This window comes from Aureimonas phyllosphaerae (assembly GCF_047943035.1).
GTDB lineage: Bacteria > Pseudomonadota > Alphaproteobacteria > Rhizobiales > Rhizobiaceae > Aureimonas > Aureimonas phyllosphaerae.
On the sequence record NZ_CP181348.1, the window covers coordinates 2,461,635 to 2,515,829 of the forward strand.

Genomic DNA, 54,195 nt, shown 5'->3' on the forward strand with positions numbered 1-54,195 from the left:
CGGGTGCCGGGAGCTACATCCCTCCCCATGAGCGATTCTGCGCCCAAAGCCGCCAAGCCACCCCGCCCGGTCACGCCGGAATGGTTGTTTCGCGCGGCCGGCCACTACCTGGAGCGCTACGCCTCGACGGAAGCCAACCTTCGGCGCGTCCTGCAGCGCAAGGTGATGCGTCGCGCCCAGGCGCGCGGCGAAGAGCCGTCGGTTTTCGAGCCTATGGTCGACGAAACCGTGGCGCGCTTCGTGGAACTGAAGCTTTTGGACGACCGCAGCTATGCCGAGGCGAAGCTCGCCTCGCTGCGTCGGCGCGGAACGTCGCTCCGCCAGAGTGCCGCCAAGCTCGCGATCAAGGGCGTCGACCGCGAGACGGTCGCCAGCGTCATGGCGGGAGACGAGACCGACGACGCGGACGCGGCCCGGAGGCTCGCCCAGCGTCGCCGCCTAGGCCCCCATCGGCTGCGCGAGCGCGCCGAGCGGCGCGACCGGGACGTCGCCGCACTGATGCGTGCCGGTTTCTCCTATTCCCATGCCGCGGCGGCCATCGACGGCGAAGCCGATAATCACGACTGAACCAGGAACCCCGACTTCCGTCGCCCGTTGGTGAACCGAACACTAACACGGCGGACAGCACTCTCGGAGCTTCGACGCTCCGACGAAGGTCTGTCCGCATTCGGAAGAGGTCATTCCTTCATGCCCAGCATCCGCGACGCCAAGATCGCCATTCTCGCCACCGATGGTTTCGAGCAGTCGGAACTCATGCAGCCGCTGGAGAAACTCCGCGCGGCCGGCGCCACCGTCCATGTCGTTTCGCTGAAGGAAGGCGAGATCAAGGGATGGGACGAGACCGATTGGGGCCAGAGCGTGCCGGTCGACAAGGTTCTCGATCAGGTCTCGGTCAACGACTATGATGCGCTCGTTCTGCCGGGCGGCCAGATCAACCCGGACAAGCTGCGCACCGAGGAGAGCGTCGTTTCGTTCGTGCGCGACTTCTACAACACGAAGAAGACGCTCGCCGCGATCTGCCACGCGCCGTGGCTGCTGGTCGAGGCGGGCATCGTCAAGGGCCGCGACGTCACCTCGTTCAAGTCGATCAAGACCGACGTCGTGAATGCCGGCGGTCGCTGGCACGACGAGGAGGTCGTGACCGATCAGGCGCTCATCACCTCACGCAACCCGAACGATATTCCGGCTTTCATCGCCAAGATCATCGAGGAGGTCGAGGAAGGCCGTCACGAGAAGCGCCAGGCCGCCTGAACGGCCCATCGGCGGGAAAATTCGAGACGGGGCGCTGATGCGCCCCGTTTTCGTATCGTGCGTTGCGCGGCGGCGATTGTCAGCCCGCCGGCTTCCCGTATAACAGCCAGGAAAACGGCGTGGCGGAGAGGAAAGAGCGTATGGCCGAGGATCATGGCTACGAGTGGAAGGGCACCACGATGGACTACGCCGAGCACGATCGGACCTACATGGGGTTCCTCGGGCTGGTGAAGTATGGCTCGATCGCGATCGTCGCGATCCTGCTCGCCATGCTGGTCGGCCTCATCATGAATGCCGGCATCATCATGAGCGTGCTCGCGGGCGGTGTGTTCTTCGTGCTCGCCAGCTTCCTCCTCGGCGGCTCGACCGAGGTCAAGCACGACCGGCCGGACCTGAAGACGCACCACTGACCAGCGCCCGACTGAAACGAAAAAGGCCCGCACACCGTGCGGGCCTTTTTCGTCGGGGAAACCGTCAGGGCTTGTAGATGACGGCCACCGGCTGCGCCTCGTCGAGCGTCAGCCGGGCGACGCCGACGGTCGCGTTGACGCCTTCCTGAATCTGCAGGCTGGTCGGCTGCAGCGTGAAGCCGCGGTCCGGTCCCCCGATCAGCGACTTCCCGCCGACGCCCACCGCAAACGAGGCGTCGATGCTGGTCCCGTAGTAGCGACCCGCCAGCGACTCCGGCTGACCGCGCTCGAAACTTGCCGCCAGAACCGACCAGGTCATCAGGGTGCGCCCGGTGATGCCAAGGTCGACGCCGTAGGTGTCGAGCGTCCCGACATAGGTCTCGGTGGCGCGCGTGCGGCCGAAGGGGATGTAGTTGCACAGAACCGTCTCGCTGGACGACACGATCTGGTTCAGGGTGCCGTTGCTCTTGCAGACGAGCGTCCCGACTTTGACGCCCGCCTCCGCGGCGGAGGGGAGAGCGGCGGCGGACGCAAGGGCGAGGGCGGCGAGGATGGTCTTCTTCATGGCATGTCACTCGGCTCGAAACACTGTTCGGGCCGTTAACCTTTTGCCAAGCCGTTGGTTTCCCTCAGCCCGCGCCGAGCCGCTTCACGAAACGTGACGCGCTGAAACTTCAGGCGCCCGCCGAGCCGCGCGTGCGCGCCACGCCGTCCTTGGCCGGCTGGTAGTTCGGGTCGAGCGAGGCGGCATGGGCGAAGGAGCGGTAGGCCTTGGCCTTGTCGCCGCGTGCTTCGAGGACGAGGCCCTGCGTTGCCCAGAACTCGGCACGCTTGCCGTCGAGCTGGATCGCGCGGTTGATGTCGTCCGCGGCATCCTCGACATTGTTGAGGGCGAGATAGGACACGGCGCGGCCGGAATAGGGCTCCGGCGCATTGGCGTCCATCGAGATCGCCGTCGCGAAATCCTCGATCGCCTGCCGGTGCTGACCGTCGAGCTGATAGAGCAGGCCGCGGTTGTGATAGGCGCGCGGGTCCGTCGTGTTGAGGTCGATGGCGCGCTGGAAGTCGCCAAGCGCCTCGCGATTGCGGCCGGCCTGCCGGTAGATATTGCCGCGGCCGATATAGGCGGAATCGTAGTTCGGGTTGATCTTGAGCGCCTGGTTGTAGTCGGCGACGGCTTCCGCGTTCTGGTTGGTCTGACGCAGGACCAGCGCCCGGTTGGCGTAGGCCTGGTAGAAATTCGGGTCGAGCTGGATCGCGGTGGTGAAGTCTTCGATCGCCCGCTTGTTGTCGCCAGAGCGCCCGTAGGCGATGCCGCGCACGTTGTAGGCTTCCGGGTTGCGCGGGTTGGCGTTCACGGCAGCCGTCAGCGACGACAGGTTCTCGGCCGACCCTTCCGCCTGGTCGAGGCTGATGGCCTGCAACGTCGGGCCGCTCTGGCAGCCGGCGAGCGCCAGCAGCACGGCTCCGCCGAGAAGCGGGAGGAGGCGGCTGCGACGCTGGTCGAGGAGGAGCGAGGTCACGCGGCGGGAGTCCTTCACAAATAACGGTTCGGCAGGGCGAATGCCCACGACGCAGCCGTCAAAAAGAGGGCAGAACGACGACGACGCCAGCCAAACAGGGCGGCGCGGCGGGATAAGTCTTCCGGTGATGCGGCAATGCCACGGCGAGGGGCGGTTTGTGAAGCGCTTTCAGGCGCTTCCCGTGCTTTCGGCCAGCTTGGCGCCAGCGTCGTCCCGCTCGCCCGGCAGAAGCTGCGCCAGCGTGTGGGCGATCGCGCGCGCCGCGAGGATCGGATCGAGCTCGTCGCGCGCGACGGCCCCGTCGCCACGGTCGGGGACAGGACGCGGCAGCGACGTGCTCCGCTTGAAGAAGGCCGGCACCGAGACCCCGGCGACGGCGGACCGGCAGCGCTCGAGTTCGCGGCGAAGGCCCTCCGCATCCGCGACCGGCCCGATCGAGGCGGCGGCGAGGCGGTGGGCCCAATGCGCGATCACCGCAAAGCGCAGACGCCCGATGCGCACCGAACGCTGACGCGCCCCGGACGGCCAGGTCCGGCCGAGCGGCCGGCTGGCGACGAGGATCGCGGCGTGCCGGCGGTCGAGCGCGCGCGAGACGGCATAGATCCGCCATTCCGACCCATGGCCGTCGAGCCGTTCCTCGATCGCCTGCAGCAGTCGGTCCAGATCCGTCAGGAAGGCGGTGACGGCGCGCCCTGCCGTGTCGCTCGTGCGCTGTGGGAAGATAAGGAACGAGACGAGGATCCCCGACGCCGTACCGATCACGGTCTCCTCGAGCCGCAGGATCAGGAGTTCGGGCGAGAAGTTGCCGAGAAGGCCGTAGACCAGCGACAGCGTCACGGTCAGGAAGAAGGTCATCGTCCCGTAGGAGACCTGCAGGAAGAAGAACGCGAGGAAGGTGAAGAGGACGCAGAGCGCAAGGCTCGGGCCGAACTGCCCGTGCATCAGCGTCGCCAGCACCATGCCCGCGGCGATCCCGACCGCCGTGCCGCCCGCGCGGTTCAGCCCGCGCAGCGCCGTATCGCCCCGCGACTGGACGTTGGTGAAGACCAGAAACGCCGTCAGGACCGCCCAGAACCAGCGATCGACGGAGAGCCACATGCCGCCCGCCATGGCGAGAGCGCAGGCGAGCGTCACCTGGATCGCAAGGCGCGTCGGTTCGTCCGTCCAGATCGACGCGGACGCCGTGGGGGTCGAGGCCGCCGGTGAAGCCGGAGCGGACGTGAGATCCGCTTCGGTGAGGGAGGCCGATGCCTTGCGGAGCCGGCGGCGAAGGCCGGCGAGGCGACGGAGACTGATGGAGAGATGCTGCCGGGCTTCGTCGCTGTCGCCGGCCGGTTCCAGCGCTTCCGCCAGCACGCTCTCCAGTGCGAGATTGAGGTCGAAGAGTTCGATCGCCAACGGTGCGGCGCCGGGCGGCGAGGAGCCACGCTGCGGCTCGTCCGGCAGGAGGGTCTCGACGACACCCAGGGCGTCGCGGACGGCCCGATGGGCGGCGCGCACCCGCCGCTCCCGCCGCGCCGTCCAGCCGACGCGGGCGGCTTCGCCGACGAGGGCTGCGACGCGGCCGACGCGGTGGTCGGCTCCGGCCAAGGCCCGCCGGAGGTCGCCGAGCGGCCGGTCGGGCAGGAGGATCTCGCGCACGACATGCGCCGCCGCGCCGGTGACGATGATCGCCAGAAGGATGCCCGGCAGGTCGGTCGGCGACGGGCGGAAGTAGGCGCCGCCGAAGCTCGCCATGAAGGCGAACATGCCGACCGCGGTCCACCGCTGGCCCCAGCGGCGGATGAAGACGGCCGTGAAGGCGCTGACGAGGAATAGGCCGTCGACGACGCGCGGGTGCGGCTGGAGCAGCGCGCACAGCGCCAGCATGGCAAAGCCCGCGGCGCCCGCGAGGAGGCGCGTTTGCACGCGATCCGACGCCGACGTCTCGCGGATCGCGACAACGCCCTGGATGGCGAAAAGAAGGCCGGCGGAGAAGGCCGCGGGCGAGAGACCGACGCGGAAGACATGCAGAAGCATCAGGGCACCCAGAACCAGGAGCCCTGTCAGTGTCACGCGGGAGGCCAGACGGAGACGGACGAAACCGGGGTCGGACGCCATCAGTCGACCGGCGAGATCGCCGAGCGCAAGCCCTGCAACGCGGGGCGTTGAGGATAATCGATCGCGCAAGACGGGAATCACGCGATCTTCACTGGAAAACCAATCCGCCGCTCCATTTTAGGTTCTGACCACCGGTCTTGAGCCGGAAGGGACATCACACCGCCGCAATCGAAGCGGTCGAGTCATAGGTGGAGTAATCAACATGGTCGATGTCGTCGATCGCAGTACATATGCAGCGGCGCCCCTGAAGCGCATCTCGTGGGGCGCCATCGTCGCCGGTACGATCCTCGCGCTGGTGTTTCAGGTGATGCTGGCCCTTCTGGGGCTGGGGATCGGCCTGGCGACCATCGATCCGCAGAGCGGTGATACCCCGGCCCTCACCACCTTCGGCTCGGCCAGCGGCATCTGGGCCGTCCTGACCGTCCTCATCGCCACCTTCCTCGGCGCCTATGCTGCCGCCCGCTTCGCCGGCAGCGCCTCCAAGCGCGACGCCGCGCTGCACGGCGTCACCACCTGGGCGACCGCGACGCTCGTCGCCGTCTACCTCCTGACCAGTGGCGCGTCGGCACTCGTGACCAGCGCCTTCGGTGCCCTTGGCTCGACGGTCTCCTCGCTCGGCTCGGCCGTCTCTTCGGTGATCCCGAACTCGATCGACTCGCTTCCGCCGGAGCTTCAGCAGCAGGCTCGCCAGCTCCTGCAGCGCGGTGAGAACCAGGCTCAGCAGGCTGCCGGTCAGGCGCAGGACCAAGCCCAGCAGGCCGCCGACCAGGCTCGCCAGGCGACCGGCCAGCAGGATCTGACGGCCGCTGCCGCCGAGATCTTCAAGGGTCTCGGCCAGGACGCGACGCCGCAGCAGCGCAGCGCCGCCGTGCAGGTCATCTCGCAGCAGGCCGGCATCAGCCAGACCGAGGCCGAGCAGCGCCTGAACCAGTTCCAGCAGCAGTACGATCAGGCCGTCGCCCAGGCTCGTCAGACCGCCGGCGAAGCTGCCAAGGCCGCTTCGGGCGCCGCGTTCGGTGCCTTCGTCGGCCTGCTTCTCGGCCTGATCGCCGGTGCGGTTGGCGGCATCGTGGGCCGCGCCAAGCGCACGGTCGGTTACTACCGCGACTGAACGCAGACGTCGTGTCGTCGGAGGAAGGGAGGGGCATGCCCCTCCCTTTTTTCGTTGATCCGTCTATGAAGACTTAAATCGTTTCGTACCCGCAAGAAATGCTGCGCGATGAAAGATGCAGTCGTTAAGCAACTTCGGATCGTCCGCTGACCCAGAACTCGTTTGAACCGATTTTAATATGCCGACCACTTGCCCGGCCACTTTACGTCGGCGTTCGCGATCCGCAGAAGAGCATCGACACCGGCATCGTCGGTGGTTCGCGATCCGATAGAGGGCAGGAAAGCCGATGCTGAGAACCGATACCGTCCGCAAGATCCTGTCGTGGTACGAAGGCGAGACGCCGGGGCTGAAGACCAACCTGTCACGCCTCCTGATGCACGGTCGCCTCGCGGGCACCGGGCGGCTGGTCATCCTGCCGGTCGACCAGGGTTTCGAGCACGGTCCGGCACGCAGCTTCGCCCCCAACCCGATCGCCTACGACCCGCACTACCTCTACAATCTTGCGATCGAGTCGGGCGTCTCCGGCTACGCCGCGCCGCTCGGCCTTCTCGAGCAGGGCGCCGACACGTTCGCCGGCGAGGTGCCGCTCATCCTCAAGCTCAACAGCGGCAACTCGCTCGTCAACAAGCAGGACCAGGCGCTGACCGGGACGGTCGAGGACGCGCTGCGGCTCGGCTGCGTCGGCGTCGGCTTCACGATCTATCCGGGCGCCGACGACAGCTACGACATGATGGAGGAGCTGCGCGAGATCACGCTGCAGGCGAAGTCCCGCGGCCTGATGACGGTCGTGTGGTCCTACCCACGCGGCGGCAAGGTCACCAAGGAGGGCGAGACCGGCCTCGACATCATCGCCTACGCCGCGCACATGGCGGCGCTGCTCGGCGCCACGATCATCAAGGTCAAGCTGCCGACGGATCATATCGATCTCGCCGACGCCAAGAGCACCTACGAGAAGAACGACATCGCACGCTCGACGGGTGCGGACCGCGTGCGCCACATCATGCAGGCGTCCTTCGCCGGCAAGCGCATCGTGGTCTTCTCCGGCGGCGCGGCCAAGAACACGAGCGAACTTCTCGACGAGGTCCGGGCCATCCGCGAGGGCGGCGGCAACGGGTCGATCATCGGCCGCAACTCGTTCCAGCGCTCCAAGGAAGACGCGCTGAAGCTCCTCGGCGAGGTCATGGACCTCTACGCCTGATCGGTTTGTCCGGACGGCCCCGCTCGTCGGGGCACGTCCGGAAGGGGTGGCACGATGTCGTCAAAGATCGACGCCTGCAAGTGGCATGGCACCGATTCGACCGAAGGTTGAGTCGACGCCGACGATTCGCGGCATCCGCGCGATTCGCGAGAAAACGCAAGGAATCGTCAGGACTTGTGGCGGCTTTGCGGCTTCAGCGGGGCGGCGGCAAGGCTTGGTCGGATGCTCCGCCGAGCGTTTCGCAGCACTGGCTTTTTAGCCCCGAATTTTTCAGCCGGATCACTTGTCGGCGCCGATTGAGACGTGTCGTGATGCAGTGCGGCAACACACTTTCAAAGTGTTGATTTCGCTTATCTTTTTTAGGCTTGTCCGAGCGTGTCGATTAAGCTTGCCTTAACGTTGCCGACCTATTCCTTGCAGCGAACGTCATCGGCACCGGCCGGGCCCTGTTGCCTACCTGCCACATGACGGTCGGGAACGCCCCCGGTGCCATTGCCTCGGCAGGGGTACGGACCCTAAATCGGCTCAAGCCCGGGAAAAACCGGGTCCCGCCTTTCGGATCAAAAGTCCGTAGCAAGAAACGTCGCCACGGCGACACTGGAGTATCACCATGAAGCGTTTCGCCCTTCTCCTGGCCTCGACGGCCTTCGTCACCCCGGCCCTCGCTGCCGACGTCGTCTACGAGGAGCCCGCTGCTCCGGCCGTGGTCGAAGTGGCCCCGGCCTATTCCTGGACCGGCTTCTACGTCGGTGGCCAGGCTGGCGTGGCCTTCAACACCGATGCCGATGAGGTCCGCTACAACCCGAACACCGGCGTCGTCCAGACGACGGCCTTCTCGGGCGGTTCTTCGGACAGCGACGAGGCTGCGTTCATCGGCGGCGTGCACGTCGGCTACGACTACCAGATCAACAACTTCATCATCGGTGCGGTTGCTGACATCAACTACATCGACGCGACGGCTGACTCGACCTACACGCTCGGCACCGACGTGTTCGGCATCTCGTCGGACATCAACTTCGTCGGCACCGTCCGCGCCAAGGCCGGTATCGCGGCTGACCGCTTCGCTGTCTACGCCACGGGCGGTCTCGCCTATGCCGACACCGAGACGAAGTTCTTCGCTCCGGGCACGCTGACGGGCAACCTCGCCGGCTTCACGCCGACGGTCGACTCGAACTCGGACGACGTCGGCTACGCCGTCGGCGCCGGTGTCGACTACCTCGTCACGCCGAACCTCTCGCTCGGCCTCGAGTACCTCTACACCGACCTCGGCACGACCGACACGACGGTCACCTACGTCAACGCTGCTGGCGTCCAGGCTCCGTTCACGGCGACCTCGAACGACGACCTCGACTTCCACACCGTGTGGGCCAAGGCTTCGTTCCGCTTCAACTAAGAAGCGGACATCCGGGGAGCGGAAACTCTCCTCGGTGGGTCTGATCGGAAAACCCGTCGTCCTCGCGGACGGCGGGTTTTTCTTTGCCCGGCAGAGCGGTGGGATCCCTGTCGAACGCTGCCGGGCACCATTCAGGCGAACCCCATCTGATGATTGAGACTCCCGGACGCGGACATGAAAAAGGCGACGGTCCGCGACCGCCGCCTTCGATATGCCCGGAAGGTGCGGAAATCAGCCCAGGGGCGGCAGGCCGAGATCCGCGCGGCGCGGCAGGTCGGCGCCGCGCCGCGAGCAGGTGAGGGCGGCCGCACGCACCGAGAAGGTGAGAAGTTCGGAAAGCTCGTCCTGCGAAAGGCCGGCAACGCCCTCGGCCGACAGCCGGCCGCTCTCGTAGAGCCGCGACAGCAGCGTCGCCTGGAAGGTGTCGCCGGCGCCCACCGTATCGGCGACGGTGACGGACAGGCCGGGCACCGTGCAGTGAATGCCGCCGCGTGTCATCGCCATCGCGCCCTTGTCGCCGAGCGTGACGATCGCGAGCGATGCGCCGGCTTCCAGCCAGCCGGTGAGGACGTCCTCCGGTTTGCGGCCTGGATAGACCTGCTCCAGATCCTCCTCGCTCGCCTTCACCATCGTGGCGAAGGGGATCGTCGCCCCGATGCGCGAGCGCCAGATATCGAGGTCCGGCACCACCGAAGCGCGGATGTTGGGATCGTAGGAGATGAAGCGGCGACCGTGCTCCTGCGCCGCGAGACGGGCGAGCGCGCTGGCCGTCGGCTCGGCGACAGTCGAATAGGATCCGGCAAGGTGGATCGCCGCGAGATCGTCCGGCAGCGAAGCGGGAATCTCCGCCGGATCGATCGAGCGGTCGGCTGTCCCCTCGATATAGAAATCGTAGCGCGGGGTGCCGCCATGCGCGAGCGAGACCATCGCGAGGGTGGTGTTGCGGTCGGTCTCGATCAGGAGGCGTCGGTCGATACCCTCGCGGTCCATGAAGGCCTTGATCCGCTGACCGAAAAGATCGCTCGACACCTTCGAGAAGAAAGCGGAGCGGTGCCCGAGCCGAGCGAGGCCGAGCGCGACGTTCAGGGCGGAGCCGCCAATGCGCCCGTTCAGCGCGATCTGGGAGACGTCGGCCGTCTCGCTGTCGGCGAAGAGGTCGAAAAGATTGTCGCCGCAACTCAGGAACATGGTCGTCTCCCCAATCGGGGCGATCGCTTCGGCCCCCGACCATCGGCTATCAAAAAACGCGAGGGCGGGGAATGCGTGCGTGGCGCTCCTCAGCCTGTGATCGACAAGCTGCCGAATCCCGGCACTTTGAGAAGGCCGCGCAACGGATCGATCCCGGCGACGAGGCCGAGAAACTGAAGCTCGAGACCGCTCCGCGCACCGATCGCAAAGCCGGCATAGCCGAAAAGGGAAGCGCGCAGCTCGCGCGCTTCGGCATCCAGCGACACGAGGCGGCCGTCGACCGGATAGTCGCGCCCGACAGCCGCGGGCGGCAGAACGGCTCCGAGTTCGGGCACCGAGCGTAGGACGTGAGCGACGAAGCTGTTGGAGTTCGGCCCCGGAAAGATCCGATAGCCGCCGTTCGCCGCGAACGGATAGGCGTCGATGGCGGCTCGAATTCGCGGAATCGCCCGCGCCGCCGCTTCGCCCGTCAGTCGCGCCACCACCCGCGGCACGTTCGAGTACCAGCGCCCGTCCGCCGGATATCCGTTGCGGCGGATCGGAGATCCCCATCCGACCTTGTCGAACCGCTCGTAGCGCGCGGCGCCCTGCGGCTTCACGACGATCCAGGAATGCTCGGACAGGGCACCCTTCAAGCCGCCCGTCCGCGCGGTCATGATGTAGACGGCCGCTTCGTCGTCGTCTGCAGCCGAGGGCAGGACCGCCGCCGAGCTCCAGTTCGCCTCGCGCCAGGAAGCCGGATGCTCCCCGAGCTTCCAGACCAGGAGGGACAGCGCCGCCGGGAGGAGGAAGACGATGACGAAGCCGATGAGAGCGAAGCGCAGCAAGGCCATACAGGTTCCTGTGACGGCGACGGGAACGGCATGATAGGTCTCCGCTCCATGCAACGGGACGGCGCGGGGAGGCTCAAGCCTTGACGACGGATATCGTGATCGAAACGACGCGCGGCAATGCCGTGGAGAGCCGACACAGGGTGCGCGGGCTCGTGTGCGACGCCTCGGGCACGCCCGTCCTCGCCTTCGGCGACATCGACCGGCCGGTGTTTCCGCGATCGGCGATCAAGGTCTTTCAGGCGATACCGCTGATCGAGACGGGTGCGGCCGATGCGCTCGGGCTCGACGCAGGCGACTTGTCGCTCGCCTGCGCCTCGCATTCCGGCGAACCGGGCCATGTGGCGCGGGCCGCCTCGCTCCTCGCCAAGGTGGACCTCGGCGAGGCGCACCTGGAATGCGGCTGCCACTGGCCGTTCGACCAGCCGGTCGCGCTGGCGCTCGCACGCGCCGGCGAGGAGCCCGGCCAGCTGCACAACAACTGCTCGGGCAAGCATGCCGGCTTCCTCTGCACCGCGATCCACGAGCGCGAGGACCCCGCAGGCTATGTGGGTGCCGATCATGCCGTCCAGCGCCGGGTGCGAGACGTCCTGGCCGATCTCACCGAGACGCGCCCCGGCGAAGACCAGCCCGCCGGCATCGACGGCTGTTCGATCCCGACCTATGCCGCGCCGCTGCGCGGGTTCGCCAAGGGTTTCGCGCGGCTCGCCGCCGGGCAGGGCGTCGACGGCGCCCGCGCCGCGGCGGGGCAGCGGCTGATGGCCGCCTGCATGGCGGAGCCTTGGTTCATGGCCGGCACGCGGCGCGCCTGCGTGTCGCTGATGGAAGCCGCGCCCGGCCGCGTGTTCGCCAAGACCGGCGCCGAGGGCGTCTTCTGCGGCACGGTGCCGGAGCTTGGCCTCGGCTTCGCGCTGAAGGTCGACGACGGGGCGACGCGCGCGTCGGAGGCCGCCGTCGCGGCGGTCCTGGCACGCCTGTTCCGCACCCGCGACGGCGCGCTGGCCGAGCGCTACGACGCCATGTCGCACACCACCTTGCGCAACTGGCAGGGAACAGAGGTCGGCGAGGTCCGGGCGGTCGACGCCTAGGCCGGCGTCGCAGGCTTGCGTCGCGAACGGCGCTTTGGGGCGGCCGGCGCGCCGGGGTTCGGCGGCGAGGACGTGGCGCGCAGGCGCAGGCGAAGCATCCCGCCCGGCGTCTTCTCGAGATCGAAGAGGCCGGAATCGCGCACGAGGTCGCTCAGCTTCTTGTGCCCGTAGGTGCGCGGGTCGAAGTCGGAGAAGCGGTTGAGGAGCCGCTGACCGAACTGGCCGAGCGCCACCCAACCGTCGTCGGTCTCGATCTGATCCATCACCTGCCGCAGCATGGGCTCGACGCTGGCGGCCTGCTCGATGGCCGGCGTTGCGGCAGCCGCGTCGGCGCGCAGGTTCTCGGTGTAGACGAAGCGTCGGCAGGCTTGGCGGAAGCTCTCCGGCGTCTTCTGCTCGCCGAAGCCATAGACGTCGATGCCGTGCTCGCGGATGCGGGCGGCGAGGCGCGTGAAGTCGCTGTCGGACGAGACGAGGCAGAACCCGTCGAAGCGCCCGGAATGCAAGAGGTCCATCGCGTCGATGACGAGCGCGATGTCGGATGCGTTCTTACCTGTCACATAGGCGAACTGTTGGTGTGGAATGATCGCATGCTTCGACAGGACTTCGGTCCAGCCGCGCGAGCGCGAGGAGGAGAAGTCGCCGTAGATGCGGCGCACGCTCGCCTCGCCGATGGTCGCGATCTCCTGGAACAGGCCGTCGGCGATCTGCGCGGAGGCGTTGTCGGCGTCGATCAGGACGGCGAGCCGGGCCGGTCGGTCCTCACGCATCGGATAGAAACTCCCTTAGAGCCACTTCTTGTAGCGGAAGAACAGGAGCGGGAAGACGGCCGTCAGCACCATCAGGACGATGGCGAGCGGATAGCCGAAGGTCCAGTTGAGCTCCGGCATGTGGACGAAGTTCATGCCGTAGATCGAGGCGACAAGCGTCGGCGGCATGAAGCCGACGGCCGCGACCGAGAAAATCTTGATGATGGCGTTCTGCTCGATCGAGATCATGCCGACGGTGGTGTCGAGCAGGAAGGTCGTCTTGTTCGAGAGGAAGGACACGAAGTCGTTCAGCGAATGGATATCTCGCGCCATCGCCTTCACCCGCATCTTCAGCTCCTTCTGCGGCTTGCGCTTGTCGAGGACAAACTGGAGATAGGGCAGGAGGCGGTCGAGAGTGGCGAGGCTTTCCCGCGTGCGGGAGGCGAGGTCGCCCGCTGCGCCGAGGCGCTGCAGCAATTCCTTGAAGTCCGAGGTCGCGGTCGGCGTGTTGTCGCTCGACGAGCGGAAGATATCGGTGCCGATCCGGTCGAGGTCGGCCGCGATCGATTCCAGAAGGTCGGCCATGCGGTCGATGACCGTCTCCAGGAGGCCGACGGCGATCGAGTCCGCGGTCGGCCCGCGCATGCGCGAGGGCTTGGGCGGGGCGGGCGGCGGGCCGTAGAGGAGCGTCGAGGCGAAGGACGCATTGCCGCCGTCGCTGCTTTCTCCGCGGCACAGCTTGTTGGAATAGATCTGGAACGAGCGCGGATCGGTGTAGCGCAGCGTGATGACGCGCTGGCCCACGAGGATGAAGGTGACAGGCCCGAAGTCGGGCCGCCCCTCGTCCAGACCGTAGACTAGCGAGGCGGTCATGAAGTCTCCGCCGTCCTCGGAATACAGCCGGCTCGACACCTCGATCTCGCGCATCTCCTCGCGCGTCGGGACCTCGATCCCGCACAGGCTCTCGATCGCGTCCTCTTCCTCGCGGGTCGGGTTGCGCAGATCGATCCATACGGCTTCGGGTGGAAGTTCGTCCGGGGTGATGCGCGCATGGCGTCGAACCTGCGAACCAAAGACCGTGTACGCGTCGATCATGGGCCGATGTCCTCGCTCGAACAAACGCGCAGTACCTGCCAGGCCGCGCCGCATCGCTTGGGCGGGAGCCAAAGCCCGGTCCGTGCCGAAAGGCAAGTCCGGGCTTCATGACATTTTTCGAGAAGGCCGGTCCGCCGGCGGCCGGCAGGGCGTCTCAGACGAACGGCGCGAGCGCCGGGACGGACTGGATGGCCTGGTTCACCGTGTCCTCGCCCGCCGTCGACTTGGAATAGGCGACGAGTTCTTCGGCGGCGGAGCGGATCTGGCCCATGTCGAGGCCAAGGCCCATCAGTTTGGCGCCGAGCGCCATGATGCCGCCGGAGTAGTCCGACTCGCCGGAGGCTGCCATGGCGTCGGCGGCGCCCGGGGTCTCGGCGATCATCTTCGCCACCGCCGGATCCGAGCTCTCGGACTGCATGTAGGACAGGATGTGGCCGACCGCCGTCTTGGCGGTGTCGGCATCCGTTTCGGCCGAGGCGGCGATGCGGTCCCAGAGTTCGGTCATGTCGGTTCCATTTTCCGTTCGTCCGCCGCTGGCCGGCGAAGCGGGCGGAAGATGGCAAGTCTGCCGTTCCGGCGCAATCGGCCGTGAGCGACCTCGTGGAATCGACGGGGGGCGGGGCAAAGCGGTATCGTGGCGCCGTTGGGATGGCTTGGGAGCCGAATCATGCTCGAAGACGGCTGCATTCTTCTCGGCGGGATCAGCACGGGCGCCAAGCCGAAGCCCGAATATCTCGAACTGCGCTACGCCAACCGCCACGGCCTCGTGACGGGGGCGACGGGCACCGGCAAGACGGTCACGCTGCAGGTTCTGGCGGAAGGCTTCTCCGAGGCCGGGGTGCCGGTCTTCTGCGCCGACATCAAGGGCGACCTGTCGGGCCTGTCGGAACGCGGCGAGCCGAAGGACGTCTTCGCCAAGCGGGCCGCCGAGATCGGCCTCGATCCCTGGTACAACGACTTCTACCCGGCGATCTTCTGGGACCTTTTCGGGCGCAAGGGGCATCCGGTCCGCACCACGGTGTCGGAGATGGGCCCGTTGCTCCTGTCGCGCCTGATGGACCTGACGGAAGCCCAGGAGGGAGCCCTTAACATCGCCTTCCGCATCGCGGACGAGGACGGGCTGCTGCTCCTCGACCTGAAGGACCTTCAGGCGATGCTGGCGCACATCCTCGACCGTGCGGACGAGATCTCGCGGCTCTACGGCAACGTGTCGAAGAGCACGATCGGCGCGATCCAGCGCCAGCTTCTGGTCCTTGAGACGCAAGGCGGCGACCGCTTCTTCGGCGAGCCGGCGCTCTCGATCGCCGACATCACGCGGTGCGACCGCGAGGGGCGCGGCGTCGTCAGCGTGCTGGCGGCGGACGAGCTGATGCGCAGCCCGCGCCTCTACGCGACCTTCCTCCTTTGGTTGCTGTCGGAGCTTTTCGAGGAGTTGCCGGAGGCGGGCGACCTCGACAAGCCGAAGCTCGTGTTCTTCTTCGACGAGGCGCATCTCCTGTTCGACGATGCGCCGAAGGCGCTGGTCGATCGCATCGAGCAGGTGGTGCGCCTCATCCGCTCCAAGGGCGTCGGCGTCTTCTTCGTCACGCAGAATCCGCTCGACCTGCCGGAAAAGGTGCTCGCCCAGCTCGGCAACCGCATCCAGCATGCGCTGCGCGCCTACAGCCCGCGCGAGCAGAAGGCGGTGCGCACCGCGGCCGAGACGTTCCGGGCGAACCCGGCCTTCGACAGTGCTACGGCCATCACCGAGCTCGGCACCGGCGAGGCGCTGGTCTCGGTGCTGGGGGAGGGCGGCGCGCCGAGCATCGTCGAGCGCGTGAAGATCCGCCCGCCCGCCGGCCGCGTCGGCCCGATCACCGATGCCGAGCGCGCCGAACTCATGCGCATGAGCCCCGTCGCGGGGCGCTACGACACGGCCGTCGACCGCGAGTCCGCCTACGAACTCCTGACGGGACGCGCCGAGGCCGAACTGCAGCGGCAGGAGAGCGCGCGCGCCGAGGCGGAAGCCGCCGTCCAGCGCCAGCGCGACACCGGGCGTGCGCGGGCGGAAGCCGCCGCACGGCGCTCGGCGGAACCGCGCGCGTCTTGGGGTGCGCCGAGCGAGGAACCCTACGAGGACGAGCCTGTGCGCCGGGAGCGACAAGCGCCACGCGCCGCGCCCCGTGCAGCGGTTCCGCGGGCCGGTTACCAGCGCCAGACCGTCGCCGAGACGGTGATGAAGCAGGTGGGCCGCACCGTGGCGTCCACCGTCACCACCGCGATCGTGCGCGGCATTCTTGGCTCCTTCAAACGGGGCCGGTGAGGCTCGGCCTCGCAACTCGACCCGCCGATCTCCATTTTAGGAGAAACGCGAACAGGAGTTGCGACGCATGAAATCCGGCCCGGCCGCCTTCGTTCTCTGGCTCTGCTGCCTCATCGGCATCTGCGGCCTGCACCGCTTCTACCTCGGGCGCCCCTGGACCGGCCTTCTCTGGCTGCTCACCCTGGGCTTTCTCGGCATCGGCCAGCTGATCGACCTGTTCCTCCTGCCCTCGATGGTGCGGCAGGAGAACCTGGAGCAGCGCCTGGACCGGATGGAGACCCGCCCGGTCCTGCGTTGACCCTGGCCGTTCAGGCCTTTACGGCCGCCGGGTCCCATCCGGCGGCCTCGAGCCGCGCACGGTCGGGCGCGGGATCGCTGAGCATGAGAGCGTGGAGGGCGGGCGTGCGGTCCCCCTTGCCGAGGCCGAGGGCCGCCAGCACTTTGCCGCCCTTGATGTAGAAGGCGGTGTAGGAGTTTTCGGCGAGCGAGCCTTCGATATGCACCTCGTCGAAGTCCTCGGCATGGCCGAGGTAGCTGAGGCGTCCGTGCTGGGCCGACCAGAAGTAGGGGATGCCATCGAACGGCGAGGCATCGCCGAGCATCGCGCCGGCAGCGTGGCGCCCATGCTGCTCGGCGACCCGCCAGTGTTCGATCCGCGCCGTCTCGCCGGTCGCCGCGAGCGGGAAGGCCGCGATGTCGCCGCCGGCATGCAGTCCTTCGGCGGCTTTCAGTGTCGCGTCGACCTTAATGCCCTTGCCGTCCCGCTCCGCGCCCGACACGAGACCGGTGCGCGGCGCCGCGCCGAGGGCGGCGATCACCAGGTCGGCCTCGACGGTCGAGCCGTCCCTCAGCGTCACCGCCCGCACCTTGCCACCTTGCGTCTTGAGCGCGGCGAGCTCCGCGCCCGTGCGCACATCGATACCCTTGGCGCGGTGCGTCGCCAGAAGCTGCTGAGCGACCTCATCGCCGAACTGCTTGGCGAAGGGCAGTTCGCTGCGTGAGATCACCGTCACCGCTCGCTCGTCGCCAACGAGGCTCGCGGCCGCCTCCATGCCGATGAAGCCGGAGCCGACAATCACGATGCGCTTGGCACCGGCCAGCTTCTCCTTGAGCGCCCTCGCGTCGTCGTGGCTGCGCAGCGACACGATGTTAACGGCGTCAGCGCTTTCCAGCTTCAGCGGCACGGCGTCGCTGCCGGGCGCGGCGAAGCATTGATCGTAGTCCAGCGTCTCGCCACCGGCGAAGTGCAGGCGCTTGGCGCCAGCGTCGATCCGCTCGACCGCCGTCTCCACCAACTCGACGCCGAGAGCCTTCAGCTTGTCGACTGGGTAGAGCGCCAGCGCGTCGTCGCTCTTCTTGCCCTGCAGGTAGGTCTTCGACAGGTCGGTGCGGTCGTAGGGCGGTTCGCACTCCGGCACGAACATCACGATCCGGCCGTCGAACCCGCGGGCCACCAGTTCCTCGGCGCAGGCCAAGCCCGCCGCGCCGCCGCCGACGATCGCGAAGACGCGATCGCTTCCGGTCTTGCGGTCGCCCGGCTCCACTTCGGGGCGATGCGGCTTGGCGCCGTCCGGCATCTCGACCATTACGCGCCCGTTCTCGACGCTGGCTGAAAAGCGCGACAGGCACCCCTTGCCCGGCGGCTCGAGGTGGTCGCCGGATTCGAGGTCGAAGATCGCATGGTGCCAAGGGCAGATCACGCGATTGCCGACGCGCTTGCCGTTCTTCAGCGGGGCACCCTTGTGCGTGCAGGTGGCGCCCGTCGCCAGAACCCGGTCCCCATCGCGTGCCAGGAGGATCTTGAGATCACCGACGCTGACTTCGGTCAACCCATCCTCGGGGAGGTCGGCAAGGGCGAGAACGTCGTGGCGCATGGGGGGCTCCCGTCTGGAATGGTTCCACCTAACAAGATGTGGGGCCACGCGTTCCCCGCCTTGGACAGTTTGGCACGCCGCGCGCGCTGTTCGGTCGCGCCGGCGGGCTATATGAACGGCAGGCATCCCCCGATGCGCGAAAGGCATTGTCACCATGAGCGATCACCTGCACGCGCCGCGTCTGGAACCCTGGAAGGTCGGCCTGCGCGGCCGCTGCCCGCGCTGCGGCGAGGGCCATCTGTTCGACGGCTTTCTGACGCTCGCGAAAGGCTGCGAGCGGTGCGGCCTCGATTATTCCTTCGCCGATCCGGCCGATGGTCCGGCCTTCTTCGTCGTCTGCTTCGGCTGCGTGCCGGCCGTGCTCTTCGCCGTGTGGCTGGAGATCGCCTTCGAGCCGTCGGTCTGGGTCCACGTCTTCGTGTCCCTGCCGTTCCTGCTCCTCACCTGCATCCTGCCGCTGCGCCCTCTGAAGGGCTGGCTGGTGGCGAGCCAGTACTACCACAAGGCCGAAGAAGGGCGCCTCGTCGTACCGCCCATACGGACGGGCGGCGACGTCTGAAGCTAACGGGCCTCGGTCGCGGCCGGGTTTTCGTGAGATCCAGCCTTCAACGCAGCCTCCGGCCTTTGTAGGCTGCCGTCCGATGCTCCGGCGCGAGCTGCGCCGTCGAGGGGGAGACGACGCATGAAGAAGCTGATCAACGAGCCGCTGGCAGTGGTCGACGAGATGCTGGAGGGGCTCTGCCTCGCCCATCCCGGTCTTGCTCTCCTCGAAGGCGAGCGCGTGCTCGTCCGCGCCGACCTCGCCGCCTTTCGCGCCCGTGGGCATGTCGCGCTCGTCTCGGGCGGCGGGTCCGGACACGAGCCGGCTCATGCCGGCTATGTCGGCGAGGGGCTTCTCACCGCAGCCGTCTGCGGCGACGTCTTCACCTCGCCCTCGACCGACGCGGTGCTGGCCACGATCCGCGCGGTGGGCGGGGCGGCGGGCGTGCTTTTGATCGTCAAGAACTACACGGGCGACCGCCTCAACTTCGGCCTTGCGGCGGAGATCGCGCGCGGCGAGGGCATTCCGGTGGAGATGGTCGTCGTGGCCGACGACGTGGCGCTCGCCGCCAGCACGCAGACCGCCGGGCGCCGTGGCATCGCGGGCACCGTGCTCGTCCACAAGGTCGCGGGGGCACGGGCCGCCGAAGGCGCGTCGCTGGAAGAGGTCAAGGCCGCGGCCGAGACGGTCATCGCGGGCCTCGGTAGCATGGGCGTCGCACTCACCGCCTGCACCGTGCCGGCCGCCGGCAAGCCGGGTTTCGAACTCGGCGAGCGCGAGGTCGAGCTAGGGCTCGGCATTCATGGGGAAGCCGGCGTGCGGCGCGAGCCGCTGCGCCCTTCGCGCGAGCTCACCGCGACCCTGGTGGAGCGCATCGTTGCCGAACTCGCGCTCGGCGGCGGCACGCCGGTCGCTCTCCTCGTCAACAATCTCGGCGCGACACCGGCAATGGAGATGCAGATCGTCGCGCGCGACGCCGTCACTGCTGCGAGGACCCACGGTCTCGTCATCGAACGGCTATGGACCGGGACGTTCCTGACCGCGCTCGAGATGGCGGGCTGTTCCGTCTCGCTGCTGCGGGCCGACCCCGAGACGCTGCGGCTTCTCGATGCGCCGGCGATGGCGCCCGCATGGCCTGGACGCGGAGCCGGGCCACTGGGCGAGGAGGGACCGGTGGTTGTCGCTTCGACCCGCCGTGAGGGACAGGATCTGCGTCCGGGCGACGGCGCGCGGACGGTCGCGATCCTCGTGCGTGCGGCGGAGCGGCTGATCGCCGAAGAAGGGCGACTGACGGCCCTCGACCAGATGGTCGGCGACGGCGACCTCGGTCTCAACCTGGCGCGCGGCGCCGAAGTCGCGAAGGCCGAGGCGCTCGACTGGACGGGTGCGGACGCGGCTTCCATCCTGCGCGCCCTGTCTGGCAGCCTCCGCCGCTCGGTCGGCGGCACGTCCGGTGCGCTCTATGCGGCGGGTCTCCTGCGCGCCGCGCGCGCCCTCGACGGCATCGCCGCGCCGACGTCGAGAGATTGGGCCAAGGCCTTTTGCGAGGGCACCGATGCGGTCGCGACGCTCGGCGACACGAAGCCCGGCGACCGGACGATGATCGATGCGCTGCAGCCCGCAGCGGAAGCGCTCGCCAGCAGCGGCTTGGAGGCTGCGGTGGAGGCGGCCCGCGCCGGCGCGGCGGCGACCGCGGCCATGGCCCCTCGGCGCGGCCGGTCGAGCTATCTCGGCGAACGGGCGGTGGGCGTGTCGGACCCCGGCGCCGAGGCCGTCGTCGTCTGGCTTTCGGCGATCCGGGACGAATTGGCCGCTGACTAAAATCAGCGGGTGAACCGTCATGCTTCCGTTATGAGGCATCGGCTATAGGAGCTCTGCAACACTGCAAAGGCAGGGCGGCGCCCGACGTCCCATCCGTCCCGCGCCGCGCCTGCCGACCAGTGTCCGCTACGCCACCACAGTCCGCTAGTGGAGCTGCGAGGGTTTCAGGCCGATGATGTCGAGCGCGACGGAACAGGCTTCCAGGAACGCGGCGCGATCGAGGTCGGGATGGTTCTCGAAGAAGCGGCGCGCGATGGCGCTGCCGTCGTCTTCCTCCTCGACAAGCCGCAGGATCGTGATGATGGGATCGACCTCTTCCATCGCCGCCGTTTCTAATAGGTTTCGGGCCAACGAGCCCGGTGGCCCATCCTCCATGGCGAAATACGCAAGGGGGGCGCATTCGGGAAGGGTTTTGCGGCAATCCGCGCGTCACTCCGTCATATTCGTTCGAAATTGGGACCAGGCGTCCGCCGCTTCCAAGACCGTCCGGCGCGCGGCGTCGATGTAGCGGCCGGCCGAGGCGAAGCCGTGGATCTGGTCGGCAAGGTGGCGCACGACGAGCGGCACGCCCGCTCCGCGGAGCCGCTCGGCATAGGCCGCCCCTTCGTCGTGGAGGATGTCCTGTCCCGCGAGCGCGACGAAGGTCGGGGGCGCGCCGTCGAGGCGATCGACCCGCAAGGGCGAGACGCGCCAGTCGGCGATGTCGTCGTCGCTGCGCACATACTGGTCGCGGAACCAGCGCATCGTCCGGCGCGTCAGGCCGAAGCCTTCGGCGAACCGGCCGTAGCTTTCGACCGTCTGACCGGCGTCCGTGTTGGGGTAGAGAAGGAGTTGCGCCTCCAGCGGCGGCACGGTGCCGTCACGCGACTGGATCGCCAGGACGGCTGCAAGGTTGCCGCCGGCGCTGTCCCCGGCGACGGCGATGTGCGCGGCATCGATGCCGAGCGCTGCGGCCTCCGCGGCCATGTGGGACAGGACGGCGCCCGCATCCTCGATCGCGGCGGGGAAGCGGTGTTCGGGCGCCAGCCGATAGTCCGGGCAGACCACGACACAGCGGGCGGCATTGGCGAACCAGCGACAGATGTCGTCGTGAGAATCGAGGTCGCCGATCACCCAGCCCCCGCCATGAAGATAGAGAAGCGCCGGTGCGCCCTCGGCCGGCGCGCCGATGCCGCGGTGGATGCGAACCGGGATCGGGCCGCCCGGACCCTCGATCGCGGCGTCACGGGTTTCCGCGACGGGTTCGAGATCGCCGCGCAGCGCGAGATAGGAGGCCCGGTAAGCGCGGCGCGCGGCCTCGGGCGTGCCATCTTCGAAGGGCGGAGACGGTGACCGGGCTCCAAGCGCCAGGACCTCGGCGGCTTGCGGATCGAGCGTCATGACGAATTGCCCGAGAGGAGCGCTGTGGCTTCTGTCTCCCCGAGCGCCGCCGGCCGCTCGATCCGACCCTCCACGCCGACCGGCTGGCCGGCGTCCGCGGCGGTGAGGATCGCCTCCATGACTTCGAGGACGTGGAGCGCGAGGCGACCGGAGGCGCGTGCCGGGCGTCTTTCGGTGACCGAGCGCACGAGATCGGCAACGCCGAGCATACGGTAGTTGGCGATGCGCGGCGCATCGAACGGCCAGTTGATGGCGCCGAACGTCTCTGGCTCGCTCGGGTGCTCCCGCCACGGCTCGCCGCGCGGCGAAAGCGACACGTCCCCGCCGAACGTGTCAGGGTCGGGCAGCCGGACCGAACCGTCTGTGCCGTGAAGTTCGATCGGGTGGTTGGAGTGGCGGAAGACGTCCCACGAGGCGCCGAAGGTGACCGCCGCACCGCCCCGGAATTCCAAAAGTGACAGGAGGCTCGTCGGCGTGCCGACGGGAAAGCGCGTGCCCTGAAAGGGGCCTTCGGCGGTGATCTCGCGCGTCTCCTGACCCGTGCGCGCGACGGCGGAGACGCGTGCCACGGGTCCGAGGAGATTGACCAGCATCGTCAGGTAGTAGGGTCCCATGTCGAGCACCGGGCCGCCGCCCGGCTGGTAGTAGAACTGCGGATTGGGGTGCCAGTGCTCCATGCCGCGCCCCATCATGAAGGCGGTGCCGATCACCGGCTTGCCGATGGCGCCAGCGTCGAGCAGCGCGCGCGCCCGCCGGCCGGCCGCGCCGAGGAACGTGTCGGGCGCCGAGCCGAGCGAGAGGCCACGCCGCTCCGCCTCTTCGACCAGGGCGCGCCCCTCGCGAAGCGTCACGCCGAGCGGTTTTTCGGTGAAGACGTGCTTGCCGGCGCCGAGCGCGGCTTCCGTCACCTCGCGATGGGCGGCTGGAATGGTGAGGTTCAGAACAAGCTGGACGTCGGGCTCGGCGAGCAGCGCCTCGACGCTCATCGCCCGCACGCCGTACTCGGCCGCGCGGCGCTCCGCCATCTCGGGCACGCGGTCGGCGCAGGCGACCAGCGCCACGTCACCGAAGAGCCGCGCGTTGCGCAGGTATGTGGCTGCGATATTGCCGCAGCCGATGATGCCGATCCCCATGCGGGCCATGATGCTGCTCTTTGAAAATCAGTGCGTGGCGCGGTCGTAGCGGTCGAGCACCGCCTCGATGCCGGCGAGGAGAAGGGCCCGAGGTTCGGGCGTGATCCGTCCCGCCGCAACGGTCTCGGCCAGGCGTCCGAGATGCTGGCCGACGAGGGGAAGGGGGATCGCGCGATCGTCGAGCCGCGCCATCAGGCGATCGACGGCCTCTTGCGCGGCGGCGTCAGGCCAATAGTAGCGGATGCGGTCGCTGAGCGAGAAATGGCGCTGGACCGCCACCTCCGCGTCCGAGCCGTGGCAGTATTTCCGCCAGTTGTCGGGCTTCTCCAGCATCAAAGCGTCCATCGCATCGCGCAGCGATGGCTCGCCCGGCGCGGGCGCCAGGATGTCGGCGATGTGGGAAAGGCCGTAGAGCGTCTCGCGCAGCGCGAAGGTAAGCCAGGGGCCGACTTTCAGGATCGCGAAGCCGTCACCCACCAGTCGGCGCAGCGCGTCGTCCGGCTGGTAGTCGGTCGAGTGGGCTTCGAACACGAGACGCGGCTCCTCCACGAGAAAGCCCTTGATGTCCGCGGCTGCGTGCGGCCGATAGACCATGATGTCCTCGTGACCGAACTCGACCCCCGGCTGCACGACCACCGCGATGACGCGGGCAAATGCGTCGCCGAGTTGGAGCGCGGCAAATGCCTTCGCGTGCACATCGACCGTATGGCGGACGGCCTCCCGGCCAGTGACGACGAGGTGGTCGAGCGCTTCGGTCGCCCCGCCGGGAACGGGAACCTCGGTGCCGATCACATAGACCGGTGGGACGAGGCCGCCTCTGGCGACGGTGCCCTCCGCCCGTTCGGCCAGCCGCGCGGCGCGTCGGGCGACGGTCTCGTCGTCGAGGGCAGCCGGCTCGCCGGCGCATCCCATCGAGGCGTCGAGATGGAGCTTGGCGAAGCCCGCGGCGGCAAACCCTTCGATCATCGTCTCGGCCTTGGACATCGCTTCGTGCGGAGCGAGATGCTTCCAGGGATTGGGGCCGAGATGGTCGCCGCCGAGCACCAGCCGCTCCAGCGGAAAGCCGACCATTGCGGCGATCCGTTCCACGAAGCGGCGGAAGTCGGCCGGCGTCATGCCGGTGTATCCGCCGTCCTGGTTCACCTGATTGCAGGTCGCCTCCACCAGGACGTCGCGGTCACGGGCGAGACCATGTCGCAGCGCCGCTTCGATCACCAGCGGGTGGGCGGAACAGACCGAGGTGACGCCGGCGTGCTCGCCCGCCTGAAACCGTCGCGGCAGCGCGCGCAGCCGGTCGATGGCGCTCATGCCGCAACTCCCGCCTGCGAGCCGATGAAGTCGTCGATCTCGAAGCGGAAGCGCGTGCCTTCCATCGGCCCCTTGCGCGTGACGGCGAGGGCGCCGCAAGCGTTGGCGAGGCGAAGCGCGTCCGCCGGGTCCTCGCCACGCAGCCAGGCGCAGACGAAGCCGGCACCGAAGCAATCGCCGGCGCCTGTCGGATCGACCTCCTCGACGTGGAAGGCCGGTGCCGCGGTGCGCCCTCGTGCGTCGTAGAGGACGGCCCCGTCGCCGCCTTTCTTGAGGACGACGGCGGACCGGCCGGCGGCCAGGAGTTCCGCGACCGCGCCGTCTTCATCCTGCGCCGCCGTGAAGAGGAAGAGTTCGGCGCCGCTCGGCAGGAAGACGTCGCAGCGCTCGGCGACCCATTCGAGGGCCTCGCGCATGGCGCCGACCAGAAGTTCGGGTCGGATGTTGGGGTCGAAGGAGACCGTGCCGCTCCGCGCCTTGATGCGCTCGACGGCCGCCTTTGTCACCGTGATCGCACCCTCCGAGAACAGCGAGGAGCCCATGACGTGGATGTGGTCGGCGCGGTCGACCAGCGCCTCGGCCGCCTCGGTCATCGCCATGAGGCCGCAGGCGCTGTCCTTGATGTTGAACACGAAGGCGCGGCTCCCGTCCGCCGCGTAGCGCACGAAGGCGCTGCCGGTGGCGGCGCCGGGATGCACCGCGACGGCCGAGACGTCGACGCCGCTCGCCGTCAGGCGTTCGAGATTGAGCGTGCCAAAGTCGTCGGCGCCGACCGAGGAGATCATGCCGCAGGGCTGGCCGAGCCGGCCGACTTGGTCGATGAAGATCGCAGGCGCACCGGACGGGAAGGGGCCGACCAGCGGGCCGGGCTCCAGGAATGTCTGCCCGATCCGCGTCGCCATGATCTCCACGACGATTTCCCCGGCGGTCACCACCGTCTTCATGCCACGCCCTCCCCAAGGCGGGCGCGGTGTCGGTTCTCCGGTCGCGCCCATCGCCAAGCTGCGCCCGGCGGGGAGGGCGGTCAATCGAAAACTTTACGCGCGCAAAGTTTCGTGGTCACGATGCGTGGGTATCGTCCCGACGCGGAGACATGCCATTCCCCTTCCGCCCCGCCACCGCACGATGGAGGACTTCGCGAAGGCCTGCGGCCTGTCGCGGCCGACGCTCGCGAAGTTCTTCGACGATCCGGCGAGCGTGCGTCCCGCGACGCGGCGGCGCATCGAGGCGGCGCTCGCCGAGTCGGACTATCGGCCGAACCCCTTCGCGCGCAATCTCAACCGGCGGCGAGCCCGCACCATCGGGATCGTCGTGCCGACCGTCGCCGACCCGTTCTACGCGGCGCTTGTCGCGCTTCTGGAAGAGCATTGCCGGTCGGCGGGCTTCTGGCCGCTCGTCCTGTCGTCGCGCGGCGAGGCGGAGGGCGAGGCGCTGGCCCTTCGAACGCTGCTCGACCAGCGGGTCTCGGGCGCGCTGATCGCGTCCTGCGGGGCGGACGCTCTGGCGGAACCGGCGCGGGCGCTCGGCGAGCGCATGCCTCTCGTCTTTCTCGACAGCGCGTCGGGCGCGGCGGGCGGCTTCGTCGGCAACGACAACGGGCAGAGCGTCGCCGCGCTGGTGGATTATCTGGCGGAGGGCGGCGAGGCACCGGCCTATCTCGACATGCCGGACGTGAACGCAAGCGCTCGCGAGCGCCGGGCCCACTACCTCTCGCGCATGGCGGAACTCGGGCTTGCGCCGCAACGTATCGCGCCACCTGGCAACGGCTGGGACTTCGAGCGTCTCGGCTTCGAGGCGATGGAGGCGATCCTTCAAGCGGGGCCGCCGCCCTTCCGCAGTCTCCTGTGCGCCAACGACCGGCTGGCGCTGGGCGCGCTCGCGGCCGCCTTCGCGCGCGGCGTGACGATCGGCCGTGCGCCCGGCGCGCTGCGGATCGCGGGACACGACGACCACCCGCTCAGCCGCTACGCCTGCCCGGCGCTGACCACAATGGCGCAGGACGTAGAGGCCCACGCTGCGCTCGCGACCCGGATGCTGCTCGATGCCCTTCGCGACGGATCCGAGGCGGCGACGCGCATTCTTCTGCCGGCGCGGCTGACGGTGCGCGCGTCGTCCTGACGGTCAGTCGCCCGTCAGAGGTACAACGGTGAGCTCCGTGCCGCTGGCGCGCAAGCTGGAGGCGATGTCGGCGTCGACGCCCTGGTCGGTGATGACTTCGGAAATCTGCGACAGCTGGGCGAAGGTGCAGAAGGCGGGCGCCTGGAACTTGGTGCTGTCGACGAGCAGGATCGTGCGCCGCGCCGAGCGGATCATCGCCCGCTTGATCGAGGCGATCTCCATCGAGGCGTCGGTCAGGATCTGTCCGGTCACGGCATAGGCGCCGGTGAAGCAGACGTCGGCATGGATCGTCTCGAAGAACGGCTCGCCGGGCTGGCCGGTCAGGAGGTCTCCGCCAGGCCGCAAGGTGCCGCCGGTGACGATCACCCGCCATTCCGGCACGCTGGAGCCGATCCGCGCGATCTCGATGTTGTTGGTGACGACGGTAAGGGGCAGACGACGGAGGGCGGTCGCCCGCACCACCTCGATCACGGTCGAGCTGGAATCGAAGATCACGCTCTCACCGCCTTTGAGGCGTGTCGCCGCCTCCTGGCCGATCGCCGCCTTTTGGCGGTGCTGGTAGTGGGCGTTGAGCGCCGGCTCGCGCTCGAACGTGGCGCGCAAGGGGGGCACGAGCAGCGCACCGCCGTGCGTGCGCTCGAGATAGCCGCCCTCGGTCAGCTGTTCGAGGTCGCGGCGGATCGTGGACTGCGAGCCGCCGATCGCCTCGGTGAGCTCGCCGATCGAGGCCGTCCCGTTGACCTTCAGGTAGTCAAGGATCATCGCGCGCCGCTTGGCGGGAATGATCTCGACGCGTTTGGTGGGGGCGTCCATGGGTGATCCTATGAGGGTCTTCGCGATGCGCCCCCGCCGTGCTGCAATGCGAGGTGAGGTTTGGTTACCAAATGGTGTAGCCGCAATCCACCGTTACGATCGATCCCGTCATCGCGCTCGACGCGTCCGTGGCGAGGAACAGGATCGCGGAGGCGATCTCGTCGGCGCGCGCCGGGCGGTTCATCGGGGTCGACGCCATCCAGGTCGGCATCAAGGCGTCGTCGGTGAAGCCGCCGCGCGACATGGCCGTGTCGACATAGGTCGGAGCCACCGAATTGACGCGCACGCCGCGCGGCGCCCACTCGCCTGCGAGCGAGCGCGTCATGTGGTGCACGCCGGCTTTCGCGGCGTTGTAGTGCACCTGCCGCTGCGGCTTGTTGGAGATCAGCCCCGACATCGAGCCGACCGTGACGATCGAGCCGCGCCCGCGCTCCAGCATGGCACGGCCGAACTCGCGGCACGACCAGTAGCAGCCGTTGAGGTCGACATCGACGACCTTGTGCCAAACCTCGTCGGACATGCTTTCGCCCGGCGTATCCGGCCAGGCGATGCCGGCGTTGGCGATCAGGATGTCGATGCCCCCATGGCGCGCATTAGCCTCCGCGGCGGCGCGGGCGACGGCTTTGGAGTCCGTGACGTCGAGCGCGACGGCATCGACCTCCCAGCCCTTCTCCGCGAGTTCTGCGCGCCCGGCGTCCAGAACGGCCGGGTCGCGGTCGGAGATCACGACGCGCGCGCCATGCTCCAGGAGGGCTTCGGCGGTGCACAGGCCGATGCCGCGCCCGCCGCCGGTGATGAAGGCGGCGCGGCCGGAAAGGTCGGATTTCTCGCGATACATGGCACTGTCCTGATGTCGCGCGGTCAGGCGCGTTGGCGGATTCGCTGGCGGCCGGCACTGCCCGCCGAGCCGAGAACGAGAAGGCAACCGGCGGTGAACGTGTCGCCGAGCCCAAGCGTGGTGAGGGGTGCAGGGTGATAGGGGCTCGGCACGGCGACCGAGGTCCAGCCGTCGCCGAGCGGTCCGTCGTCGACGGGCGGGTGATGGAACGTCGCACCGTCCGCCACGCCCTCCGGCACGGCAGGCTGCCCGGCCATCGACCGCGTGCTGGCGACGAGGCAACCGGCCATCAGCGCCTCGCGCTCGACGTCCGCATCGCGCCGCGTGACGGTCAGCGCCCAATGGTCGGCGTGGACGCAGACGCGGTCGAGCCCCAGGCGCTCGCCGAGCGTCCGCATGGTCTCGGCAAGGTCGGCGTCGGCGACGCCCGGCGCGAGGTCGCGCATTTCCGAATGACTCATGCCGAGCGAGGTCACGGCACCCGACGTGCCGTCCAGCACGCGATCGCGCAGGGCGGCGTCCTCGAACGTGCTCATCTCGAGGTGCACGGTGGAGAGACCCGCGTCGAGCCAGCGCCGCGTCAGCGAAAACACGCGGGTGAGTTCGTCGTCGAGGTCGGCCGGGGGTACGCAGTTGAAGCCCGCGACGAGGCCGGTTCCGGCCTCCGGCGCCAGGTGCGGGGTCAAGGCCTCGAAGGCCGCGTCCTTCTCGAGGCCGGGATCGCCGAAGCGCACGATGATGCGCGACGAGCGGTTCGGCACGCAGTCGCCGACGACGCGCCCCGCCGTGTATTCGAAGATGTAGATGTCGGGCCGCCGGGCACCGCGGTGCTGGACGGATCGCGCCCGCACCGTGCGCTCGCCTTCGGCCAGCAGCAGGTTTCCGGGCAGGCGCGCGAGCATATGGGCGCTGCGGTCCGAGAGGTTGACGATCGCGGGAGCGCCGAGCGTCGTCAACACCCATCCGGCCTGCGGGCCGACACCGCCGAGCGCATAGCGCGCCGGAACGTGATCGGCGAGCCAGGCCGGGCCGGCGGGCCATTCGACGCGCACCTCGCCACCGACGCCGCGCGCGACGCGATCCTTGAGCATCGAAGCGAAGGCGGCGGCGTCAGGATCGTCCGCCGTCCAGAGAGCGGCCGCATTGGAGAGGTTGATCCTCGCATCCACGCAGGCGCTCATGCCGCATAGCGTCAGCGGGGCGCTGCGCGCCATGCCCGGCAGGCGGCGGACCAAACCCTCGTAGGCGGCGCGCCAGTCCGCTTGGCTGTCGTGCATGGGGGGGACTCTCCGCGAGATCACGTCAATTCGCGTCAGGAACATGCGGAAACGGCACGGAGGTCAACCATAAAACGTCATTGTCGTGCAGCATCCTCATGCTGCGGCTGCGAGGGCGGAGAGGGGCGTCGATGGTCGGAGGACGCTCCTCTGATGCGTCCAGAGCGCAAATGTTGGCTCGCTGAAGCGCGCTGCAGATCTGGAAGAAAAAGATTTCCGATGAAACAATTTGGCGTTATATCTTACGCTGTCGCACGTCCGGTCCGCGAACCGAGCGCGCACCCCGTCAACGATCCGAGGATGACCGCCGTGCTCCGGTTGGACCAGAAGCTTCAGAACATTCGCGCCGGGCGCTACAGCCGGTCGGATTTCATCATCGCCGACGCCAAGGACAGCGACATGGGATCGGGTGTCGGCGGCACCGGCTTCCTGCGCAATCCGGACGGAACGCAGGGACGCCGCCGCACGCGCCAGGAATTCCTCGACGCCATCGAGGCGATCGTCCGCCAGGACGTCGTCGACATCATGCTGGTGTCGGTCTCCAACCTCGACGAACTGCACGAGCGGGGCGCCTTCGATGGCAGCGCCGTGAAGCCGGCGATCCGCGCGAACGAGACGACCGACTGCTGGGGCGGCATGCGCCACCAGCGCTACACGAAGGCTCCGTCGCTGCCGTTCCGCACGGCCGAGCTGTCGCGCGTGCGCTACGGTTCGGCGTTCCCGCAGCCCGGCGCGCCGGTGAAGGGCACCGATCTCGGGCTCTACTCGGTGACCTTCAACAACGATCTCGCGGCCGACATCGAGTCGCTGGAGGCGTTCGCCGAGTTCCGGCGCGAGGCGGCGGCCAACGAGTTCAAGTACTTCTACGAGGTGTTCAACCCGAACGTACCGCTTGATCTCGATCGCGACGCGCTCGGCGAATACATGAACGACTGCATCCTGCGTTCGCTGGCGGGTGTCTCGAAGGCCGATCGGCCGGAATTCCTCAAGATCGTCTACAACGGTCCGAAGGCGCTCGAGGAACTCGCGAGCTTCGATTCGACGCTGGTCGTCGGCGTGCTCGGCGGCGGTGCCGGCACGGCGCGCGATACGTTCGAACTGGTGGCGCAAGCCGAGAAATACGGCGCGCGCGTCGCCCTGTTCGGCCGCAAGATCAATCTTGCCGAGGATCCGCTCGCGATGGTCGGGATGATGCGTCAGGTCGCCGACGGCGCGCTGACGCCGGACGAGGCTGTTCGTGCCTATCACGGCGAACTGCAGAAGGGCGGCCTTCAGGCAGCCCGCTCGCTCGAGGACGACCGGACCGTGACCGAGGCGAACCTCAAGCCGGCCGCGACGCTCCGCGCCGCCTGACGTTCGCCATCGCGCGCCGCCGATCTCCCCGGCGGCGCGCGTCCTGTTTCAGGCCGTAGTGCGGTTCCAGTTCTGCCGGTCATGGAGGGCGACGACCGACACGTCGGTGAAGTCCTCGACCGCGAAGTCCGCGCCGGCGGCGGTCAGTTCCTCGATCGAACGGCTGGTCGCAATCCCGACGCAGACGAGGCCGGCCCCTTTGGCCGCGGCTAGCCCCGGCAGCGAGTCCTCGAAGGCGATCGCCTGATGCGGCGTCAGTCCGAACGCCTCCAGCGCGAGCCGGTAGGGCAGGGGGTCGGGCTTGCCGCGCTCCAGTTCGTCACCGTAGATGCGGATCTCGAACCGGTCGGCGATCCCCAGCGTCTCCAGCATGAAGGCGACGTTCTTTCGGGGCGCGTTGGTGACGAGTGCGATGCGCAAACCGTCGGCGCGCGCCCGGTCGATGAAGGCGACGACGCCCGCTAGCGGCGTCAGGTCGCCCGCCATGTCGCGAAACCGCGCTTCCTTGCGGTCGATGAAGTCGCGATGCTCTTCGGCCGTGCGATCGGGGAAGAGATAGCGGCCGACCGCATCGTTCGGCTGGCCGGATACGCGGGTGACGAACGTCTCCTCGTCGATCGCCAGTCCCTCGTCCTCCAGAAGCGCGCGCATGGCGACGAGATGCAGGGGATCGGTGTGCGCCAGCGTGCCGTCGAGGTCGAAGAGAAGCGCCTCGATCGGTGTCGAGGTCGAGGCGGTCGTCTCGGTCATCGTCGTCCATCCCGGTTGCGTCGCGCCGCGTTCGGCGCCCGGCTCCATAGCGCGGACGGGCCGCGCCGTCACTTGATCGGGCGCTTCTCGAGCTTTCGCGCCAGCGTGCGGCGATGCATGCCGAGGCGCCGCGCGGCCTCGGAGATGTTGAAGTCGGTTTCGACCAGCACCTCGTGGATGCGCTCCCACTCCAGCGTCTTGATCGACGTCGGTCGGTTGGTCAGCGGTACGTTCGCATCGCCCGCGCCGCGTCCGAAGGCGGCCTCGATGTCGTCGGTGTTGGCGGGCTTGGCAAGGTAGTGGCAGGCGCCGAGCTTGATCGCCTCGACCGCCGTCGCGATGCTGGCAAAGCCCGTCAGGACGACGATCAGGATGTCGGGATCGTGCTCGTGCAGCATCTCGACGCAGGCGAGGCCGGAGCTTCCGGCGAGCTTCAGGTCGACGACCGCAAAGCCCGGCGTACGCTCCAGCAGCAACACGCGCAGCGCCTCGGCGTCGGGCGCCACCACGACCTCGTACTCGCGCCGCTCGAACGATCGCTTCAGCGTCTTGGCGAAGGCCTCGTCGTCGTCGACCACCACCAGCAGGCGTTCGCTCATGTCGCGTCCTCCTCGATCGACAGGGCATCGAGCGGCAGCGTCAGTTCGACCAGCGCCCCGCCGTGCGCAAGGTTCTCGGCAAGGACGTTGCCGCCGAGCTTGCGAAGAACGTTGAAGACGAGGAACAGGCCGAGCCCGCCCCCGAGCCGCCCCTTGGTGGACTGGTAGGGCTTGCCGAGCGAGGCGAGGATCGCCGGGTCGAAGCCGGGGCCGCGATCCTCGACCCGGAGGCGTAGCTGGTCGCCGACGCGGGCGGCATGGAACAGGATGCGGTCCGGCGAGACCTCGTAGGCGTTGTCGAGCACGTTGAAGACGACCTGACGAAGCGTCGATTCCGAGACGATCGGCATGTTGCGATCGAAGCTGTTCTCGTAGCGGAGGTTTGCGTTGGGCCGCGTCGCACGCCAGTCGGCCGCCAGCCCGTCGAGGAACTGGTGCATCGTCGTCATGCCCGCTTCGAGACCGCGCGCCTCGCCGGCCGACATCAGGATGTGGGTGACGATCGACTTGCAGCGTCGGACCTCGGCCTGCATCGCCTCGATCTCGTCCGCGAGTTCCGGGTTGGCGGTGAGCGAGGGCATCCGGCGCCAGTCGCCGAGGATGATCGAGAGGGTCGAGAGCGGCGTGCCGAGTTCGTGCGCCGCTCCGGAGGCCAGAAGGCCCATGCGCACGATGTGGTCCTCTTCCGCCGCGTGCTGGCGCAGGTCCGCAAGGCGCGCATCGCGCTCGCGGATGTTGTTGCCGATCCGCGTGACGAAGACGACCAGCAGCGCTGCGTTCAGCGCGAAGCAGATGAGCATGCCGATGATGTGCAGGCTCATCAGCCCGAGCCCCTCCTGCTCGACGAATTCGAGCGGGCGGTAGTTCGTCGTGAGACCGGCGAAGCACAGCACCGTGACCAGAACGAGCGCGATCGACGACCAGGGCTTCAGGAGCACCGCCCCGAGCGTTACCTGGAGAAGGTAGAGAGAGGTGAAGGGGTTGGCGGCGCCGCCGCTGAGATAGAGCTGCGCGGTCAGTCCAGCGACGTCGAAAAGGAGGGCGGCGAAGAGTTCGAGGTTCGTCACGCCGCGCTTCAGGCGAAGGCGCAGGAGACTACCGAGGTTGAGGAGGACGAGCCCGAGGATGACGCCGAGCATCGGCGCGATGGGCACGGTGACGCCGAGAAACAGCGTGACGAAGGCGATGCTGGCGATCTGCCCGGCCGCCGCGATCCAGCGCAGCTGGATGAGCAGCAGGAGATTCTTGCGTCCGGCTGAGTCTTCGAGCGGGACGCCGTGAAGAAGACGCGCGCGCATTTCGGCAAGGCGCGTGGCGGGCGGAACCGGCGCGGCGCTGTCGAGGGGCGCGCTCATCGGCTGGCCTCCGCGACGCGCCACGCCGTGCGGCGGCGGCGCTCGTCGCGCGCGATCCAGATGCCGGCGCCGGCCAGCATGGTGGCGAGCGCGAACCAGGTCAGCGCGTAGACGAGGTGGTGGTTGCGGAAGGCGACGACGGTCAGACCGCCGACGGGAATGCCGCCCGGCGTCTCGCCGGCCGACTGGTCGATAAAGAACGGTGCGACAGGCCCGAGCCCGCGCCTTTCGGCGATCGCCGCGACGTCGCGCGAGAACCAGCGATCCGCGGCGGGATCGTTCGACCGCAGGAAGCCGCCCCCCGGCTCGTCGAGGCGGAGGAGTCCGGTGATGGACACGGGTCCCGGCTGTTGCCCGGCGGCGCGGGTCGCCGGATCACGGCGGTCCGCCGGCACGAAGCCGCGATTGACGAGGATCGTCGTACCGTCCGTCGTGACGAACGGCGTCATCACCCAGAAGCCCGATCCGAGCTCAGTGAGGGCTTGGACGAACGTCTCGCGGTCGTTGCGGAAGGAGCCTTCGAGCCGCACGCGACGATATTCTTCGCTCGGCCCGTCGAAGGCGGCCCATTGCGCGGGGGAGGGGGGCGCAGCCGGCGGCGCGTTGACGCGTGCCTCGACGCGCTCGATGAGATCGAGCTTCCAGGAGAGGCGCTGTACCTGCCAGATCCCGAGACTTATGAGGACGGCGAAGACAAGGAGCCCGGACAGGCCGAGAATGAAAAGGGAAAGGCGGCTCCGAGGCCGCCCCGCCGGGTTCGTGGGGTCCGGCCCCGGCGCCATGCGCCGGGTCTCGGTCACGGCATCTGGCTCATGTCGTGCTGCATGGCCGGCATCATGTTCGTGTTGAGGTGGTACATGACCCACAGCGAACCGGCGATCGTGATGATCAGGATCACCACGGTGAAGATCAGGGCCAGCATGTTCCAGCCGCCTTCGGACTTCGTGTTCATGTGCAGGAAGTAGACCATGTGGACCACGATCTGCGCCGCCGCGAAGGCCATGACAACGAAGGCTGTGACGCGGGTCGAGTCGAAGACGTCGCCCATCACCAGCCAGAACGGGATCGCCGTCAGGACGACCGACAGGATGAAGCCGGTGAGATAGCCCTTGAAGCTGCCGTGGCCGGCTTCGTGGTGGTCGTGCAGGACCTCGACCTGAGCCCCGTGATGCTTCTCGCTCATGCCAGCGACCCCATGAGGTAGACGAAGGAGAAGACGCCGATCCAGACGACGTCGAGGAAGTGCCAGAACATCGACAGGCACATCAGTCGGCGGCGGTTTTCAGGAATCAGGCCCTTCCAGACGACCTGCGCCATCAGTACGGCCAGCCACAGCGCGCCGAAGGCGACGTGGAGCGCGTGGGTGCCGACGAGCGCGAAGAACGAGGACAAGAACGCCGAGCGCTGCGGACCGGCGCCGATCTCGATCAGGTGGTGGAACTCGTAGGCCGTGGCGCCGAGGAAGCCGAGGCCGAAGACGCCGGTCACCGCGAGCCAGGCGAGCGTCATCCCCTTGGACCCCTTCTCCATCGCCAGCATCGCCATGCCGTAGGTGATCGACGACACGAGGAGGAGGGCGGTCGAGATGGCGACGAGTTCGAGCTCGAAGAGGTCGGCCCCCGAGGGGCCGGCCGCGTAGGAGCGCCCGTAGACGCTATAGCAGGCGAAGAGCACGGCGAAGATGAGGCAGTCGCTCATCAGGTAGAGCCAGAAGCCGAGAAGGGTGCCGCCCTCGGCGTGGCCCTCCTCTTCCGCGACGTAGAACTTCAGCTCGTTGCTGTCGATGCCGGCAGCGGACACCGCGTTTGCGTGGGCCATCGATCAGACTCCCGATGTCGCCAGGAGCTGCGTACGCTCCTGCTCGGCCCGGGCCACGTCATCGGCCGGGATGTAGAAATCGCGCTTGTAGTTGAAGCTGTGCACGATCGTCGTTCCGATGATGGCGACGAAGGACAGGGCGGCCAGCCACCAGATGTACCAGACGAGGGCGAAGCCGCAGGCCACCGACAGGCCGGCCAGGATCACGCCCGCACCCGTGTTCGCGGGCATGTGGACAGGACGGAAGCCGGTGAGCGGACGGACGTAGCCGCGGCGCTTCATGTCCCACCAGGCATCGCCGTCGTGGATCATCGGCGTGAAAGCGAAGTTGTAGGCCGGCGGAGGCGAGGAGGTCGCCCATTCCAGCGTGCGTCCGCCCCACGGATCGCCCGTCACGTCGCGCAGCTTGTCGCGGTTCTTGATGCTCACATAGATCTGGATGAGGAACGAGGCGATGCCGAGTGCCACCAGGAAGGCGCCGAAGGCCGCGATGACGAACCAGATCTGCAGCGACGGATCCTCGAAGTGGTTCATGCGGCGCGTCACGCCCATCAGGCCGAGCACGTAGAGCGGCGCGAAGGCGAACCAGAAGCCGGTGAGCCAGAACCAGAAGCTCATCTTGCCCCAGAACTCGTCGAGCTTGAAGCCGAAGGCCTTGGGGAACCAGTAGTTCACGCCGGCGAACAGGCCGAACAGCACACCGCCGATGATGACGTTGTGGAAGTGCGCCACCAGGAACAGCGAGTTGTGCAGCACGAAGTCCGCGGGGGGAACGGCGAGGAGCACGCCGGTCATGCCGCCGATCACGAAGGTGACCATGAAGCCGAGGCTCCAGAGCATGGGCACGTCGAACCGGATGCGCCCGCGATACATTGTGAACAGCCAGTTGAAGATCTTCGCGCCCGTCGGGATCGAGATGATCATCGTCGTGATGCCGAAGAACGAGTTCACGCTGGCGCCCGAGCCCATCGTGAAGAAGTGGTGCAGCCAGACGAGGTAGGAGAGGATCGTGATGACGACCGTCGCGTAGACCATCGAGGCGTAGCCGAAGAGACGCTTCGAGGAATAGGTCGAGACGACCTCGGAGAAGATGCCGAACGCCGGCAGGATCAGGATGTAGACCTCCGGGTGGCCCCAGATCCAGATGAGGTTGACGTACATCATCGGGTTGCCGCCGAGATCGTTCGAGAAGAAGTTCGTCCCGACGTAGCGATCCAGCGAGAGAAGTGTCATCACCGCCGTGAGCACCGGGAAGGCGGCGACGATGAGGACGTTGGTGCAGAGCGAGGTCCAGGTGAAGACCGGCATCTTCATCATGGTCATGCCGGGCGCGCGCATCTTCACGATCGTCACGATCAGGTTGATGCCCGACAGGAGCGTTCCGACGCCTGCGATCTGCAGGGCCCAGATGTAGTAGTCGACGCCGACGCCCGGACTATACGCCGGTCCCGACAAGGGCGGCATCGCCAGCCAGCCGGTGCGCGCGAACTCGCCGACGAAGAGCGAGAACATCACCATCACCGCGCCGCCGACCGTCATCCAGAACGAGAAGTTGTTGAGGAACGGAAAGGCGACGTCGCGCGCGCCGATCTGCAGCGGCACGACGTAGTTCATCAGGCCGGTGATGAACGGCATCGCCACGAAGAAGATCATGATCACGCCATGGGCGGTGAAGATCTGATCGTAGTGGTGCGGGGGGAGGTATCCCTCGTTCGCGCCGAAGGCGATGGCCTGCTGCGTGCGCATCAGGATGGCGTCGGAGAAGCCGCGCAGCAGCATCACGATCGCCAGGATGCAGTACATGATGCCGATCTTCTTGTGATCGACGGTGGTGAACCACTCCTTCCAGAGATAGCCCCACAGTTTGTAGTAGGTCAGCGCGGCGACCAGCGCCGTGCCGCCGATGGCGACCACGCTGAACGTCACGATCAGGATGGGATCGTGGAGGGGAATGGCATCGAGCGTCAGGCGCCCGAAGACCAGTTGCTGTAGATCCATATTGGAGAACATCGGTCGGATCCGCTGGTTCGCGCTGTTTCGAGCCGGGGCTGGGAGGAACCCCGGCCGTCGGTCAGTTCGTCTGGTTCAGTTGGTTCGGTGCGATCTCGCCGCCGCCGGATGAGGCGCCGTGACCTTCGTGTCCGCTCATGCCGTTCATGCCGCCGTGGCCTTCGTGACCGGAGCTGTCCGATTGGCCGCCGGAGGAGCCCATGGGGGCAACGCCGTCCGGGGTCTCCTGGGAGCGGGACTCGCGCCCGGAGGCGGGGAAGGTCGCGCCCTGTGCTTCGCTTCCGCCGGACGCCCCGGCATAGCCTTCGGGACCGTGTCCGGCGCCGTCGTGGTTGCGGTGGCCGTCATAGATCAGACGATCGCGGTTCTCCGCGCTCTCGATGCCGGCACCGCCTTGCATGTCGATGTGCATCATCTCGTCCATGCACATCTTCCCGGGCGCCGTGCACATGTTGAGCACCGCCTGGTAGAGGCCGTCCTCGACGCTCGAATAGTAGTGCACCGGTTCCGCTTCGCTGGGCTTCTCGACCTCGAGATACCGCGCGCGGTCGAGCGGCTGGCCCTCGGTGCGGACCTTCTGGACCCAGGCGTCGAAGTCGCCCTGCGCCAGGCCGTGGAACTTGAAGTGCATGTTCGAGAAGCCGGCGCCGGAATAGTTGGCCGACATGCCCTCGTAGACGCCAGGCTTGTTGATCACGGCGTGGAGCTTGGTCTCCATGCCCGGCATCGCGTAGATCATGCCGGCGAGCGCGGGCACGTAGAAGGTGTTCATGATCGCGCTGGAGGTGATCTTGAAGTTGATCGGCCGATCCACCGGCGCCGCCAGTTCGTTGATCGTCGCGATCCCGTATTCGGGGTAGAAGAACATCCACTTCCAGTCGAGCGCGACGACCTCAACCGTGATCGGCGGGGTTTCGGCGGTCACCGGGCGGACGGCGTCGATGCGGTCGAGCGGTCGGTAGGGATCGAGGAGGTGCGTCGAGATCCAGGTGACCGCGCCGAGCGCGATGATGATCATCAGCGGCGCCGTCCAGATCAGGACCTCAAGGCGCGTCGAATGATGCCAGTCGCCGTCGTATTTCGCGTCCGGGTTGCTGGCCCGATAGCGCCACGCGAACAACAGCGTCGCGATGATCACCGGCACGATGATCAGAAGCATCAGACCGGTCGAGATAAGGATCAGATTGGCCTGCTGGTTCGCGATGAAGCCCGAAGGATTCATCACCACAAGGTTGCATCCGCCCAGGGTGAGCAGAAGCGGCAACACGGCCAAGGCGCGCAAGGATCTCTGGAGCAAAACGACCATCTCAGTCCCGATGTCTTGTGCCGCGATGTATGTTTTGCGGTGCGGAATGGGGATTGGACGTTTTGTCCAACCGCGCTTCGTTTGACGAATATGCAGCGGGCGACCTATTCGGCATCGGAGCACGCCATAAATTTAGCGGGCGGGCATCACGCCCCAATTCTCAGGAGCTGCGGCATGTCGACGCCGAACCAGTCAGTGGCCTCGTCCACGGAAATGGAACGCGACGCCCGTCTCGTCTCGACCGACGGCCACATATCGCCTGGCGAACTGGCGATCGGCGTCGTGATCGGGCGCGCGTCGGAGTCGTTCGACTTCTTCGTCTACGGCATCGCGTCGGTGATCGTCTTCCCGGCCCTGATGTTTCCGTTCGCCGACAAGCTGACCGGCACGCTTTACGCCTTCGCCGTCTTCGGTCTCGCCTTCATCGCCCGCCCGTTCGGCTCGATCCTCTTCATGGAAGTCGATCGCCGGCACGGACGCGGCGTCAAGCTGACGATCGCGCTTTTCCTTCTCGGCGGCTCGACCGCGGCGATCGCCTTCCTGCCGGGATACCAGTCCGCCGGCATATGGGCCGTCGTGGCGCTTGTCGTGTTCCGCCTAGGGCAGGGGTTCGCGCTCGGCGGGGCCTGGGACGGTCTGGCCTCGCTGCTTGCGATGCACGCACCGGAAAAGCACCGCGCCTGGTATGCGATGCTGCCGCAGCTGGGCACGCCGATCGGCTTCATCATCGCCAGCTCGCTGTTCGCCTTCTTCTACCTCAACCTTGCAGCAGAGGACTTCCTCGGCTGGGGTTGGCGTTACCCGTTCTTCGTGGCCTTCACGATCAACGTCGTTGCGCTGTTCGCCCGCCTGCGCCTGATCGCGACGGAAGAATATGCCGAGCTCTACGAGAGCCGGGACCTGACGCCCGTCAGCGTCAAGGAACTCGTCGCCAACCAGGGGAGCGCCGTTCTCGTCGGCGCTTTCGTTCCGCTGGCGAGCTTCGCCCTGTTCCATCTGGTCACGATCTTCCCGATCTCCTACGTCGACATCTTCTCGAACCGTTCTCCGGGCGAATTCCTGCTGATGCAGCTCGGCGGTGCGGCGATCTGCCTCGTCTGCATTCTACTCTCGGGGTCGATTGCCGATCGGATCGGACGTCGGACGCATCTGGGTGCCTGCGCGATTGCGATCGCGGTCTTCAGCGTGGCGACACCGTTTCTCCTGGGCGGCAGCAGCGCCAGCCAAACCGCCTTCATCATGATCGGCTTTGCGCTTCTCGGACTCTCGCACGGCCAGTCGGCCGGTGCCGTGGCGTCCAACTTCGCTGGCCGCGATCGTTACACGGGCTCGGCGCTGACAACCGATCTGGCCTGGCTGATCGGCGCCGGTTTCGCGCCGCTGGTCGCTCTCGGCGCGACCAGCCGGTTCGGTCTCGCGGCGGTCGGCGTCTACCTTCTGTCGGGCGCGGTCTGCACGCTGATCGCCCTTCGCGTGAACCGGCAGATGCGGCTGCGCGCCGTCTGAGTTTGGCGTCAGCACGTCGGTCGGCTGGTCTCGTCAGCTGGTGACGAAGGCGAAGAACAGGCCGATCACCAGGATGTACCCGGCGAGAAAGGCCATCAGCCTGGTCATACCAGCCGCCTCGCTGCCGCCAAAGACGGCTCGCCAGAACCGGAGAAGAATGCCGGAACCTTCGGGCATCGAGTCCATGAATATCTCCGTAAAGCATAGACGCCGACGCCCATCGGGGGCGCCGGCGTTTTTGTTGGCGCGTTGAGCGGGTCAGGGACCGGCGGTCGGCGAGCCCGGCTGCGAGCCGTGGGCGTTGCCCTCGCTCGGCCCTGACCCGACGGCTTCCACGCCCCATTCGTCCCGTGCCTCTGCCGTCGTCCGGTTGAGGACCACGGTATCCCCATCGATCCTGTCGACGCTGTCGAGATGCAGGAAGTGATGCTCGCCACCGGCGGCCGGGTCCGTCTTCGTCAGCTTGATCCGGTCTCCGTCGAGATGGTCGACGGTTCCGACATGGCCGCCGTCTGAACCCTTCACGTCCTGGTGCTCTCGAATGCTGGCGCGATCCACCATCGATCTATCCTTGTTCTCCGCCGGGCATCGGCGCCTCGGCTCCGGTGGTTGGGCAATGGGAGTGCGGGAGGCGCGGTTCCGGCCCAGGACGGGGGAGTTCTTGGCCGACCAAGAGACGGCCGGCCGCGGAGCGCGGAGCGGATGCGTGCGTTGTGATCCGGATGCGCGAGCCGGAAGGGATGGATGTGACTGGGGAACACGCAGAATTCGACAAGCCGGAAGCGTTCTCGAAGGCGCTGCGTCACTTCGGCCCTAACCCGCTCCTCGTCTGCCACAACGACGCCGACGGGCTGTCGGCCGGCGTGATCCTGAAGACCGCCATGACCAGTGCCGGTCACCCACCGACGGTGCGCATCATCGGAAAGGGCGAAAATGCTTACTCCGATGCGTTTCGCGCCGAGATCGCCGGGCAGCGCATCGGAGGACTGGTCATCGCCGACCTCGGCGTCGCCGAGCACCTCCCGCGCGAGGACGTGCCGACGATCCTGATCGATCATCACGTGCCGACCGGGCACCCCCGGAACGCGGTCGCGATCAGCGGCATCGCAGACGATCCGGTGCCCACCTCCAGCCTCCTGGCCTATCGCTGCGCGAAGGCGCTGGGCGAAGCCGACGATCTTCTGTGGCTCGCAGCCATCGGCCTGATCGGCGACCTTGCCGACGAAGCGGGGTTTCCCGAAATGGCAGCAGCGCGCCGACACTATGGCATCACGGCACTTCGCAAGGCGACGTCGCTGATCAATGCTCCGCGGCGCACGGCCAGCGGCGACGCGTCAGCCGCATTCGCGCTTCTCGAGAAGGCGGACGGTCCGAAAGCCGTGCTGTCGGGCGCCCACGAGGAGACGGCCGCGCTTCTGGCGGCCAAGGCCGAAGTGGCGGCCGCACTCGATGAGGCGCGAAAGGTGGCCCCGAAAGTGGTCGGTGATGTGGCGATCGTGCGGTTTTCCTCGCCCTGCCAGATTCATCCGCTCGTCGCGCAGGCCTGGAGGGGGCGCCTCAAGGATCGGATCGTCATGGCCGCCAACACGGGATATCGCGAGGGTTGGGTCCACTTTGCCGCACGCACGGCGACGGACCGGGACATTCTGGCCTTCCTTGCCGAGGTTCGGCCGACCGGTGCCGACGAGCAGTACGGCAATGGCCACCGCGCCGCGTCCGGCGGTGCCCTGCGGGCGCGGGACTGGAACGAGTTCGTCGAACGTCTTGGCTTCGGGGCGGAGATGCAGGTGCCCGTCGGCGCCCCTTGATGGACGAAGGTCATCCGTCGCAAGAAGAGCCGACCTCGACCTTGCGCCGCGTGTCGGCCCGAGCCCTGCGACTGGAGCCCATGTCCGCGATCGATCCCTTCCATGCCACCCGCGCGCTGTTCGGCCTTCCCGACGGCCTCGTCTACCTCGACGGCAATTCGCTCGGCGCGCTGCCGAAAGCCGTCGGCCCACGCGTTGCGGAGGTGATCGCCAGTGAGTGGGGCGGGCAGCTCATCGGGGCCTGGAACAGTGCCGGCTGGGTCGATCTGCCTCGCCGCGTCGGCGACCGCGTCGGCCGGCTGATCGGCGCGCCGGCGGGTACGGTCGTCATGGGCGACACCCTGTCGATCAAGGTCTACCAGGCACTCGCATCGGCGCTGGAACTTCGGCCTGATCGACGTGTCATCCTGTCGGATACCGGCAACTTCCCGACCGACCTCTACATGGCGCAGGGGCTGATCGCCTCGCTCGGCCGCGGCCACGAGCTCCGCGTCGTCGAGCCGGAAGCCGTCGAAGGCGCGATCGACCGGAGCGTCGCCGCCGTGATGCTGACGCAGGTCGATTATCGCACCGGCCGTCTGCACGATATGGCGGCGTTGACGCGCCGCGCTCATGACGTCGGCGCGCTCGCAATCTGGGACCTCGCACATTCCGCCGGCGCCCTGCCGATCGACCTCCTCGGGGCGGATGCCGACTTCGCGGTCGGCTGCACCTACAAGTACCTGAACGGTGGGCCGGGTGCGCCGGCCTTCATCTATGTTGCGCCTCGGCTTGCCGACGATGTGCGGCCGGCCTTGTCCGGCTGGTTCGGCCACGACGCGCCCTTCGCCTTCGAGCCGTCCTATCGCCCGGCCGCGGGCGTCGAGCGCATGCGCGTGGGAACACCGCCGGTCGTGGCGCTTGCCGCCCTGGACGCCGCCCTCGACGTTTGGGAGGGGATCGACATGCAGGCCCTGCGTGCCCGTTCGATCGAACTCGGGGACCTCTTCATCGCAGAGGTCCACCGCTCGCTTCCCGTTCTCGAACTGGCGTCGCCCGAGGATGCGTCACGGCGAGGTTCGCAGGTCTCGTTCCGCCATCCCGAAGGCTATGCGGTGATGCAGGCGCTGATCGCGGAGGGCGTGATCGGAGACTATCGCGCCCCCGACATCATTCGCTTCGGCTTCACGCCACTCTACCTCGGCGAAGACGACGTGCGGCGCGGTGCGGCCATTCTCGTCGATATCCTGTCGAGCGGCCGCTGGGACCGCCCGGAATTCCGCCGCCGGAACAAGGTAACCTGACCGGCGGCGAAGGTGAGTGGCGACGGATCAGACCGTCGCGCCGCCCGCCTGGTTGACGATCACGTTCGCGCCTGCGCTGGCACGGTCGTAGAGATCGATGATGTCGTGGTTCATGAAGCGCACGCAGCCTGACGACACGGCCTTGCCGATGGTCCACCATTCCGGCGTGCCGTGCAGGCGGTAGAGCGTGTCCTGGCCGTTCTGGAACAGGTAGAGCGCGCGGGCGCCGAGCGGGTTCTTGAGGCCCGGCTCCATCCCTTCGCGATAGATCTCGAGTTCCGGCTGGCGGGCGATCATCTCGGCCGGCGGTGTCCAGCGCGGCCACTCGCGCTTGAACTGAACCTTGGCCCGGCCCTCCCAGGCGAAACCGTCACGGCCGATGCCGACGCCATAGCGCATCGCGGTGCCGCCCGGCTGGATAAGGTAGGCGTAGCGGGTCGGCGTGTCGATGATGATGGTGCCCGGCTCTTCCGGGCCGGCATACGCGACCTCGCGGCGAAGGTAACGCAGGTCCATGCGGCGAAAGTCGATGCCGGGAATGGTGTAGCCACCGTCCTGGATCGGGCCGTACGCGGTCAGGTATTCCGGGCTGACGCCGGAGGGACCCGTACCACCATTGAACGGGGTCAGGTTGGCGATGCGCGCGCGATTGTCGGTGGTGCATCCGGACAGGGCGAGGGCTGCGGCCCCGAGGCCGAGTCCCTGGAGCAGGGAACGGCGCGAGAGGGCGCGCGGGGAACGATCTTCGGTCATGATCCAGCCAGAACTTGGCGACCGCATCTGCCTTCTGTGCCGAAGGCTTGCGATCCGGTCGCGTCAACACATGCGCTGAAAACGCGCGGGTTCGATCTTCGTTCCCAAGGCTTAAGGTCTCCTGACCCTGCCCGGCGTCCCTGGTTCGAGGAGGAACGATATTCCCCGCTGCGCCGGTCTTTCGCAACGCGCGAGGCTGACAAACAAGCGGGGAGGCTCTAGCTAAGGGCCCGGTTTCAGCGCCTGCCGGCGAGATCGAATCGCCCGCCGGGGGCTCGCGAAGAAGGAGACGACCGATGGCCTTCACCCTGCCCGAACTCCCCTACGCCTACGATGCCCTCCAGCCCTACATGTCCAAGGAGACGCTGGAGTACCATCACGACAAGCACCACCAGGCCTATGTCGATATGGGCAACAAGCTCGCAGCCGACGCCGGCCTCGGCGATGCGTCGCTGGAAGAGGTGGTGAAGCAGTCCTTCGGCAAGAATCAGCCGCTCTTCAACAATGCCGGCCAGCACTACAACCATATCCACTTCTGGAACTGGATGAAGCCGAACGGGGGCGGCAAGAGCCTGCCGGGCAAGCTGCAGACGGCTTTCGATTCCGATCTCGGCGGCTACGACAAGTTCCGCAACGACTTCATCGAGGCCGGCAAGACGCAGTTCGGCTCGGGCTGGGCGTGGGTCGCCGTGCAGGACGGCAAGCTGCAGATCGTCAAGACGCCGAACGGCGAGAACCCGCTGGTGCACAGCGCGACCCCGATCCTCGGCGTCGACGTGTGGGAGCACTCCTACTACATCGACTACCGCAACGCGCGTCCGAAGTACCTCGAGGCCTTTGTCGACAACCTCATCAACTGGGACTACGTCCTGGAGCGCTACGAGGCCGCCGGCGCCTAAGCGTCGCCTCGTCCTGACGAACTCTCGGAAGGCCCTGCCGCATCTCATGCGGCAGGGCCTTTCTCGTTTTAGCCGCACCCCCTGTTACTGAAGATGGATGGACAGAACCTCCATTCCCCTGTTGTCTTCGTGGAGACGTTCCAAATCTGGCTCCTGGAGAATCGGACATGTCGACTTGGAAGATGGGTTTCGCGGGTTTGGTGGTCTCCGCAGCGCTTCTGGCGCCCCTCCTGCCGGCAACGGCGCAGAACACGGACGTCATCGCCGAACGCCAGCAGCTGATGAAGAACAACGCCAAGGCGGCGCGTTCCGCCAATGCGCTGATCAAGGGCGAAGAGCCCTACGACGCCGCCAAGGCGAACGCGATCTTCACGATGCTGAACGCCGACGCCAGAAAGTTCGGCACGCTGTTCCCCGAAGACTCCAAGACCGGCGGAAAGACCGAGGCCTCGCCGGCGATCTGGGAGAGGCCGGCCGGGTTCGAAGCAGCGAACGCCAAGTTCGTCGCCGATACGCAGGCCGCGCTCGATGCCAAGCCGACCGACGTGGAAGCTTTCAAGGCCGCGTTCGCCAGCGTTGCCGCCAACTGTCAGAGCTGCCACCAGCAGTTCCGCGCCAAGTAGGCCGATCCGGTGGGCGCGCGCCGGATCCTCGTCGCCCTCGGCGCCGTGGTGGTCGTCGCCGGCGGCGCCTATGCCTTGACGGCGCCCCGTCGCCTGCCGCCAGACGCGATCGCCGCGGAGGGGAGCGGTGATCCGTCCCGCGGCGAGCGCCTGTTCCACGCCGGTGGATGCGCGTCCTGCCATGCGCCGTCCGAAACTGCGGGCGATGCGCCGGTGGTGTTGGCCGGCGGGCCGCCGCTCGTGACGAAGTTCGGAACGTTCCATGCGCCGAACATCACGCCGGACACGCAGGCCGGGATCGGCGCCTGGTCGCTGGCCGACTTCGCAAACGCGATGCAGCGCGGCGTCGATCCGAACGGCCAGCCGCTCTATCCCGCCTTTCCCTACACGTCCTATGCGAGGATGACCGCCGGCGACATCGCCGACCTCCATGCCTATCTGATGACGCTGCCGACTTCGGGAGGCGTCTCACCGCCCAACGATCTCGCATTCCCCTACAGCCTCCGACGGGGTGTCGGGCTGTGGCAGCGCGCCTTCCTCGATCCGGTGCCGGTCGTCGCGCTGCCGGCGGATGCTTCGGATACGGTGAAGCGCGGGCAGTACCTCGTGGAAGGGCCGGGCCATTGCGGCGAGTGCCACACGCCGCGAACCTTCGGCGGGCTCGGGGGACTCGATCATTCGCGCTGGCTGGCGGGCGGACCGGCGCCCGAGGGCGACGGCAACATTCCCGACATCACGCCGAGCGGCGAGACCGCCGACTGGTCGGAAGCCGATCTCGCAACCTATTTCGAGACCGGCTTCACGCCGGACTTCGACAGCGTCGGCGGATCAATGGTCGCGGTGCAGAACAATCTGGCTAAGCTGCCGGCTGAGGATCGCGCCGCCATTGCGGCTTATCTCAAGGCCATTCCCGCCGTCGCTCCGGCGGGCGAGGGGAACTGACGCCCCCTCGCAGAATGCGGTCTCCTCAGGCGGCGGGACGTTTCTCCGGCAGGCCCATCAGCTTCAGGGCGAAGGCGTAGATCATCGCAACCTCTTCGAGCTTGGCGAAGCGACCCGACGCGCCGCCGTGGCCGGCGCCCATGTTGGTGTGGAGCACGACGGGATTATCGTCGGTCTTCACCGCGCGAAGCCGCGCGACCCACTTGGCCGGCTCCCAATAGGTCACCCGCGGGTCGGTGAGGCCGGCCAGCGCCAGGATCGGCGGGTAGGCCTGGGGTTTCACGTTGTCGTAGGGGCTGTAGTCCGCGATCGTCGCATAGTCGGCGGGCGAGACGATCGGATTGCCCCATTCCGGCCATTCCGGCGGCGTCAGCGGCAGCGTGTCGTCCAGCATCGTGTTGAGGACGTCGACGAACGGCACCACCGCGACGATACCGCCGAACTTCTCCGGCGCCATGTTGGCCACCGCGCCCATCAGCATGCCGCCGGCCGAGCCGCCATTGGCGACGATCCGGTCGTGGCGGGTGTAGTTCTCGGCGACGAGATGGTCGGCTGCGGCGATGAAGTCGGTGAATGTGTTGCGCTTGTGCTCGCGCCGCCCCGCCTCGTACCAGCGGAAGCCCTTGTCCTTCCCGCCGCGGATGTGGGCGATCGCATAAACGAAGCCACGGTCGACGAGCGACAGGCAGTTGGTGTTGAACGACGCTGGGATGGTCATCCCATAGGAGCCATAGCCGTAGAGAAGGCACGGCGCCGAGCCGTCGAGCGGCGTGTCGCGGCGATAGACGAGCGAGATCGGCACCGTCTCGCCATCAGCCGCCGGAGCATGGATGCGGCGCGTCACGTAGGCCGCCGGGTCGTGGCCGGACGGCACTTCTTGCGTCTTCAGGAGCCGGCGCTCGCGTGTCTCCAGATCGTACTCGAAGGTCTGGTTCGGCGTCGTCATCGACGAATAGGAGAAGCGGATCGTGTCCGTGTCGAACTCGTAGGTGCCGCCGAGGCCGAGCGAATAGGCCTCTTCCTCGAAGGCGACGACATGCTCGGCACCGTCGGCAAGGCGCTTCACGACGATGCGCGGCAAGCCGTCCCGGCGCTCCAGCCAGACGAGGTGACGCTTCAGGATCAGGTGGTTGAGGATCAGGCGCCCGTCCTCGTGGGCAACGAGGTCGCGCCAGTTCTCCTTGCCGGGAAGGTCGGCGGGCGCGGTGACGATCTTGAAGTCGCGCGCGCCGTCGGCGTTGGTCAGGATGTAGAGGGTGCCGTCGCCCTCGTCGATGTCGTACTCGACGCCGGTCTGCCGTCGCACCACGAGGCGCGGCTCGGCAGCCGGGTTCATCGCGGGGATCAGCCAGGCTTCCGAGGTTTCGTGATCGTGGATGTCGATGATGACGAAGCCGCTCCCCTGCGTGCCGCCGACGCCCATGAAGAAGCCGGTGTCGGTCTCTTCGTAGATCAGCGGATCATCGGCCGGGTCAGTGCCCAGCGCATGGTAGAAGACGCGGCTCGGACGATGGTTCGCGTCGAGGCGGGTGTAGAAGAAGCCGTGCGAGCGGGCGTCCCATGCGACGCCGCCGCTCGTATCGGCGATGAGTTCGGCCGTGTCCTTGCCGGTTTCGAGATCGCGCACGGAGAGATCGTAGAATTCCGACCCCTTGTCGTCGCGCGACCAGGCAAGCCAGCGGTGGTCGGGCGAGTGGTCGACGCCACCGAGCGAGAAGTAGTCCGAACCTTCGGCCTCGACCTCGCCGTCGAGCATGACGCGCTCGTCGCCGCCCTCGCGCGGACGCCGGATGAAGCGGGGGTACTCTGCTCCGTGCCGATAGGACACACCGTAGGCATAGGGACCGTCGGGCGCCGGAACGGACGAGTCGTCCTCCTTGATGCGCTCGCGCATCTCGGCGATCAGCTCCGCCTTCAGCGCGTCGAGGTCGCCGAGCACCGCTTTCGAATAGACGTTCTCCGCATCGATATGCGAGCGGATCGCCGGGTCGAGCAGGCTCGTGTCCTTGAACATCTCCTGCCAGTTCGGGGCGCGCAGCCACGCGTAGTCGTCGGTGCGCGTCTGGCCATGGCGCTCGTCCGAGACGGGACGGCGCACGGCAGGCGGGGGAGGGGGAAGGTCGTCGCGAAAGGCGGAGGGCATGGCGTGTCCGTTCAGGGCCGCAAGGGCAGGATACGGGACGCCGGAGGCGCCCCGCCTTCGGGGAACCTCGTCGCTCAATCGCGCTGGAAGTTCAACGCATATCCGTTCATGCAGTAGCGCAGGCCCGTCGGGCGCGGGCCGTCGTCGAAGACATGGCCGAGATGCGCGTCGCAGTCGTGGCAGCGGACCTCCGTCCGCACCATGCCGTGCGAGCGGTCCGTCACCTCGTCCACCGAGGCCGGGTCGACCGGCTGGTAGAAGCTCGGCCAACCGGTGCCGGAATCGAACTTCGTCTCGGAGCGGAACAGCGGCCGGTCGCAGCATACGCAGGTATAGAGGCCGTCCGCCTTCTGATCCCAGTTCGGTCCGGTGAATGGGCGTTCCGTCCCGTGGCCGCGCGCGACCTGATACTGCTCCGGCGTCAGCTGCTCGCGCCATTCCGCGTCGCTTTTGTGCACCTTCTGATGCTCGGCCATCGTCGCCTCCTTCACGGCATTCCTCGAATGCTGCCTAGCTAGGATTGCGGGGCGTCGGCCACAAGCGCAACGAAGCCCGGAACCCGCACGGAAGCCGCGTTCACGGGCAGTTCAACCTTGAAAAACGGGGGCTCGGCTCTAGCTTTTGCTGCAGAGCGGCATCAGGACTGCCGCGCAGCGCGCGAGGCATCACGGGGACTGGATGGACCACCTTTCGGACGGATTGTTATTCCTCGCTCTGGCGCTTCCGTTCCTTGGAGCCCTCGTCGCTCCTCTCAGCATCATCCTTCTCGACCGGCTCGGTTCGGTCTTCCTCGCGCTGTTCCCGATCGGCGGTCTCGCCATCCTCTTCCAGCAGAGCGCGCAGGTTCAGGCGCGTGTGCCAATCCTGTTCGGCTTCGACTGGGTTCCCTCGTTCGGCGTGCGCTTCGCCTTTAGGCTCGACGGCCTGTCGTTCGGCTTCGCGTTCCTGATTCTCTTCATCGGCGCATTGGTCGTCATCTATTCCGGCGGCTACATGCCGCGCGGCTCCAGGCGCGGCCGCTTCCATGCGTTCATTCTCCTGTTCATGGGCTCGATGCTGGGCCTCGTCCTGGCCGACGATCTGATCACGCTCTTCATCTTCTGGGAGCTGACCTCGATCACGAGCTTCCTCCTCATCGGATTCGACCACGAGCGCGAGGCGGCGCGGCGCGGCGCCGTGCAGGCGCTGGTCGTCACCGGCGGCGGCGGGCTGGCGCTCCTGGCCGGCCTCCTGATGATCCGGGAGGGGACGGGGCTCTCGTCGCTGAGCCTTCTTCTCGACGCGCCTGACGCATTCCGCACCAGCGGCATCTTCGTTCCGGCCCTCCTCCTCGTCCTCCTCGGGGCCTTCACGAAGTCGGCGCAGATGCCCTTCCACGTTTGGCTGCCCAATGCGATGGAGGCGCCGACGCCGGTGTCGGCCTACCTTCATTCCGCGACGATGGTGAAGGCCGGCATCTATCTCCTGATGCGCATGTTCCCGATGGTCGGCGACAGCGCCATCTGGGCGACCGTCCTGCCGCTGTTCGGCGGGGTCACGCTGGTGGTCGGCGCAGTGCTGGCGCTACGCCAGAGCGACATCAAGCTGATGCTCGCCTACACCACGGTCGCCTCGCTCGGCCTTCTCGTCATGCTGCTCGGCATCGGGTCGGAGCTCGCGATCGAGGCGGCGGTGCTCTACCTCTTCGCCCATTCGCTGGCCAAGGCGTGCCTCTTCATGGTGGCGGGTTCGATCGACCACGGCGCGGGAACGCGCGACATCCGCGCGCTCGGCGGTCTTCGCCTGAAAATGCCCGTCACCTTCGCCGCGGCGATCCTCGGGGCGGCGGCGATGGGTGGCCTGCCGCCCCTTTTCGGCTTCCTCGCCAAGGAAGAGGTCTACGCGGCGACCGCGACGGCGGACCTTCGCGGCGTCCTGACGACGATCGCGGCCGTGGCCGGCAATGCCCTGATGTTCGCGGTCGCGCTTCTCGTCGCCTTGAAGCCGTTCCTCGGCCCGCTGCCGAGCGGCATGCGGCGCGCGCACGAGACCAGCCCGATGATCTGGTTCGGGCCGCTCCTTCTCGGGGTGATCGGCCTTCTCGCGGCGATCTTCTCGCAGACGACGCACAAGTTCATCTCCAATCCGATGTCGCCGCCCGCCCTCGACGGGGCGCTGGCGGTGGACATCGCGCTCGGCTTTCACTGGGGGCCGGCGCTGATCCTCTCGATCCTGACGGTCGCGCTCGGCATCGGGCTGTTCCTGCGCGCCCAACGCATGCGCTCGGGCATCGCCGCGCTTCTCGCGCGGATCGGATGGGGTCCGGACAAGGGCTTCGATCAGGCGCTGCGCGGACTGGTGGCTATCGCCTGGCATATCACCAACCGCCTCCAGCCCGGCCGCCTCGACATCTACATGCGCGTGACCTTCGGCGTGATCGTCGCGACCGTCTGGATCACGCTGGTCTGGACGCGGTCTCTGCCGACGGTGCCCGAGTTCCCGCGCCTCTTCTTTTACGAGTGGGCGATCATCGGCATCGTGATCCTCGGCATTCTTGTCGTTGCGTTCTCGGCGAGCCGTCTGACGGCGATCGTCTCGCTCGGCATTCAGGGCTTGGCGGTCGCACTCCTCTTCATGCTTCTTGGCGCGCCGGACCTGTCGTTCACGCAGTTCATGGTCGAGATCCTGTCGGTCTCGATTCTCGCGCTCGTGATGACGCGGCTGCGGCTGATGCCCGCCGACCGGCGTCCGTGGAGCAAGATCGTGCCGGAGGCGGGGCTGGCTGCCGCCGGCGGCATCGGTCTTGGCCTTCTGCTCCTCGCCGTGACCCAGCGCCCGTTCGACACCCAGCTCGCCGAGTTCTATGAGACCTACAGCTACACGATCGCGCACGGGCGCAACGTCGTGAACGTGATCCTCGTCGACTTCCGCGGCGTCGACACCTGGGGTGAGATCGCGGTCGTACTGACGACGGGCGCCGCGATCCTCGCGCTCGTGCGCATCCGGGCGACGAAGCCGGACGGGCGCCATTCTCGCAAACGGCGGCGCCGGTCCGGGGAATTGCACCCATGAGAACCGTCATCTTTCGCGTGATCGCGCCCTACATCACGGCCCTCATGCTTCTGTTCTCGCTGTTCGTGCTCCTGCGCGGACACAACGAGCCGGGCGGCGGCTTCATCGGCGGACTGATCGCCTCGTCCGCCATCGCGGTCTACGGCATGGCCTGCGGCGTCGAAGCGGTGCGCCGGGCGCTCCATTTCCACCCGATCGCCTATGCCGGGTTCGGCCTCATCGTCGCGGTTATCGCGGGCCTGATGCCGCTCTTCGGCGGTGCGCAGTTCATGACGGGGCTTTGGGCCTTCGTGTCCGTGGCGGGCGCGGAACTCGCCCTGTCGACGACGCTGATCTTCGATCTCGGCGTCTTCCTCGTCATCGTCGGCGCGATCTCCTCGATCGCGCTGTCGCTCGAAGAACGCTACTCGGGATGAGGGAGGCCGTCTGACATGGAAATCGCTCTGGCCGGCCTCGTCGCCGTGATGTTCTCCGTCACCATCTACCTCCTCCTGTCGCGCTACATCATCCGGATGCTGCTCGGCGTCGTGCTGCTCGGGAACTCCGTCAACCTGTCGCTCTTCGTCGCCGGCCGGATCAGCCCGATCGCGCCGCCGCTCATTCCAGCCGGTCTCAAGGTCCCGCCGCAGGACATCGCCAACCCGGTGCCTCAGGCGCTGGTGCTGACCGCGATCGTGATCTCCTTCTCCTTCTTCGTGTTCCTCCTCGTCCTCGCCTATCGCGCCTACCAGGACCTCGAGACCGACGATACGATGGAGATGCGCGTGGCCGAACCCGAGGACGAGGGGCTTCCGCCCCTCGGTTATTGAGGGAGGGGACGATGGACGAAACCGCCACCCTCATTTCGCAGGCCATGGTGCTCGACCGGTTCACGCCGGATCAGGCGCTTCTGGTGCTGCCCGTCGTGATCTGCTTCGTCTTCGGCGCCATCCTTCTGATGATGCGCCGACGCATGGATCTTCATCCGGTGATCGCCGTGATCGGTCTTGCGCTGCTCCTGGCCACCGACCTCGCCCTCCTGTGGCGCATCGCCGAGGGCGGGCCGATGTCGATGGCGATGGGCGGCTGGCGACCGCCGTTCGGCATCTCCTTCACGGCCGATCTTCTCAGCGCCCTGTTCCTCTCCGTTGCCGGCTTTGCCGGGCTCGCCTGCGGCATCTACGCGATCGCCTCGATAGACGAGGAAGGGCGCCGCTACGGTTTCTATCCGTTCCTCTTCATGGTCATGGGCGGCGTGTCCGGTGCGTTCCTGACCGGCGACATCTTCAACCTCTATGTCTGGTTCGAGGTGATGCTGATCGGGTCCTTCGGGCTCCTGATCCTCGGCTCCGAGCGCGAGCAGCTCGACGGCGCGACCAAATACTGCTTCCTCAACCTCATCGGCGCGACGCTCTTCCTCCTGACGATCGGCTATCTCTACGGCCTCTTCGGCACGCTCAATATGGCCGATATCGCGGTCAAGTCGGCGCAGATGGAGGGGAACGGCATCCTTCTCACCATCGCCTCGCTGTTCGTCGTGGCCTTCGCGATGAAGGCCGCGGCGTTTCCGCTGAACTTCTGGCTGCCCGCCTCCTACCATACACCCCGCTTCGTGGTGTCGGCCCTGTTCGCCGGGCTTCTGACGAAGGTCGGCATCTACGCGCTGATCCGCGTCGTCCTCATGCTGTTTCCGCCGGAGCGGGGCGGGCTCGGCTTCGTCATCGCGTGGATGGCGGCGCTCACCATGCTGTTCGGCGCGCTCGGCGCGCTGGCGCAGTCGGATCTGCGGCGCATGCTGAACTACGCGGTGATCACCGGCATCGGCACCATCCTCGCAGGGATCGCGATCCCGCCGGTCCTCGAGAGTGCGTCGACCGCGATCACGACGGGCGCAGCGAGCGTCCTGCGGAGCGGCATGGACGGGGGCGGGCTCGCGAGCGGCGTCTCAGTGGACGGACCGCTGGCGACGGGTCTCGCCGGTGCGATCTTCTATGCCGTCCATTCCATCGTAGTGATGACCGCGCTGTATCTGGCCGCCGGTGTCGCAGCCTTCCGCAACGGTTCGTCGTCGCTGCACGAGATGGGCGGGTTGTGGCGGCGGCACCCGCTGTTCTCGGCGCTGATGCTGGTGCTACTGCTAGCCGTGTCCGGCCTGCCGCCCTTCTCGGGCTTCTGGCCGAAGATGCTTCTGGTGCGGGCCTCGATCTCGGCCGACCTGCCGTGGCTCGCCTTCGCGGTGCTTTTGTCGGGCTTCCTTCTGACGATCGCCTGCGCCCGAGTGTTCGCGCTGGCCTTCTGGCGACCGCTGCCGGCGCTGGCCGACCCGGAGCCGCACGCCGCCGAGGACGCGTTCCGGGCGCCGCCGCCCGGACGGCCGCTGGCGACAATCCCGCTCGTCGCGCTCTGCGTCTTCGTGATCGCGATCGGCGTCTGGCCGCAGCCGCTCGCCGGCCTGTCGATGCAAGCGGCCCATCAGGTGCTTCATCCCTCGCAGTATCTTTCCGCGGTTCTGGGAGCCGTGCCATGAGCCCCTTCGTCGCCAACCTTCTCCTCGCGCTTGTCTGGCTCGTGATCACCGGCGGGTTCAGCCTCGCGAACCTGATTTTCGGGTTCTTCCTCGGCGGCGCGTCGCTGTATCTCATCCGCGAGCAGGTGGGCGCGGGGAGCTATTTCCAG

The 54,195-nt window shown here is 67.6% G+C and carries 53 protein-coding genes and 1 pseudogene (1 of these 54 cut by a window edge); 24 read left to right on the forward strand and 30 right to left on the reverse strand.

The window, feature by feature from the left end; all coding sequences use genetic code 11:
* The first annotated feature begins 27 nt into the window (after positions 1-27).
* The 3 genes from ACLNGM_RS11580 to ACLNGM_RS11590 all read left to right on the forward strand — a co-directional run bounded on the left by ACLNGM_RS11580 (position 28) and on the right by ACLNGM_RS11590 (position 1,661).
* A complete protein-coding gene (locus ACLNGM_RS11580; protein ID WP_090960682.1) occupies positions 28-567 on the forward strand; it encodes a regulatory protein RecX in 540 nt (179 codons plus the stop codon).
* Between the two features lie 120 nt (positions 568-687).
* On the forward strand, positions 688-1,251 hold the full coding sequence (locus ACLNGM_RS11585; RefSeq protein WP_416355042.1) for a type 1 glutamine amidotransferase domain-containing protein: 564 nt from the start codon (positions 688-690) through the stop codon (positions 1,249-1,251).
* A gap of 140 nt (positions 1,252-1,391) precedes the next feature.
* Positions 1,392-1,661, forward strand: coding sequence for an aa3-type cytochrome c oxidase subunit IV (locus ACLNGM_RS11590; protein ID WP_090960676.1), 270 nt, complete (start codon positions 1,392-1,394; stop codon positions 1,659-1,661).
* A 64-nt stretch (positions 1,662-1,725) separates the two neighbouring features.
* Here the strand turns inward: ACLNGM_RS11590 and ACLNGM_RS11595 are convergent, their stop codons facing one another.
* From ACLNGM_RS11595 to ACLNGM_RS11605, 3 genes are all read right to left on the reverse strand, one after another.
* Positions 1,726-2,226, reverse strand: coding sequence for a DUF992 domain-containing protein (locus ACLNGM_RS11595; protein ID WP_416355043.1), 501 nt, complete (start codon positions 2,224-2,226; stop codon positions 1,726-1,728).
* A 109-nt stretch (positions 2,227-2,335) separates the two neighbouring features.
* Entirely contained in the window at positions 2,336-3,184 is an 849-nt protein-coding gene (locus tag ACLNGM_RS11600) for a tetratricopeptide repeat protein (protein ID WP_244545891.1), read from the reverse strand.
* Between the two features lie 168 nt (positions 3,185-3,352).
* Positions 3,353-5,284: an FUSC family protein gene (locus ACLNGM_RS11605; protein WP_416355044.1), complete on the reverse strand. Its 1,932-nt coding sequence runs from the start codon at positions 5,282-5,284 to the stop codon at positions 3,353-3,355.
* A gap of 202 nt (positions 5,285-5,486) precedes the next feature.
* Here ACLNGM_RS11605 and ACLNGM_RS11610 point away from each other — a divergent pair, with 202 nt between their 5' ends.
* The 3 genes from ACLNGM_RS11610 (at position 5,487) to ACLNGM_RS11620 (ending at position 8,986) form a co-directional block, all read left to right on the forward strand.
* Positions 5,487-6,395: a hypothetical protein gene (locus ACLNGM_RS11610; RefSeq protein ID WP_090960665.1), complete on the forward strand. Its 909-nt coding sequence runs from the start codon at positions 5,487-5,489 to the stop codon at positions 6,393-6,395.
* A 286-nt stretch (positions 6,396-6,681) separates the two neighbouring features.
* A complete protein-coding gene (locus ACLNGM_RS11615; protein ID WP_090960663.1) occupies positions 6,682-7,593 on the forward strand; it encodes a class I fructose-bisphosphate aldolase in 912 nt (303 codons plus the stop codon).
* A 610-nt stretch (positions 7,594-8,203) separates the two neighbouring features.
* Entirely contained in the window at positions 8,204-8,986 is a 783-nt protein-coding gene (locus ACLNGM_RS11620) for an outer membrane protein (RefSeq protein ID WP_090960661.1), read from the forward strand.
* 231 nt (positions 8,987-9,217) lie between these two features.
* Here ACLNGM_RS11620 and ACLNGM_RS11625 read toward each other — a convergent pair whose 3' ends face one another.
* Positions 9,218-10,174, reverse strand: a complete 957-nt coding sequence (locus tag ACLNGM_RS11625) for a carbohydrate kinase family protein (RefSeq protein ID WP_416355045.1) — start codon at positions 10,172-10,174, stop codon at positions 9,218-9,220.
* An 89-nt stretch (positions 10,175-10,263) separates the two neighbouring features.
* Positions 10,264-11,007 (reverse strand): DUF3750 domain-containing protein, encoded by a 744-nt coding sequence (locus tag ACLNGM_RS11630; protein ID WP_416355046.1) that lies wholly within the window; start codon positions 11,005-11,007, stop codon positions 10,264-10,266.
* An 80-nt stretch (positions 11,008-11,087) separates the two neighbouring features.
* On the opposite strand from ACLNGM_RS11630, the gene ACLNGM_RS11635 reads away from it, so the two are divergent.
* Positions 11,088-12,092, forward strand: coding sequence for an asparaginase (locus tag ACLNGM_RS11635; RefSeq protein ID WP_416355047.1), 1,005 nt, complete (start codon positions 11,088-11,090; stop codon positions 12,090-12,092).
* Here the strand turns inward: ACLNGM_RS11635 and ACLNGM_RS11640 are convergent.
* From ACLNGM_RS11640 to ACLNGM_RS11650, 3 genes are all read right to left on the reverse strand, one after another.
* The gene (locus tag ACLNGM_RS11640; protein ID WP_416355048.1) at positions 12,089-12,862 is read right to left on the reverse strand and encodes an NYN domain-containing protein; all 774 of its coding nucleotides are present in this window, start codon (positions 12,860-12,862) and stop codon (positions 12,089-12,091) included. The genes ACLNGM_RS11635 and ACLNGM_RS11640 overlap by 4 nt on opposite strands.
* Positions 12,863-12,877: 15 nt before the next feature.
* Positions 12,878-13,936, reverse strand: coding sequence for a magnesium transporter CorA family protein (locus ACLNGM_RS11645; protein ID WP_090960648.1), 1,059 nt, complete (start codon positions 13,934-13,936; stop codon positions 12,878-12,880).
* Between the two features lie 154 nt (positions 13,937-14,090).
* Positions 14,091-14,441 carry a hypothetical protein gene (locus tag ACLNGM_RS11650; RefSeq protein ID WP_416355049.1) on the reverse strand — a complete coding sequence of 117 codons (351 nt, stop codon included), beginning with the start codon at positions 14,439-14,441 and terminating at the stop codon, positions 14,091-14,093.
* A 162-nt stretch (positions 14,442-14,603) separates the two neighbouring features.
* On the opposite strand from ACLNGM_RS11650, the gene ACLNGM_RS11655 reads away from it, so the two are divergent.
* A complete protein-coding gene (locus ACLNGM_RS11655) occupies positions 14,604-16,238 on the forward strand; it encodes a helicase HerA-like domain-containing protein (protein WP_416355050.1) in 1,635 nt (544 codons plus the stop codon).
* Positions 16,239-16,305: 67 nt separating this feature from the next.
* Positions 16,306-16,536, forward strand: coding sequence for an NINE protein (locus ACLNGM_RS11660; RefSeq protein ID WP_090960640.1), 231 nt, complete (start codon positions 16,306-16,308; stop codon positions 16,534-16,536).
* Positions 16,537-16,546: 10 nt separating this feature from the next.
* Here ACLNGM_RS11660 and ACLNGM_RS11665 read toward each other — a convergent pair whose 3' ends face one another.
* Positions 16,547-18,112: an FAD-dependent oxidoreductase gene (locus ACLNGM_RS11665; protein ID WP_416355051.1), complete on the reverse strand. Its 1,566-nt coding sequence runs from the start codon at positions 18,110-18,112 to the stop codon at positions 16,547-16,549.
* Between the two features lie 154 nt (positions 18,113-18,266).
* Here ACLNGM_RS11665 and ACLNGM_RS11670 point away from each other — a divergent pair, with 154 nt between their 5' ends.
* Both ACLNGM_RS11670 and dhaK read left to right on the forward strand, forming a co-directional pair.
* Positions 18,267-18,671: a DUF983 domain-containing protein gene (locus tag ACLNGM_RS11670; protein WP_416355052.1), complete on the forward strand. Its 405-nt coding sequence runs from the start codon at positions 18,267-18,269 to the stop codon at positions 18,669-18,671.
* Between the two features lie 123 nt (positions 18,672-18,794).
* Complete coding sequence (dhaK, locus tag ACLNGM_RS11675; RefSeq protein ID WP_416355053.1) at positions 18,795-20,474, forward strand: dihydroxyacetone kinase subunit DhaK; 1,680 nt, start codon at positions 18,795-18,797, stop codon at positions 20,472-20,474.
* A gap of 144 nt (positions 20,475-20,618) precedes the next feature.
* Here the strand turns inward: dhaK and ACLNGM_RS11680 are convergent, their stop codons facing one another.
* The 5 genes from ACLNGM_RS11680 to ACLNGM_RS11700 form a co-directional block, all read right to left on the reverse strand.
* Entirely contained in the window at positions 20,619-20,795 is a 177-nt protein-coding gene (locus tag ACLNGM_RS11680; RefSeq protein WP_156369299.1) for a hypothetical protein, read from the reverse strand.
* Between the two features lie 108 nt (positions 20,796-20,903).
* Positions 20,904-21,854: an alpha/beta hydrolase gene (locus ACLNGM_RS11685; RefSeq protein WP_416355054.1), complete on the reverse strand. Its 951-nt coding sequence runs from the start codon at positions 21,852-21,854 to the stop codon at positions 20,904-20,906.
* The gene (locus ACLNGM_RS11690; RefSeq protein WP_416355055.1) at positions 21,851-22,996 is read right to left on the reverse strand and encodes a Gfo/Idh/MocA family protein; all 1,146 of its coding nucleotides are present in this window, start codon (positions 22,994-22,996) and stop codon (positions 21,851-21,853) included. Before ACLNGM_RS11690 ends, ACLNGM_RS11685 begins: the two co-directional genes overlap by 4 nt.
* A gap of 18 nt (positions 22,997-23,014) precedes the next feature.
* Positions 23,015-24,295 carry a D-tagatose-bisphosphate aldolase, class II, non-catalytic subunit gene (locus tag ACLNGM_RS11695; RefSeq protein ID WP_416355056.1) on the reverse strand — a complete coding sequence of 427 codons (1,281 nt, stop codon included), beginning with the start codon at positions 24,293-24,295 and terminating at the stop codon, positions 23,015-23,017.
* Entirely contained in the window at positions 24,292-25,239 is a 948-nt protein-coding gene (locus ACLNGM_RS11700) for a sugar kinase (protein ID WP_416355057.1), read from the reverse strand. Before ACLNGM_RS11700 ends, ACLNGM_RS11695 begins: the two co-directional genes overlap by 4 nt.
* Positions 25,240-25,420: 181 nt before the next feature.
* Between ACLNGM_RS11700 and ACLNGM_RS11705 the strand changes: the two genes are divergently transcribed.
* Complete coding sequence (locus ACLNGM_RS11705; protein ID WP_416355058.1) at positions 25,421-26,413, forward strand: LacI family DNA-binding transcriptional regulator; 993 nt, start codon at positions 25,421-25,423, stop codon at positions 26,411-26,413.
* Positions 26,414-26,416: 3 nt separating this feature from the next.
* On the opposite strand, the gene ACLNGM_RS11710 is transcribed toward ACLNGM_RS11705, so the two are convergent.
* The 3 genes from ACLNGM_RS11710 to ACLNGM_RS11720 all read right to left on the reverse strand — a co-directional run bounded on the left by ACLNGM_RS11710 (position 26,417) and on the right by ACLNGM_RS11720 (position 29,341).
* The gene (locus ACLNGM_RS11710) at positions 26,417-27,226 is read right to left on the reverse strand and encodes a DeoR/GlpR family DNA-binding transcription regulator (protein WP_055889671.1); all 810 of its coding nucleotides are present in this window, start codon (positions 27,224-27,226) and stop codon (positions 26,417-26,419) included.
* 64 nt (positions 27,227-27,290) lie between these two features.
* On the reverse strand, positions 27,291-28,064 hold the full coding sequence (locus ACLNGM_RS11715; protein ID WP_416355059.1) for an SDR family NAD(P)-dependent oxidoreductase: 774 nt from the start codon (positions 28,062-28,064) through the stop codon (positions 27,291-27,293).
* Between the two features lie 23 nt (positions 28,065-28,087).
* Positions 28,088-29,341, reverse strand: a complete 1,254-nt coding sequence (locus ACLNGM_RS11720) for an ADP-dependent glucokinase/phosphofructokinase (protein WP_416355060.1) — start codon at positions 29,339-29,341, stop codon at positions 28,088-28,090.
* A gap of 300 nt (positions 29,342-29,641) precedes the next feature.
* On the opposite strand from ACLNGM_RS11720, the gene ACLNGM_RS11725 reads away from it, so the two are divergent.
* On the forward strand, positions 29,642-30,694 hold the full coding sequence (locus ACLNGM_RS11725) for a hypothetical protein (protein WP_416355061.1): 1,053 nt from the start codon (positions 29,642-29,644) through the stop codon (positions 30,692-30,694).
* Positions 30,695-30,742: 48 nt separating this feature from the next.
* On the opposite strand, the gene ACLNGM_RS11730 is transcribed toward ACLNGM_RS11725, so the two are convergent.
* The 8 genes from ACLNGM_RS11730 to cyoA all read right to left on the reverse strand — a co-directional run bounded on the left by ACLNGM_RS11730 (position 30,743) and on the right by cyoA (position 38,532).
* The gene (locus tag ACLNGM_RS11730) at positions 30,743-31,444 is read right to left on the reverse strand and encodes an HAD family hydrolase (protein WP_416355062.1); all 702 of its coding nucleotides are present in this window, start codon (positions 31,442-31,444) and stop codon (positions 30,743-30,745) included.
* Between the two features lie 68 nt (positions 31,445-31,512).
* Positions 31,513-32,043 carry a response regulator transcription factor gene (locus ACLNGM_RS11735; protein WP_294642200.1) on the reverse strand — a complete coding sequence of 177 codons (531 nt, stop codon included), beginning with the start codon at positions 32,041-32,043 and terminating at the stop codon, positions 31,513-31,515.
* Positions 32,040-33,398: an ATP-binding protein gene (locus tag ACLNGM_RS11740; RefSeq protein ID WP_416355063.1), complete on the reverse strand. Its 1,359-nt coding sequence runs from the start codon at positions 33,396-33,398 to the stop codon at positions 32,040-32,042. The genes ACLNGM_RS11735 and ACLNGM_RS11740 overlap by 4 nt, the downstream gene beginning before the upstream one ends.
* The gene (locus tag ACLNGM_RS11745; protein WP_416358432.1) at positions 33,395-34,180 is read right to left on the reverse strand and encodes an SURF1 family protein; all 786 of its coding nucleotides are present in this window, start codon (positions 34,178-34,180) and stop codon (positions 33,395-33,397) included. The genes ACLNGM_RS11740 and ACLNGM_RS11745 overlap by 4 nt, the downstream gene beginning before the upstream one ends.
* A gap of 14 nt (positions 34,181-34,194) precedes the next feature.
* Complete coding sequence (gene cyoD, locus ACLNGM_RS11750) at positions 34,195-34,581, reverse strand: cytochrome o ubiquinol oxidase subunit IV (RefSeq protein WP_416355064.1); 387 nt, start codon at positions 34,579-34,581, stop codon at positions 34,195-34,197.
* Positions 34,578-35,216: a cytochrome o ubiquinol oxidase subunit III gene (gene cyoC, locus ACLNGM_RS11755; RefSeq protein WP_416355065.1), complete on the reverse strand. Its 639-nt coding sequence runs from the start codon at positions 35,214-35,216 to the stop codon at positions 34,578-34,580. Before cyoC ends, cyoD begins: the two co-directional genes overlap by 4 nt.
* A 3-nt stretch (positions 35,217-35,219) precedes the next feature.
* Positions 35,220-37,226, reverse strand: coding sequence for a cytochrome o ubiquinol oxidase subunit I (cyoB, locus tag ACLNGM_RS11760; protein WP_090960592.1), 2,007 nt, complete (start codon positions 37,224-37,226; stop codon positions 35,220-35,222).
* A 61-nt stretch (positions 37,227-37,287) separates the two neighbouring features.
* Positions 37,288-38,532 carry a ubiquinol oxidase subunit II gene (cyoA, locus tag ACLNGM_RS11765; RefSeq protein WP_416355066.1) on the reverse strand — a complete coding sequence of 415 codons (1,245 nt, stop codon included), beginning with the start codon at positions 38,530-38,532 and terminating at the stop codon, positions 37,288-37,290.
* Between the two features lie 174 nt (positions 38,533-38,706).
* Between cyoA and ACLNGM_RS11770 the strand changes: the two genes are divergently transcribed.
* Positions 38,707-40,038, forward strand: coding sequence for an MFS transporter (locus ACLNGM_RS11770; protein ID WP_416358433.1), 1,332 nt, complete (start codon positions 38,707-38,709; stop codon positions 40,036-40,038).
* Between the two features lie 33 nt (positions 40,039-40,071).
* On the opposite strand, the gene ACLNGM_RS11775 is transcribed toward ACLNGM_RS11770, so the two are convergent.
* Positions 40,072-40,224, reverse strand: a complete 153-nt coding sequence (locus ACLNGM_RS11775) for a hypothetical protein (RefSeq protein ID WP_416355067.1) — start codon at positions 40,222-40,224, stop codon at positions 40,072-40,074.
* A 153-nt stretch (positions 40,225-40,377) separates the two neighbouring features.
* Positions 40,378-40,599, reverse strand: a pseudogene (locus ACLNGM_RS11780) (DUF2171 domain-containing protein); the annotation flags it as partial.
* A gap of 185 nt (positions 40,600-40,784) precedes the next feature.
* On the opposite strand from ACLNGM_RS11780, the gene ACLNGM_RS11785 reads away from it, so the two are divergent.
* Together ACLNGM_RS11785 and kynU are read left to right on the forward strand one after the other, a co-directional pair.
* Positions 40,785-41,846, forward strand: coding sequence for a phosphoesterase (locus tag ACLNGM_RS11785; protein WP_416355068.1), 1,062 nt, complete (start codon positions 40,785-40,787; stop codon positions 41,844-41,846).
* Positions 41,847-41,926: 80 nt separating this feature from the next.
* Positions 41,927-43,129, forward strand: a complete 1,203-nt coding sequence (kynU, locus tag ACLNGM_RS11790) for a kynureninase (RefSeq protein WP_416355069.1) — start codon at positions 41,927-41,929, stop codon at positions 43,127-43,129.
* Between the two features lie 27 nt (positions 43,130-43,156).
* On the opposite strand, the gene ACLNGM_RS11795 is transcribed toward kynU, so the two are convergent.
* Positions 43,157-43,882, reverse strand: a complete 726-nt coding sequence (locus tag ACLNGM_RS11795) for a L,D-transpeptidase (protein WP_055889646.1) — start codon at positions 43,880-43,882, stop codon at positions 43,157-43,159.
* 296 nt (positions 43,883-44,178) lie between these two features.
* Here ACLNGM_RS11795 and ACLNGM_RS11800 point away from each other — a divergent pair, with 296 nt between their 5' ends.
* The 3 genes from ACLNGM_RS11800 (at position 44,179) to ACLNGM_RS11810 (ending at position 46,346) form a co-directional block, all read left to right on the forward strand.
* A complete protein-coding gene (locus ACLNGM_RS11800) occupies positions 44,179-44,781 on the forward strand; it encodes a superoxide dismutase (RefSeq protein WP_416355070.1) in 603 nt (200 codons plus the stop codon).
* A 167-nt stretch (positions 44,782-44,948) separates the two neighbouring features.
* Entirely contained in the window at positions 44,949-45,404 is a 456-nt protein-coding gene (locus ACLNGM_RS11805) for a c-type cytochrome (RefSeq protein WP_416355071.1), read from the forward strand.
* A gap of 9 nt (positions 45,405-45,413) precedes the next feature.
* Positions 45,414-46,346: a c-type cytochrome gene (locus tag ACLNGM_RS11810; RefSeq protein ID WP_416355072.1), complete on the forward strand. Its 933-nt coding sequence runs from the start codon at positions 45,414-45,416 to the stop codon at positions 46,344-46,346.
* Between the two features lie 25 nt (positions 46,347-46,371).
* Here the strand turns inward: ACLNGM_RS11810 and ACLNGM_RS11815 are convergent, their stop codons facing one another.
* Together ACLNGM_RS11815 and msrB are read right to left on the reverse strand one after the other, a co-directional pair.
* Positions 46,372-48,489, reverse strand: a complete 2,118-nt coding sequence (locus ACLNGM_RS11815) for a S9 family peptidase (RefSeq protein ID WP_416355073.1) — start codon at positions 48,487-48,489, stop codon at positions 46,372-46,374.
* 74 nt (positions 48,490-48,563) lie between these two features.
* Complete coding sequence (msrB, locus tag ACLNGM_RS11820; protein WP_090961255.1) at positions 48,564-48,965, reverse strand: peptide-methionine (R)-S-oxide reductase MsrB; 402 nt, start codon at positions 48,963-48,965, stop codon at positions 48,564-48,566.
* Between the two features lie 202 nt (positions 48,966-49,167).
* Here msrB and ACLNGM_RS11825 point away from each other — a divergent pair, with 202 nt between their 5' ends.
* The 5 genes in view from ACLNGM_RS11825 to ACLNGM_RS11845 are tightly spaced (at most 15 nt apart) and all read left to right on the forward strand, a layout consistent with a single transcriptional unit that may run on beyond the window.
* Positions 49,168-51,540 carry a putative monovalent cation/H+ antiporter subunit A gene (locus tag ACLNGM_RS11825; protein ID WP_416355074.1) on the forward strand — a complete coding sequence of 791 codons (2,373 nt, stop codon included), beginning with the start codon at positions 49,168-49,170 and terminating at the stop codon, positions 51,538-51,540.
* Positions 51,537-51,956: an MnhB domain-containing protein gene (locus tag ACLNGM_RS11830; protein WP_090960556.1), complete on the forward strand. Its 420-nt coding sequence runs from the start codon at positions 51,537-51,539 to the stop codon at positions 51,954-51,956. Before ACLNGM_RS11825 ends, ACLNGM_RS11830 begins: the two co-directional genes overlap by 4 nt.
* Positions 51,957-51,971: 15 nt before the next feature.
* Entirely contained in the window at positions 51,972-52,349 is a 378-nt protein-coding gene (locus ACLNGM_RS11835) for a Na+/H+ antiporter subunit C (RefSeq protein ID WP_055889619.1), read from the forward strand.
* A gap of 11 nt (positions 52,350-52,360) precedes the next feature.
* Positions 52,361-54,046: a proton-conducting transporter membrane subunit gene (locus ACLNGM_RS11840; protein WP_416355075.1), complete on the forward strand. Its 1,686-nt coding sequence runs from the start codon at positions 52,361-52,363 to the stop codon at positions 54,044-54,046.
* Positions 54,043-54,195: the 5' end (the start) of a Na+/H+ antiporter subunit E gene (locus tag ACLNGM_RS11845; RefSeq protein ID WP_055889613.1), read on the forward strand. The gene runs 321 nt beyond the window's last position; the window shows 153 of its 474 coding nt (coding positions 1-153); it begins with the start codon at positions 54,043-54,045; the stop codon falls past the right edge of the window. Before ACLNGM_RS11840 ends, ACLNGM_RS11845 begins: the two co-directional genes overlap by 4 nt.

Coding starts and splice junctions, on each gene's coding strand:
- ACLNGM_RS11580 (WP_090960682.1), top strand. CDS start 28: ATGAGCGATTCTGCGCCCAAAGCCGCCAAGCCACCCCGCCCGGTCACG.
- ACLNGM_RS11585 (WP_416355042.1), top strand. CDS start 688: ATGCCCAGCATCCGCGACGCCAAGATCGCCATTCTCGCCACCGATGGT.
- ACLNGM_RS11590 (WP_090960676.1), top strand. CDS start 1,392: ATGGCCGAGGATCATGGCTACGAGTGGAAGGGCACCACGATGGACTAC.
- ACLNGM_RS11595 (WP_416355043.1), bottom strand. CDS start 2,226: ATGAAGAAGACCATCCTCGCCGCCCTCGCCCTTGCGTCCGCCGCCGCT.
- ACLNGM_RS11605 (WP_416355044.1), bottom strand. CDS start 5,284: ATGGCGTCCGACCCCGGTTTCGTCCGTCTCCGTCTGGCCTCCCGCGTG.
- ACLNGM_RS11610 (WP_090960665.1), top strand. CDS start 5,487: ATGGTCGATGTCGTCGATCGCAGTACATATGCAGCGGCGCCCCTGAAG.
- ACLNGM_RS11615 (WP_090960663.1), top strand. CDS start 6,682: ATGCTGAGAACCGATACCGTCCGCAAGATCCTGTCGTGGTACGAAGGC.
- ACLNGM_RS11620 (WP_090960661.1), top strand. CDS start 8,204: ATGAAGCGTTTCGCCCTTCTCCTGGCCTCGACGGCCTTCGTCACCCCG.
- ACLNGM_RS11625 (WP_416355045.1), bottom strand. CDS start 10,174: ATGTTCCTGAGTTGCGGCGACAATCTTTTCGACCTCTTCGCCGACAGC.
- ACLNGM_RS11630 (WP_416355046.1), bottom strand. CDS start 11,007: ATGGCCTTGCTGCGCTTCGCTCTCATCGGCTTCGTCATCGTCTTCCTC.
- ACLNGM_RS11640 (WP_416355048.1), bottom strand. CDS start 12,862: ATGCGTGAGGACCGACCGGCCCGGCTCGCCGTCCTGATCGACGCCGAC.
- ACLNGM_RS11645 (WP_090960648.1), bottom strand. CDS start 13,936: ATGATCGACGCGTACACGGTCTTTGGTTCGCAGGTTCGACGCCATGCG.
- ACLNGM_RS11650 (WP_416355049.1), bottom strand. CDS start 14,441: ATGACCGAACTCTGGGACCGCATCGCCGCCTCGGCCGAAACGGATGCC.
- ACLNGM_RS11655 (WP_416355050.1), top strand. CDS start 14,604: ATGCTCGAAGACGGCTGCATTCTTCTCGGCGGGATCAGCACGGGCGCC.
- ACLNGM_RS11660 (WP_090960640.1), top strand. CDS start 16,306: ATGAAATCCGGCCCGGCCGCCTTCGTTCTCTGGCTCTGCTGCCTCATC.
- ACLNGM_RS11665 (WP_416355051.1), bottom strand. CDS start 18,112: ATGCGCCACGACGTTCTCGCCCTTGCCGACCTCCCCGAGGATGGGTTG.
- ACLNGM_RS11670 (WP_416355052.1), top strand. CDS start 18,267: ATGAGCGATCACCTGCACGCGCCGCGTCTGGAACCCTGGAAGGTCGGC.
- dhaK (WP_416355053.1), top strand. CDS start 18,795: ATGAAGAAGCTGATCAACGAGCCGCTGGCAGTGGTCGACGAGATGCTG.
- ACLNGM_RS11680 (WP_156369299.1), bottom strand. CDS start 20,795: ATGGAAGAGGTCGATCCCATCATCACGATCCTGCGGCTTGTCGAGGAG.
- ACLNGM_RS11685 (WP_416355054.1), bottom strand. CDS start 21,854: ATGACGCTCGATCCGCAAGCCGCCGAGGTCCTGGCGCTTGGAGCCCGG.
- ACLNGM_RS11690 (WP_416355055.1), bottom strand. CDS start 22,996: ATGGCCCGCATGGGGATCGGCATCATCGGCTGCGGCAATATCGCAGCC.
- ACLNGM_RS11695 (WP_416355056.1), bottom strand. CDS start 24,295: ATGAGCGCCATCGACCGGCTGCGCGCGCTGCCGCGACGGTTTCAGGCG.
- ACLNGM_RS11700 (WP_416355057.1), bottom strand. CDS start 25,239: ATGAAGACGGTGGTGACCGCCGGGGAAATCGTCGTGGAGATCATGGCG.
- ACLNGM_RS11705 (WP_416355058.1), top strand. CDS start 25,421: ATGGAGGACTTCGCGAAGGCCTGCGGCCTGTCGCGGCCGACGCTCGCG.
- ACLNGM_RS11710 (WP_055889671.1), bottom strand. CDS start 27,226: ATGGACGCCCCCACCAAACGCGTCGAGATCATTCCCGCCAAGCGGCGC.
- ACLNGM_RS11715 (WP_416355059.1), bottom strand. CDS start 28,064: ATGTATCGCGAGAAATCCGACCTTTCCGGCCGCGCCGCCTTCATCACC.
- ACLNGM_RS11720 (WP_416355060.1), bottom strand. CDS start 29,341: ATGCACGACAGCCAAGCGGACTGGCGCGCCGCCTACGAGGGTTTGGTC.
- ACLNGM_RS11725 (WP_416355061.1), top strand. CDS start 29,642: ATGACCGCCGTGCTCCGGTTGGACCAGAAGCTTCAGAACATTCGCGCC.
- ACLNGM_RS11730 (WP_416355062.1), bottom strand. CDS start 31,444: ATGACCGAGACGACCGCCTCGACCTCGACACCGATCGAGGCGCTTCTC.
- ACLNGM_RS11735 (WP_294642200.1), bottom strand. CDS start 32,043: ATGAGCGAACGCCTGCTGGTGGTGGTCGACGACGACGAGGCCTTCGCC.
- ACLNGM_RS11740 (WP_416355063.1), bottom strand. CDS start 33,398: ATGAGCGCGCCCCTCGACAGCGCCGCGCCGGTTCCGCCCGCCACGCGC.
- ACLNGM_RS11745 (WP_416358432.1), bottom strand. CDS start 34,180: ATGGCGCCGGGGCCGGACCCCACGAACCCGGCGGGGCGGCCTCGGAGC.
- cyoD (WP_416355064.1), bottom strand. CDS start 34,581: ATGAGCGAGAAGCATCACGGGGCTCAGGTCGAGGTCCTGCACGACCAC.
- cyoC (WP_416355065.1), bottom strand. CDS start 35,216: ATGGCCCACGCAAACGCGGTGTCCGCTGCCGGCATCGACAGCAACGAG.
- cyoB (WP_090960592.1), bottom strand. CDS start 37,226: ATGTTCTCCAATATGGATCTACAGCAACTGGTCTTCGGGCGCCTGACG.
- cyoA (WP_416355066.1), bottom strand. CDS start 38,532: ATGGTCGTTTTGCTCCAGAGATCCTTGCGCGCCTTGGCCGTGTTGCCG.
- ACLNGM_RS11770 (WP_416358433.1), top strand. CDS start 38,707: ATGTCGACGCCGAACCAGTCAGTGGCCTCGTCCACGGAAATGGAACGC.
- ACLNGM_RS11775 (WP_416355067.1), bottom strand. CDS start 40,224: ATGGACTCGATGCCCGAAGGTTCCGGCATTCTTCTCCGGTTCTGGCGA.
- kynU (WP_416355069.1), top strand. CDS start 41,927: ATGTCCGCGATCGATCCCTTCCATGCCACCCGCGCGCTGTTCGGCCTT.
- ACLNGM_RS11795 (WP_055889646.1), bottom strand. CDS start 43,882: ATGACCGAAGATCGTTCCCCGCGCGCCCTCTCGCGCCGTTCCCTGCTC.
- ACLNGM_RS11800 (WP_416355070.1), top strand. CDS start 44,179: ATGGCCTTCACCCTGCCCGAACTCCCCTACGCCTACGATGCCCTCCAG.
- ACLNGM_RS11805 (WP_416355071.1), top strand. CDS start 44,949: ATGTCGACTTGGAAGATGGGTTTCGCGGGTTTGGTGGTCTCCGCAGCG.
- ACLNGM_RS11815 (WP_416355073.1), bottom strand. CDS start 48,489: ATGCCCTCCGCCTTTCGCGACGACCTTCCCCCTCCCCCGCCTGCCGTG.
- msrB (WP_090961255.1), bottom strand. CDS start 48,965: ATGGCCGAGCATCAGAAGGTGCACAAAAGCGACGCGGAATGGCGCGAG.
- ACLNGM_RS11825 (WP_416355074.1), top strand. CDS start 49,168: ATGGACCACCTTTCGGACGGATTGTTATTCCTCGCTCTGGCGCTTCCG.
- ACLNGM_RS11830 (WP_090960556.1), top strand. CDS start 51,537: ATGAGAACCGTCATCTTTCGCGTGATCGCGCCCTACATCACGGCCCTC.
- ACLNGM_RS11835 (WP_055889619.1), top strand. CDS start 51,972: ATGGAAATCGCTCTGGCCGGCCTCGTCGCCGTGATGTTCTCCGTCACC.
- ACLNGM_RS11840 (WP_416355075.1), top strand. CDS start 52,361: ATGGACGAAACCGCCACCCTCATTTCGCAGGCCATGGTGCTCGACCGG.